The sequence below is a fragment of the uncultured Shewanella sp. genome, assembly GCF_947491715.1.
In the GTDB taxonomy this organism is placed as follows: Bacteria; Pseudomonadota; Gammaproteobacteria; order Enterobacterales; family Shewanellaceae; genus Shewanella.
The window spans coordinates 57,672-115,342 of record NZ_CANLKR010000002.1 but is presented as its reverse complement, the minus strand read 5'-3'; the positions used below and the strand labels follow the sequence as shown (position 1 = coordinate 115,342).

Genomic DNA, 57,671 nt, shown 5'->3' with positions numbered 1-57,671 from the left:
GTCAATAATGATAACGGCGTGCTGAAACATCGAAGCTGTAATCATTATGCACTACAGCTCAGTGATGACAAAATAACCACCTTTTTAAATGGTCATCAACAAGACACTTTAATGGATACATCACAGCTGCAAGCCCTAACAGGAAAACTCACCGTAGGCCCTTATGCTGGTAAAGTATGGGACTTGAGAATATTTAATAACAGCTTAAGCCCAGATCAAATTCAAGCACTTGGTGAAGAATGCAGTGACACAACAGTGATGACCCCTCCCGATCCTGAATACCCAATGTATATGTGTAATGTGTATTATTGTATCTTCTGGCCAGAAGGTATCACTGATACGACTCAAGAAAGTTTTGAATATCAACTCAGTGGCCATGATATGACCTGGGAACATAATGTGATGACAACAGGTATGTATAAACACGAAGCCTTTTGTGAGGAATTTGCCAAACCCAGACAGCTGCTTCTCACTGAAGGTTACCGAAAGGCTTGGGTCAGCAAGTTTAACTTCGATAATCCTTGGAATCAGTATGTGTTACATGAAAACTTCCATGCTTATCAATCAAGAACGGGAGGCGGAACCAAATTCCTTGCGGAGTCCAGTGCTTCATGGGGAGCCTTTTCTCAAAAGCCCACAGCCAAAGATACTTTGCTTGGCTACTATACCCTTCAGCCACAACTCTCATTGTGGACAACTCAAAGCTCAGTGTATGAAGATGGCATTATCGATTACTTCAAAGGGGGTCATCAATATGGTGCCAGCGTATTTGAACATTACGTAACCCATAATATCCTCAGTGATAACTTTATTGGCTATGTCTTTAATCGTAATGTCCATAATCTCGCACCATTAAGCGGTAAACCTACAGAAGCCATGTATACCTTACTGGAAAATGCAGGCTTTGACATGAGAGATGTTTTTTCTGATTTCAGTGCCCAGATCATGACATGGGATATGCCCTTTGGCGACACCTTCCTCGATTCTGAAATCGCCTCTTATAATCGAATGGTGAGTGTTAACAATCGTCGTGAGGTACCTTATCCAGAAGAAGAGGTCGACAATAAAGTCACGGAGTTTTATGATGTCAACGGTACAGGTGATGCATGGCATACGGTTCCAAGTCGATATAAAATAGCCTCTTGGGCTTATAATGCCTATGAAGTTGATGTCACTGAAGATACGCTATATGAAATCGGCGTTAATCCTGCAATAACTAACCCTGATTATGCAGAGTTTAGAGTGCAAGTTGTTGTCTATAACCCCGTCACAGGAGAGCGTACTTACTATAAATTACCGCACCCCAGTGCCGGTAGCGCTCAAACCATGGATGTCAACACATCCGCAGGCGACACACTCTATTTAGTCGTTGCCAGTACGCCTTCAACCCGATTCATTAATTTTGAAAGCTATAATTATGATTATTTAATCCGTCCTAAATAATTATCGTCATAGTAAGTTCAAGCAAGGTTGATGCTATTCCTCTTTTTGAGATATAGCATCAATCTCTTCCGTTCTTTACGACCTTCAAGCTCACTTTCATCACGGTATATTAAGCCAACTTAATGATAAATTGTGTCCACAATATGGCAATGGTATTTGAGGGCTGCTCATCTTGAGGATTTACTGTATAGTCATGCGCTAACTATCACTCGCCGTATATGAGTCTACAATCACAAATGAAACGTATTGCCATTGTTGAAGATGAACCCGCTATTAGAGAAAATTACACCGAAGTATTAGAACAACAAGGTTACCAAGTCCTAGCATACGCCAATCGTCTCAGTGCCATGCAAGCTTTTCAAATCAGACTCCCAGATTTAGCGATTATTGATATTGGTTTAGAAAATGAAATTGATGGTGGTTTTACATTATGTCAGTCCCTTCGAAGCCTATCCACAAGTTTACCTATCATCTTTCTCACCGCAAGAGACAGTGATTTTGATACCGTTTGTGGCTTACGTCTTGGCGCCGATGATTACTTAAGTAAAGAAGTGAGCTTTCCCCATTTATTAGCCAGGCTGGCTGCACTTTTTAGACGTTCAGCTTTACAAGATAGCCAAACGCCTCAAGAGAGTTTAATAGAGCATGGCCATTTACGTATTGATCTCAACAGAATGTTAGTCCACTGGAAAAGCCAAGCCATTGATCTTACAGTCACTGAATTTTGGATGGTGCATGCTTTAGCCAAGCGTCCGGGTCATGTGCGTCACCGCCAAGCACTCATGGCAGACGCTAAAATATTTGTCGATGACAGTACCATCACTTCACACATCAAGCGGATCCGAAAAAAATTTATAGAACAAGATCCCCACTTTCATTGTATTGATACCGTATATGGTATGGGATATCGCTGGGATCCCCAATCTTAAAATATGGTTAATTTTCCCATGGGCCTACGAACAAAAGTGGCTATTTTATCACTCTTTTTACTGTGCCTTCCTTGGCTTGGGTACCAGTATGTGTGGGAAATGGAAAAATATTTACGCCACGGCCAAGAGAAAACCTTAGAAGGCACCACCCAAGCGTTAGCAACAGCCTTACATGAGCGACCAACACTCTTTAATAATCAAGCCAGCTTTTTAACACAAGTCAAAAAAGGACGAGATTTGTACGCTTATCCGCTATCAAGGCCCATACAACTTGATGGTAAGCGAAATGATTGGCAAGCTTATTGGCATAACGCCATAGAGTATGGTGAAAATAATCTCATTTATCAACGCGATCCTAGCCAGAAATTAGGTATTCATTTTACCCATATCGTAGGCAAGTATGCGGGTTACTTGTATGCTTTTTTCGAAGTCACCGATCCCCATGTTGTTTATCGCGGTGTGAATTCATTGAGCATTGATAAAAATGATCATTTAGCCATTGCAACACTAGCACCAGATGGGCAATTTAAACGCTATATTGTTTCCACCACGCAAGATGGCTGGATCAATGCTTTTCAGCTACCAATGGACCCCAGCCAATCTAGGCCCGTCACCCCTGAAATTAAAATTCAGGGACAATGGCGTAAAACCCAACAAGGCTATAATATTGAATTGCGTATACCGCTGAATATGTTGGGCAGTAAATTAGGTTTTGCCTTGTATGACGTTAACGATAACCAGAATCGGCAACTCGATGCCATTGTAGGAACTTCTGCTATTGATGATGTGAATAAGCTGGGTACAGTCCTTGTCCCCTCTCCTGAAATAGAGCAAATCATTAAAGGTATGGGGCATAATCATTCTCGCATTTGGGTACTGGATAATCACGGCAGAGTATTGGCTCGCTCAGGGGATTTACACGACAATCAAAATAACTGGGCACAATCGTTTAACGACTCGCAACCCCAAAATGTTTGGCAAACCATCAAGCAAACTTACTTGCATCCTCTCTATGCAAAAATATTAACCACCCCTCCTAAAGACTTTATTGATACCCTTGAAGATTCAACTTTACTCGAAGGCAACTACATCAGTGCAGCGCTAAAGGGTCAACAAGGATCCGGTTGGCGTTTAACCCCAGATAAAAAAGCGGTTGTTCTCGCAGCGGCCAGTCCAATTTGGATTGATAGTAATGTCATGGGCGTCGTCGTTGCTGAAGAAACCACCCATGGGATTAGAACCCTTCGTAATAAAGCACTGGAGAAACTGTTTGATATGATCATTACCGTCATGGGCATGGGGACGTTAGCATTGTTTTTCTTCGCATCGAGTATATCAAATCGGATCCGGCGATTAAGAGATGATGCAGAGCAAGCCATTGATACACAAGGTCGTATCACTCGACCTATCGTTCCCTCAACCAATAGGGATGAAATCGGTGATTTATCCCGTAGTTTCGCCAATATCGTGACTCGACTAGGCCAATATAACCACTATCTCGAAAATATGTCTTCTCGCTTATCTCACGAACTGCGAACCCCTGTAGCGGTTGTTCGGTCATCACTTGAACATTTAAGTTTACAATCATTAGCGCCGAGTACGGATAAATATGTCATTCGCGCTCAAGAAGGCATTAATCGACTCAGCATGATTATAAACTACATGAGTGAAGCCACAAGGCTGGAGCAAAGTATCACACAAGCTGAAACAGAGGTTTTCCCACTCACCGATGTGATCAACGGTTGTATTCAAGGCTACCAACTAACCTACCCTCATCAAGTGTTTAGATTAAACCTACCCTCGCAAGCTGTTTTCATTAATGGAGTACCTGAATATATCGCTCAACTCATGGATAAGCTTATTGCGAATGCACTTGAATTTAGTGAAACAGGCAAATCCATCGATATTGCCTTAGTCAAGCTTCCAAACCGTAAATCAGAACCAACAGACAAAAACAAAACAAATAAACACCAGCAAATACAACTTACCGTCTTTAACCAAGGTCCTTTATTGCCCCATGATATGTCAGAAGCGATATTTGAATCCATGATCTCCATTCGCCCAATGGATCATTCCTCTAAAATTAAAGCTCAACAAAATGAAAAACCCCACCTTGGGCTAGGTCTCTATATTGCTAGGCTCATCACCCAATTTCATCAAGGTCATATTCTTGCTCAAAACCATATCGATGAAAAAAACCAGCAACAAGGCGTTGAGATCAGCATAACATTCCCCATAACTGAGCCTCCAACGTAAATACGACTGCATTCTATATCGGGCATTTTCCACCGAGTTGTACATTCAGCTCATTTGCCTCTTTATTTTAGCCGTATAGATGTTAAGATGGCTAAAATGACGTTATTCATCCCCGTATTTATGGAACAGCGCTATGAAAAAAGAAACGCAAATTGTGAGTTTAGGTCGACAAAAAAAGTGGACTCAAGGCGTTATCAACCCGCCTGTCGTCAGAGCGTCCACCATGACATTCGATACCATGGACGATATGGCCTTCGCCATTAAAAATAGAACCCAAGGTGAAATGTTTTACGGTCGACGTGGCGGCCCCACTCATTTTGCATTTCAATCGGCTATTGCCGAGCTTGAAGGCGGTGTGGGAACCGCATTATATCCTTCAGGTTCTGCTGCGATAACGGGTGCACTATTATCTTTTTTAAAAGCCGGCGATCATTTACTCATGGTCGATAGTGTTTATGAACCGACACGAGATCTGTGTAACAAGTTACTCGCAGGCTTTGGAATTGAAACGACGTTTTACGATCCGCTCATCGGCAAGGATATTGCCTCATTAATAAAGCCCAACACTAAGGTGGTATTTTTAGAATCACCAGGCTCTATTACCATGGAAATCCAAGACGTCCCCACCTTGAGTCAAATTGCCCATGAGCATAATCTCGTGGTCATGCTAGATAATACTTGGGCATCGCCGATTAACTCACGTCCTTTTGAACTAGGTGTTGATATTTCAATTCAAGCCGCCACAAAATACATTGTTGGGCATTCCGATGTGATGATGGGCACCGCAACGGCCAATGAACAATATTGGGATCAATTAAGAGAAAATAGCTATTTACTCGGACAATGTACCTCTCCTGATGATGTCTACTTAGCCAGCCGAGGCTTACGTACACTCGGGATCCGCATGGCGCAACATGAACAAAATGCACTCAAAGTCGCTCACTGGTTAGCGGCACGCCCAGAGGTCGATCACTTAAGGCATCCAGCTTTTGAAACCTGTCCAGGACATGCCTTCTTTAAACGCGATTTTACTGCGGCGAACGGTCTATTCTCCTTTGTCTTAAAAGAAGGCAATCGCGCCTCAATTACCGCCTTTGTTGAAAATATGCAACATTTTAAGATGGGCTTTTCATGGGGCGGTTTTGAAAGCCTGATCTTAGGTATATTTGGTATTGATAAATTACGCACTGCGACACAATGGGATAGCTCAAAACCCCTTATACGCCTGCATATTGGACTTGAGAATGTGGATGATCTTATTAAGGATCTCGATGCCGCTTTCTCACGTTATCATGAAGTGCTCAATAAAAAATAACGAATGTTATCTTTTCAAGTATATTGATTAAAAAGTAATAATAATCCTATTCAGCAAGCAGGATTATTATTACTACTATCAAGGCTCTCTCCCAAAGACAACCTCATCTAAAAGCAGTGCTAACGTATTTAGTCTACATATATTGAAACAATTTTCACACTCTCTAGCTCGCAATATTCAGATTATATTCAGTGCCATTCACACAAAATCCCTCCCTATATTAGAAACGATTTAACATTGAGGTATTGATATGTACACCACAAATTACTTATTCACTCGACCCGCCTTATATGACGATAAAAAGGGCGTCTTTTCTTATTATAATTTACCAACACAAGGCCCACACCTTAACAATATGAAGCCTATTAGCTACTGTTCATCTTTATTACTAATCTTATTTTTATTTATTTAAAATCAAACATCTCAATTTAATTTTATGATTGGGAGATAGCCTTTAGATATGTAATAAAAGTTCCATTAAGTCTGAACACCGATATTGAGACGCAATGCTATACTTAAATTGATCGTTTCTGTATATGAGTATCCAGATTTAAAGGAGTGATATTATGTTTAGCACGGCTCGATACCCTACGATTAATACCGATAATACCCGTCTTTTATTGCTGTTTAATTTATTTATATTCAAGAAAAAAACAAAATCTGTTTTATTCTTTTTAGGTGAAATGGCCTTTCTCCTCACCTTCAGTATTCTTGAAGTGTCGGCCAATGATAATGCCTCAATTAATGAAGCTTCGACTCCACCAGTAGAACTCATTCCAGATTATAAAAAAGATAGCCCAACGCCAAAAGTCAACAGTATTACCCATCAAGAAACTAATGATCCTCGCAGCCTAGAGGCTTGGCCTAATACCAGTACTCAAGACCCATTGAGTCACAAGGTACTTTATCAGGAATGGACAACCCCAGATTCAAATGAAAATGAATATATCGACGCAAAAGTAAGACAAAAAAATAATCAAGCTTTTTTAAAGTGGTTAAAGCAGCTCAATCAAGAAAAAAAGAACAATTAAATACCTTATCATTCATTCGCTTCTCCCCTTTTTAAACACCCAACGACAAGGAGTCTATTATGGCATGCCTACGCCAACACCTTATTATCATCTTAATCACATTCTTCCCCTGCCATACGCTTATTGCAGACATTTTTATTAGAGTAAAGGAGCGTAGATGATTAACACATCTCTCTCGAACATAATTTCACCACGAAAGAGCAACAGGCTCTAGTGTGCCTATAGGGTCGTGAGGTATAATGTGAGATTATCTTTATTTTAGGAGTATCCTTCTTTGCTATTTACCGATTTTCAGCTTGATAACCGTCTATTACAAAGCCTTAAGCACATGGGGATCGACACCCCTACCGACATTCAAGAGCAAGCAATCCCTGTCGCTCTTGCAGGTAAAGACTTAATGGCTTCTTCTAAGACCGGCTCAGGTAAAACACTGGCTTTTTTATTGCCCGCCATGCAAAGAATGATTTCCACTCGTGCGCTCAGTAAGCGCGATCCAAGAGTTGTGATCCTACTCCCCACTCGAGAGTTAGCGACACAAGTCTACAGCCAACTGCGTTTACTCGTCGCCAATACACAGTACAAAGCCATCAAAATCTTGGGCGGTGAAAATTTTAATGATCAGGCTAAGTCATTAGCGCGAGATCCACACTTTATTGTTGCCACACCAGGTCGTCTGGCCGATCACCTTGCTCAGCACCATCTTCATTTGAACGGATTAGAACTCCTCATCTTAGATGAAGCCGATCGCATGCTGGATTTAGGTTTTGCTCCTCAGTTACAGGCTATTCATCGAGCAGCCGATCATAAACGTAGGCAAACATTAATGTTTTCAGCTACTTTGGATCATACTGACATCAATAATATTGCAGCTGAATTATTAAATTCCCCTGAACATGTCGCCGTTGGCGCGGCTAACACTTCACACGCTGATATTACCCAGCATGTCTATTTATGTGATCATTTAGATCATAAAGAAGCCGTTCTCTCTCGCCTACTAAGCCAAGATGAACATAAGCAAATTATTATTTTTACTGCCACACGACAAGATACTGGCCGCTTAGCAGATAAATTAGCGAAGCAAGGTTTCAAAACCGCAGCGCTCAGTGGTGATTTAAATCAAGGTCAGCGCAACCAAATCATGGATCAGTTTAGCCGTGGGTTGCAAAAAATATTGATCACAACCGATGTGGCTTCGCGTGGACTGGATTTATTAAATGTCTCCTTGGTCATCAACTTTGATATGCCAAAGTTTTCTGAAGAATATGTCCATCGTATTGGTCGTACAGGGCGTGCTGGCAGCAAAGGAGATGCCGTTTCACTGGTTGGCCCCAAAGACTGGCGTAACTTTGAAAATGTGCAGCAATTCTTGCATAAAACCTTTACACTCAGCGTGTTCGATGATTTAAAGCCTAAATTTTCAGGTTTAAAAGATAAGCCTAAGCGGACTAAAAACACATCATCAACTGTGAAAAAGCATAAAAAAACAACCAATAATAAGCAAAAATCAAAAAATGCACCCGCAAAACGAGATAAACGTTTTCTGTCTGGTGTGGATGTTGGTGATGCGCCCATGCTAAGAAAACCAAAGAGTCCGCTACAAGATGAATAAACACGACCATCATAAGTCGTTTAGGAATAATAAGCAGCCATGACCCATAGCAGCTTATCCATTTGAAGTAAGTTTTAGAATGACAAACGTATCTCTAATCACAGCCCCTTTTGGCATTAGAGGTGCAACTAGCCAATACTGACAGTTTTATAGGTAATTTATGAGAGTTTGTGGAGTTGAATTAAAAGGTGGTGAAGCCATCATCAGTTTACTAAGTTATGAAGGGGACACGTATAATGTTCCTGATTGCCGTCAACAGTCTTTCGCAGTGTCACATTCTGATCAAACAGAATCCATTCGCGATTTTCATTTTGCTTTCAGTAAACTCATGCAAGACTATCATGTTGATGAAGTCATTATTATTTCCCGCGAGCAAAAAGGCAAACAGGCAGGCAGTGCTACCAGTTTTAAACTTGAAGCAGCTATTCAACTCATTGATATACCTGTTTCGTTCATCAATCCAGTCAATATCAAAGAGCAGCTAAAGCGCAACCCGCCTATGGTTGACTTTGATGGTTTAAGCATGAAACGCTTTCAAAAAAATGCGTTTGAAGCCGCTTACGCTTATCATACTCTCAATATTTACCAACAGGATTAATACTAAAGGGCGTATTTTACGCCCTCATTTTCAATGACAGCACTCAAATACCTCAGTGGCTACCCGGCTCACATTCAACAACAAGTATCGCAATTACTGGAACAAGGCAAACTTGTTCAGCATGTAACCGCGCGCTACCCACAACCTCATGACATTCGCAATGATAAAGCCTTATACCGTTATACACAGGCGATAAAAAATACTTTTTTACGGAAAACACAACCTGTCACCAAAGTCATTTACGACGATAAACTCACTCTCAGTCATCAAGCCTTGGGGCTACACTCGTATGTAGCGCGCAAACAAGGCAGTAAAATTAAAGCCAAAAATGAAATTAGGATCAGCGCTAAGTTAAAAAAGGGACCAGAAGCCTTTTTGCGTATGTTAATCGTGCATGAACTCGCACACTTAAAAGAAAAAGAACACAATAAAGCCTTCTATAAACTGTGCGTGCATATGGAGCCCAATTACCACCAGCTAGAATTTGATTTAAGACTTTACCTCACTTTAGTCGACAATAATCAAGATCCCTATCAGATAATGAATTAACTCATTGATAATGGATAGCCAGCCAGAGTGTTTCTTCATTTGGGGTTGTCCAGCTCACTCTATGCTGGCAATGGGCAGGGATCTCAATGGCCTCACCGATTTTCAAACCTATTATATTACCATCGATAAATGTTAATTCAGCCTCGCCCTTTAATACCATCACCCATTCATTTTTTGATTGATTATACCATTGCCCTTCAGGTGTTACATGGGCCTTTGAAATAATACGTTCAATGAGAATATGCTCATTTTCAACCAAAGGTTGAAAGACTTCTTTAGTGAGATCCAAGGACGATGGAAGGTCAAAGACGTTTATTTTTTTCATAAAGACTCTTTTAGATTAAGTTTAAATATTGACTGATAATGATTTTCATTTACAATGAAGTCAATCTTTTGTAATTGTCGGTATCAGTCCTTGTATGATAAAGAGTGAGTTCCTTAAAAAACAGCAAAAATATACTCAAAAATTAATGAAAGCCACCGACAAAGCGAAACAGTATGATTCACTGGTATTCGACTCGCCATTAAATGATGAATTAAAATACAAAAGACTTAGATATCATAATAAAATAGCAAAGTATCAAACAAAATTAGCAGTGCTTAAACTCAGTCTAAAACAACAAGTATTTACCGCCTCACCAGCTTATTTCGAAACAGTATTACAGGTTACTCGATACGCTTGGTCACATGAGATAACTCCATCGAACAAAAGCCATCTGTCTCCGGCAAAAAATGATAAAAAGCAAACATTAAAGATAGTGGCAACCCCAGAACAGCAATCTGCCGTCTCCTGCACCGCTCTAGAACGTTTTTCGTTCAATAAAAGTTCATCGAACGATATTGTCATCAAAAAAGTCTTTACGGTTCAACACAAAATAAGGAAAAGCCGTCGCTGTAAAAACTGTCCCGCACTGAATAATATAGGTGCTTGTCGCTGTGAAAATAAACAACGACAAGCCGGATAATCCTACTCTTTTTTAATTACCCCATCATTTTCTTACATTTATCAACAATCAAAGCAAACGCTTTCTTATCTTTAGAAGACAGTTCTTTAGACATGGGGATTTTTGCTTTCATCGCATCCACCGCACGGCCATTAATTAAAAATTCATAATGTAAATGAGGCCCTGTGATCCTTCCCGTATTTCCCGTCAGCGCAATCACTTGTCCTCGCGTCACTTTCTGCCCCTTTCGAACCAGCGCTTTTGACAAGTGTAAGAAACGAGTACGGTATTTACTGCCATAATCAATCACAATATATTTCCCCGCATAAGGGTGATTGGTCACCATAGTCACGACACCATCACCGGGTGCAATGACCTGAGTCCCTATGGGGGTAGCAAAATCTGTTCCGTTGTGAGGGGCAATTCTCCCAGTTACTGGGTGTAACCTTCTGGGATTAAATCGAGAGCTGATCCGGTAATTATGTTTGAGAGGGATCCGCTGAAAAGCCCGCTGTAAACTTCGGCCTTTATCATCATAGAAATTCCCATCACTATATCGGTAAGCATTAATATCTCGACTACCTCGATGAATATCTATCCCTAAAATATTACTGCTTCCCGTGGCTTCACCGTCCACAAACTGATCACTTATCAAAACCGAAAATTTATCCCCTGCACGTAGATCTCTGGCAAAGTTAATTTTATCTTTCAATAGCGCTTCAATACGTTGAATTTCAGAGGCTGTCAGGCCCATTTTTTTTGCCGATAAATAAAACGATCCCTGAATTGCCCCTTTAACGGTACGATTTTGCCAAATCCCATCGATATTAATCTCTTCAGCATTAAAAGATGCATCATCAAAACGGGTAAAAATCACTTGTCTTGCAGGGCTAAAATATAACTCTAATTTCTGTAGTTGCCCTTTGTCATTTAACCAAAATTGAATGGTATTGCCCGGCATCAATGTATCTAATGCTAGTACATTCAAATCTGCTTCCAATACTTGATACATGGTTTGTTGATCAATTTTTGCCTCTTCAAACAGACCACTTAAGGTATCGCCTTTTACCACTATTTTTTCAAAATCGGGAACCTCAGCTTTTAGCACCTTATCCACAGGACGAGATTCTAATTGTGAAAGCCAATTATCTTTATCTAAAGTCACAGCAATACGCCGTTCACTAGGCGAATGACTATGAGGCCACAAAAGCACTCCGCCAAACAATAACCCTAATCCTAAAATCATTGTTTTGTGCTGTAACGGCAGCTTGCCCATTCCCCATTGAGGCATTTTAAAAAATGAATTCTTGTTCGACTGCAAAACCTTGCCCCATCTCTCTTTAATGAACATAAATCATATGAATTGACGTAAAAAATGAACACAAAAAATCCAATCCATAAGAAACAACAAAATAAGCGCTAGTTTATAGCAGAAAAAGCCCATCAGGAACTATTAAACTTCATTAATCGATGCTAAACCAATCACGCTAAACCAAAGCACTAGAAATACACAAATCTCAAATAGTCAACTTCAGCAATAAAAATGCGTGAGTCTAGTGACATAACACGACAATAAGGCCGCAGCCTGTATGTAAAAAATGAGATGACGTTAAAGTAAGTGTTTCAAGCTGAACCTTTGCTGGCTCATCTATTAGAATCTTCTATTAACCACTGAATGCTCCTCATTGTGGTCAACATTTCCCAGAAAGCTCACAACCTAGAGTACACGAATAAGACTCGATTGGTTAACGAATAAAGCAAGCGGGAACAAATTGTAAAAAATGTAAATATTTAATCGAGAGAATAAAAGCGACGAAAATGTGCCAGTAATACTGATTAACCTAAGCTCGAGATCACACGTGTCAGCAAATCATAAATATAAATCGCTATATTATGTGTTTATTTTTGAATAACTTGTTCATTTGTTAAATGCCGACATTTTTGTCAATATCAAGGCGATATTTAGCGACGCTGCTTAACCCGATTGCCAAGACGCATTAAAGCGCCTCATTCAAGGCGCTCTTTTGACTGGCTGTAAAAAACAGCTTTCCCCTCTCTTTAAACTACCTTAACCAAATATGGCATATTGTGTCATCAGAATTTTAATACTCATAATCAATGACATACTTACCACTAATGGCTTAACGAGTTTCGTTCCTTGACTCAGCACTAAACTTGCCCCTAATGAAGCGCCTACAGCTTGTCCGAACAACATGATGCCACCGAGTAACCATAACACTTTACCGCCTAGTGCAAAAAAAATTAAAGACGCGATATTCGTTGCTAAATTCAATACCTTAGCGTGAGCAGTTGCTTTTGCTAAACCAAAGCCTAATAAAGAGACAAAAGCTAAAGCAAAAAAACTACCGGTACCTGGGCCGAAAAAACCATCATAAAAACCGACTCCTAGTGCAGCTGTTAATGCAAACGCGCCGACACCCAACACTTGATGTCTATCCTGATCGCTCATTTTTTTTGAAAATAGAAAATAACCACCCAGACTTAATATTAAAAACGGCAATAAGATTTCTAAAATACTGGCATCAATCAATTGAACCCCAATGGTTCCCATCGATGCTCCAATAAAAGCGCACAGAATTGCCCACTTTATCTCACTCAGTTTAATCACACCTTTGCGAATGAAATAAAAGCTCGCAAAAAAGCTGCCACCACAAGCCTGTAATTTATTGGTTGCTAATGCTGCCGTGGGTGATAGCCCCACCCACATTAATACAGGGATCGTTAGCAATCCACCACCACCAGCAATTGAATCAATAAACCCTGCAAAGATAGCCACAAAGAAAAGGATTAAAGCCAGATGTATACTCAGTTCAAATTCCATAAAAAAATGTATTCAGTTAATCGTCAAGAGGGAGCCATTAAACGCTTTTTGCAACATAAGTACAAAGGAGTTATTCTAGCCTTAGTGTGAGCTTTTCTCTTGCAAAACTCACTTACTCATCGATTCACTGACCCATTAATAGGCTCACTCATGTTTAAGGATTTACCACCACTGAATGCATTACGTGCTTTCGAATCCGCAGCCAGACACTTAAGTTTTACGCTCGCCGGTAAAGAGCTTTTTGTCACTCATGGGGCGATCAGTAAACAAATAAAACTGTTAGAAACTTATTTAGGCTTGCCTTTGTTTATTCGTTTACATCGACAATTGGTATTAACGGATGAAGGACAACGTTACCTTCCCCATGTACAAACAGCCCTTCAATCACTGAATAACGCCACATATGACTTGAAAAGCCAGCCTTTACAGACTCAAACATTATCCATTAATGTGCTCCCCAGCTTGAGTATTAGCTGGCTTATTCCCCGTATTGAAGAGTTTAAATCACAATACCCTAATCTCTTTGTTGACTTATCTATCGGTGATTTTCCTGTTGATTTTACAAAGCAGAAATACGATATTGCTATTCGCAGTACAACAACGCCCCCTAAAGCCATGAGAGTAATTGACTTAATGGATGAAGATTTATGTCTAGTGTGCTCACCCACTTTAGCTAAAAAGCTCAATAGCATTAATGATATTAATAAAATGACATTACTCAAACATACGACTCGCCCCGAACTTTGGGAACAATGGGCGAAAACAATGGGCGTCACACTCACGGCAAAGAAGAATTTTGCCGTTGAGCATTTTTATATGTTGAGTCAAGCCGCAGTAAGTGGCATTGGCATGGCTCTGATCCCCCGTTTTTTTATTGAACAAGAATTAAAAGAGGGCAGCTTAGTCCTGCCCTTTACTGAAAGATTTACCAGTCCTTACCGCTATTACATTCTGACCTCAAAGAGCAAACAACTCGCCCTTAAGACGCAAGTGTTTATTGACTGGCTTTTGGCTCTTTTTTCCGATTACCGTGAAAAGCCACAGCAATAATCAGACTCATGCTACACAGGTAAAATAGCCGCCACTAAACCAATTAAACCGCCAAACACACCGCCCCAAACCACTAGCCAGCCTAAGTGTGTTTTAATCATATCTTGGATGATTTGCTTGACCAGTTGTGGCGTCAATTCATCCAAACGTTGCTTCACGATATCTTCAATTTGCACTTGAAGCTCTTCTGACATATGACTTTTAGAAAGTTGAGCTTGCAATACTTGGTGAAAATCATCACTTTGAGCTATGTCAGCTAAGGCTGACTTCATTTTATCGATAAAAGGGGCTTTTAAAGGCAGGATCGCTTCACTTCCCCCCATCATGGCCAACATGCCACCCAATTGAGAGTTCTCAACCGTGGTGACTAATCCATCAAAAGCGGGACTTAAATCCACTTGCTCAATAACAGGTGCAAGATTCAAGGGGGCAGTATGCTCACTTTGCCCAGAAATAAAACGTTCAATATTCTCACTGGTAAAGAATTGCTTCATCATTAAATGCGATATACCCGCCTTAAATTCTTCAAAACGAGAAGGAACAACCCCCGAACCATAGAGACCAGGGATCTTTTCAAACAACATATGAATAGCTAACCAATTTGTCACCGCACCTGATAGGGCAAACAATCCAATAGATAAAATAATAGGTTGAGGTAATAAATAACCCACAATGACTAAGACGGCCGCGATCAGGTTAGTCGTTAAACTTTTATTCAAGCTTTCTCTCCATAAAATAACATCAGCACTTAATTAACGGCATATATTACCAATGGTGCGGTAAAATGAGCAATCATTTACTCCTACATAAGCGTATTGAGTGATCCACTTCTATAATAAAGAATTAAAAATAAGTTCAAATCGATGTTAAATAACCTCAGAGGAAAAAATGCCAGCGAGAACACCGACTCACAAAAATAGACTTCAACGTCTTTTAACAAAAAGGCCCTTTTATTCTCTCATTTTGATTGTCAGCTTACTGTATTTATTCCTATCTATTTCAATAGGTTTTATCCTTCCCCACCTGATAAAACAATATGCCCCAAAGCATATTGAAACTTGGTTAAATCGGCCGATAACGCTCTCTGACATTAACATCAACCCCATTCATTGGCATGTGACAATCTCAGGGTTTGCATTACAAGAGAAGAATGGTGATAACTTCATTACATTCAAACAATTAGATTTCACCTTTCAATTTTGGCAATCCCTTTTCAACCAAGCAATAACCTGCTCTAATGTACGCTTAACCAAACCTGTTATCCACATTACTCGTTTACCCGATTCTCCCGACATCACTTTTAATTTCTCAGATATCCTTCAACGCCTTGCAGCCAAAGATCCAATAGTAAAGGGGGCGCCAAACACTCAAAATGAACAGCAAAATTCTTTGCCTGGGTTTATCGCCAATCGTATTCAGATTAACAATGCTCAAATGTATTTCATTAATACCATCAACAATCGCCAACTTCAGTATCGTGATATTAACCTTTCCCTGAATACCCTCAACACAAAAGTCAAAATAAAAGACGGAAACCTTGAAAGGTATAACACCTATGAGGTGAGCCTTGTGGGGGAAGAAGGGGGAGAAATTTCAACCCAAGGACAATTACAAGTCTTGCCATTTGACCTAAAAGGGCAAATAACACTGAACAAGCTTTCCCTTCCCGTTCTCTGGGAAATAGCAGCCGATGAGTTTCCTGCACAATTACAACAAGGACACCTCAATGCTGTTGCTGACTACCACTTTATGACATCTCATCACCAACAAGATAATACGCTATCCCCTTTTATTAATATATTGGTCAATGATGCAAAAGTGAGTATCAATAACCTCAGCTTATCTCATCAAGATGCACGTTTTTTGTCATTGCCTTTAATGAAAGTTGAAGGCATTGACTTCAATCTCGGCAGTCGAAAGGTCAATATTAAAAATATCTCAACTCAAGGACTGAATATAGACGCTAATGTTGACAAGCAAGGCATAGATATCATCACATTTATCACTCCCTCTAGAAGCATAACGCCACCTGAGGATCACGAGCCCCCATATTCAACCGCCCCTTGGTTATTCACAGTCAATAAAACACAAATAGAGCAAGCAAAAATCAACCTGACTGAATCTGTCTTATCAACTCCTCAGTTATGGCAATTTTCCAATCTCAATGTTATAACGGGTCAAATAGACTCTAATTTCAATCAGCCTATGGATTACTCCACTCGCTTTTCAATAAATCAGCAAGGGGAGTTTAACGCTAAAGGCACCATTGACTTACAACATTTATCGAGTATCTCAGATATCAAGCTCTCTCAATTACAACTCGCCCAATTCAAACCTTATGTCGATCCATACCTCAATGTTATGACAATAACAGGAACAATGAACTCAGAAGGAAAGCTCACCGTCGATAAGACACAACAAGCGCAATTTAATGGCAAAGTCACCATTGAAGGCTTCACTCTGAATCATTCTGAAGAAGCTCCCTTGATTTCTTGGCAAAGTATTTCAGCCCTCGGTGTCGAGATGATGCAAAAAAATAATAATGTCTCTGTTGACTCTATTGACATTCAACAAGCAAAAATTAACCTCATCAAAAGGAACAATGGACAATTCAATGTTGGATCTGTGGTGAAAGCCCCATCACCAAATACCCAAACAGCTTCAGTTTCTGCAATAAAAAAGACCTTACAGAACAAACATACTGAATCAACGATAGCCGCCTCAGATCAACAAACAAAGCCACTTAACCTCAAGATTAATCAAATTAGCATCCATGAGAGCACACATGACTTTGAGGATAGAAGCATATCCCCTACTTTTAACAGCAGTCTTACCAACATCAATGGCACCCTAAAGAACATCAATTTGGTTCAAAAAACCATGGTTCCTTTTGATTTTTCAGCTAATATTGGTCCTCATACTCCCATGACAATAAAAGGAAAAATGGCCCCTTTCTCAACCCAACCTAATACTGAGTTTGAGCTAAATATTCAGCAATTTCACTTGCCCCCACTCTCCCCCTATTCGAGTCATTTTACGGGTTATGATATGGATCAAGGCTTAATGTCCGTTCAATCAAAGTACTATATTCAAAATCAACAATTACTGGGGGAAAACCGTATTTTGATTGAACAAGTGAGCTTACATGATAACACCAGTGTTGAACCACAGACTTCATTACCTCTTCCACTAGCCATTGCTTTGCTGGAAGATAATCAAGGCATTATTACATTAGACTTACCTGTGGCTGGAAATTTAAACGCCCCTGAATTTAATATTGGCACAATACTCAGTACCGCTTTTATTCAATTAATAACAAAGGCAATTAGCTCGCCTTTTACCTTACTTTCCTCGCTTCTCGCCACTGATGACGTGCTTAATACTCTGCACTTCGATGCAGCCAGTCACCAACTCACAACAGAGCAAACACAAACACTATCCCAGTTAGCGAAAGGACTAAGGCAGCGCCCAAAACTCACTGTCACCATAGCCCATACCGATACCCAATTGGATGATAAAAAGGCGATTGCTACCCAACAACTTCATGAAAAAATAGCAAAACAAGTCAATATTGACCTACAAGGTGTTAATCTTAGATTGATTGATCCCTATGTGAGTCAACCAGAACTGGCTAATGCTCTCGTTCAACTCTTTGAGAAAGAAACCAATCAAAAAGCAATAATACTGTCACCCAATGCTCAAGAGCGAAATGAGACGATTCAGCAATCCAAACAACAATGGTATCAAAGCCTTTATGATCACCTTCTTGAAATCCAGCCAGTTTCATTAGCCTCACTCACATCATTGACAGAGTTTAGACTACAAAACATTAAGAATTACTTAGTCAATCAAGGACAAATCAAAGCCAATAGGATCCACCTTTCAAATGAGCCCAAGGAGGCTTACACAACCCCCATCACAGTGAACGTTTTAGTCAAATAGCATTTAAAAAAAATAAACTCAACACTCAAAACAATAGCAAGACTTTTATCCTGCCTAGGCTTAGGTTAAACTCTCGTCGATTTTTATTTTACTTAAGGACCATCATGTTCATTATTCGTTGGCTGTTAGGCCGTATTATCTTGCTGTTGAACTTTATTTTTACGCCTAAAAAACGTCAACGCTCAGCAGAAGAACAGCAAAAAGTGGATGCTATTACACAAAACTTTACCTTATTTGAATATAAAGCTTGTCCATTTTGTGTCAAGGTAAGACGCGCTGCTCGCAGACAAGGGCTGAATATTAACACCCTTGATGCTAAGCAGCCTGAGCACAAGCAAACACTGCTTAATGAAGGTGGAAAAGTACAAGTCCCCTGTTTAAGAATTGAAGAAGAAAACGATGTTCGCTGGATGTATGAATCATCAGCCATTATTGAATACTTAAATATTCGTTGTAAATAACCTTCAGTTACAACTTACTTGTCATGCACACCCATGATTGATGGATCAGACATATGACTTATACCCGTGATACTTGAAGATGCCTGTTTTCAGAGCCTGTAAAAGTGCCTAATTCAAGGCGTATTATTGCAGGAATGCTTATTGCCTTTTAAGGTGATACAACGCAGAAGTAGGTGATTTTACAGACTCCCAAGGGGCTGGTTTAAAAGCCTTTTATACTGCGTTATTGAACATCAGCTTAGAATGACTAAGCACGCTGTTCAAAGCCTTGCCTAAAAGGCTTTTAATTCCAGCTGAATCCTGCATCTTCAAGTATCACGGGTATAACACTTGTCTGATCCTATTAACCCTCACTTCACTGACACCGCTGAGCAATCACCTTTGCAGCCTTCCAACGCTGCTCATTGTCCAAGCTTAGCATCATCTGTTGCTTTTTAGCGCGTAAGCTACTGGCATTATGAGCCTGATTTGACTCTAAAATAGGCCATTCGAAGTGAGTGATAATATCAGCAACCCCCTGAGGATCATTACAAACTAATATCATATTACACCCAGCATCCAATGCCGCTTTTGCCCGTTGACAATAATCCCCCGCAACGGTTGCCCCTTTCATGCCTAAATCATCAGAAAATATCACACCATCAAACCCTAATTTTTTTCGTAATATCGTTTTAAGCCAATAAGATGAAAAACCAGCGGGCTTGGCAGACACTTTTGGATAAATAACATGGGCAGGCATGATCCCTTGTAAGCACTTCTGGCGAATAAGGGCTTTAAAAGGCACCATATCCCATTCTTCTATGCTTGCTTCTTCCCGCTCATCCACTGGTTTCGCTATATGAGAATCCGCAGCAACGCTACCATGGCCTGGAAAATGTTTTCCAACGGCCGCCATCCCCGCTTGCGCCATCCCCAAGACAAACTGCTCAGCCAGAACAGCCACCTCTTGAGGGTTTTCACTAAAACTCCTCAGTCCAATCACTTCGCTCACGCCATTGACATCCAACACGGGAGCAAAACTTAAATCTATGTCACAAGCTAATAATTCTATCGCCATCAAAAAACCCAGCTCTAAGGCCCAGTTTTTTGCCAATGTCATATTCCCCTCAGCCGCCAATAAGATATTCCCCATTGCCGGAATGTGAGTGAATCCCTCACGAAAACGCTGAACTCTCCCACCTTCATGATCAACCGCGATTAATAAGTCCGGTCGACACTGTCTGAGTGATTGGACCAATTCTATCAATTGGCTTCGATTGACAAAATTCCGACTAAATAAAATCACACCTCCCACTTTTGGGCTCATCACTTGCTCAGACTCGATAGCAGACAACTGAGTCGACAATAAATCTAACATTAAATAACTCACAGAGACTCCAAATGATTTACATTAATTGGATCATACCGCCTATCAAACACTCTATATGTTAAGGCTTTTTGACAGTTTATTAATAACATATTCTTATGCTGAGGTTAACTCTATTCATCATCAACCTCGATCATCACCCCTTTCTCATTACTTTTGCTAATATCAAAAAAATGGCAATAGAAAATATAATGATTAGCTTAAGTATAAAATGTGGGATACTTTTTCCACTGGTATAAGAGATAGTACAATAAATAGTACAAAAATAAGGTATGTTAAGATGATCAGTGTATTTGATATGTTCAAAATTGGTATTGGGCCATCAAGCTCCCATACTGTCGGCCCGATGAAAGCGGGTAATATTTTTATTGATACACTCATCAACTGTGATCTTATTGAAAAAACAGATGAATTAAGAGCTGAGTTATTTGGTTCATTATCACAAACAGGTAAAGGACACGGTACCGATAAAGCCGTTGTTTTAGGCCTAATGAGTGAAGCGCCTGACACCGTTGATACTGATAGCGTCCCAGCTATTTTACAAACAGTAACAGAGACAGAGTCTCTGCTACTTACCACAGGAAAAAAAGTCTCATTTACCCGTGAAAATGGCATTACTTTCCATCGCACGAAAACCTTAGAGGCTCATGCCAATGCCATGACTTTACATGCCTATAGTCAAGGGGCATGCCTTTATTCACGTACTTACTACTCGGTCGGTGGTGGCTTCATTCTTGATGAAGAAGAAATAAAAGCCCAAGATGCCTCCCCCGCGACTCCCATAAAATCGGCGCCTTTTGATTTTGATTCTGCCGCTCAATTACTCAATTTATGTACTGAACATGGCTTTAGTATTTCGTCGCTTATGATGCAAAATGAGCTCAGCATACGCAATGAAACAGACATTCAAAATCAGCTATGGCATATTTGGCAAACCATGAAAAGCTGTGTTGAACGGGGCTATCAAAAAGAAGGTATCTTACCTGGCGGTTTAAAACTCAGAAGACGAGCTCCTTCAATGTATCGCCGTTTAAAAGCCGAAGGCAAGCATACTACAGATCCTTTAACAGCCCTTGATTGGGTCGACCTCTTTGCTTTGTCTGTCAATGAGCAAAATGCGGCTGGCGATCGGGTTGTCACCGCCCCAACTAATGGCGCAGCGGGGATCATTCCCGCCGTGTTGTGTTACTACGATACTTTTGTTGAATCGGTGGACTTAGACATTTGCTGTCGATATTTACTCACCGCTGCGGCCATCGGTATTTTATATAAAAAGAATGCGTCCATTTCAGGTGCTGAGGTTGGCTGTCAAGGCGAAGTGGGTGTCGCTTGCTCTATGGCCGCAGCCGCCTTAACCGAGATCATGGGCGGAACGGTGGAGCATGTAGAAAATGCAGCTGAAATCGGTATGGAACATAACCTTGGACTCACATGCGATCCTGTTGGCGGTCTCGTGCAAGTTCCTTGTATTGAACGCAATGCTATGGGCGCAGTTAAAGCCATTAACGCCTCAAGAATGGCACTGAGGGGCGATGGTAATCACAAGGTCACATTAGATAAAGTCATTAAAACCATGATGGACACAGGCCGAGATATGCGCAGTAAATATAAAGAAACAGCAAAAGGCGGCTTAGCCGTAAATATTGTGGAATGTTAATTATCTTAGAGACTGCATTCACATAACAAAAAACACCAACAATCCGTTGGTGTTTTTTATTGAATAATGTTCAATGAACATTGTCTTATCTAACGGGTAACTCCATATTGGCGAACATGGCCTCAATTTGCTGAGGATCTCTTAATGCAACCGCTTTTTCAATCATATCCCTGGTCAAATGAGGGGCAAAATGTTCAATAAATTCATACATATAGGTTCTTAAAAAGTTACCTTTTCTAAACCCTATCTTAGTCGTACTATGAGCAAATAAATGGCTTGCATCAATCGCCACTAAATCTTGATCCATGTCCTCATCAATTGCCATAGACGCTATCACGCCTACGCCCAAGCCTAATCGAACATAGGTTTTTAACACATCAGCACTGGTTGCACTGAACACGACTCTTGGCTCTAAGCCTGCACGATTAAATGACTTTTCTATTTCAGATGCTCTGTCAAAGCCAAAAACATAGGTCACAAGAGGAAACTTACCTAAATCTTCGATGGTAATTTGACTGCGAGCCGCTAAAGGATGATCTCGCGTCACGACAATTGAGCGATTCCAGTGATAACAAGGCAACATGATCAAGTCAGAATATAAATGCATGGCTTCTGTCGCAATGGCAAAATCAGCATCTCCTCGCGCGGCGAGTTCACTGATCTGCGATGGCGTGCCTTGATGCATATGTAAATTCACTTTCGGATAGCGCTTAATAAACCCTCTAATAATATGCGGCAGCGCGTATCTGGCTTGCGTATCTGTTGTGGCAATATTTAATTCACCTTGATCCGGCTTAGTATACTCTTCAGCGACCTTTTTAATGCTCTCAACTTTACCCAAAATATCATTCGCTATCGCGATCACTTGAGAGCCCGCTGGAGTGACATGGGTTAAATGCTTACCGCTTCGCCCAAAAATTTGAATGCCCAACTCATCTTCCAGCATACGAACCTGCTTACTTATACCAGGCTGTGACGTATACAAATTCTCTGCGGTAGCAGAAACATTCAGGTTATGATTTACAACTTCTGCAATATATCTAAGTTGCTGCAGTTTCATCTTTTTTCCTTCAATTCGCTCGTCATACACAGCCAGAACTGCTGGCTCAATTGGCATTTAATTATATTAATTGGTTATAGTCTACCGTGATAATTAAATCAAATAGGAATATATCACAGAGAGGAATAATTACACCTAAGATAAGCACAATATCCTAATTCGATTGCTACCCTAGCGTATTGATATGTAGTAACATTGATATAATTGTTACTTAACGGGTTATTTTATGATATTTACTTTAGTGTTGCTTCTCATTGGAGCACTGCTTCTACTGGTGATCGGCATCAATGTCATACAACAACATAAAGCAAAGATTGATGCTGAAAAACGCAGTGAGCTGGCTCGCCAGCGAGCTATCATAGATGAAACCGATGAGGTGTTATCCAATATAGGATTAATACCAGTCTCCTCTCATATGTTACTTATCTTATATTATCGCATTCAAAAAGCACTTGAAACGGCAACACAGTTAACCCCTAAATCCCATACAGAATATGAACGACGTTCATTGGATTTGAATCAACACATTCAAACCTTAAAAAGTGCACCGCAACCTTTTCCACCTATTGAAGAATTTCAATTACCCGAGCAAGATAAACAGGTATTAGTACTAGTACAAATGCTTAAAAAAATGAAAGCGATACTGAAATCTGAACACCATAAAGGAAAAGTGGATCCACAGCTTTTTACACTCGAAGAAAATCACATTGACAACTTACAATTGAGGATCAATGTCGACGCCATGTTATCAAGAGCGAAAGCGGCCTATTACATCAAACAATTTGGCTCAGCTAAACAAATGATCACCAAAGCCTTATCCACCTTACACACTATTAAAGCACAAACACCCAATGATCCTTTTATCATTCAAAAAGTCGATGAGGCCAAAGCCATGTTAAAAGACATTATGGGTGAACAAACAAGCCAAACAAAAACCACTCAAGAAGAAGCCGATATCGACGTGTTATTCCAACCCAAAAAGAAATGGTAAAATGGTCAAAAGCAGTCATTCTGCAAGCTAATCTTAAACGCTCACACAATCTTAAACGGCTTAGAAAGTGAGCGTTCCACTATTTTATCGGTTAATTAAAGAAATCCTCATTCAGTCGAATATCAAAGCAACAAAAAAAGCCCCTATTAGTCCTACATCAACACACTATCAATACAATATCATGTGTTCTATCTCCCTCTTAGGGACTAACTTAAAGTGATACTTATCTTCATCACTAGGTATGCTCTTAACAAGAAAAACACCGAACATTGACATGTTCGGTGTTTTTCATTGCGTTATTTCATTCAGCCATAAATGACGGAGCATGAAATATCAGTTAGAAAACAACGGTGCCACCTAAGTAAATATAACGACCAAGGACATCATAAGTACCACTCCAAGTATTACCATTACTCACACCAGAAGGCCCATCAGTCATTACCTGTGGTGTTTTATCAAATACATTATTAACACCTAATTGTACATTCAGATATTCTGTCGCCTGCCAGCTACCGGATAAATCAATATAATTCACCGCATCAAAGGTCATGGGATCATTATCTGGATTATCGCGCTCATCAGCTTCACCAATATAACGCCAGCGGCCCGTCAAATTCACATCCCAAGGGGTTGCCCAAGTGGTGGTCATAACATGACGCCATTTTGGCATCGGCGCTTCACAAGTTGTACGGTCCCAATAACCTGCACACTCAATCACTTCGCCACCATTCAAGTTTTGAACGGAAAACTCATCTAAATAAGTCCCCACTAGATTAAAGCGCAAGTCACCCATATCGGTTTCAAGCAAGTAATTAATATCGGTATCAACACCTTTGGTACTGAGATTACCTGTATTGATATCCAATGACTCCACATAACCACTGGTTGATGTACTACCAACCCATAAGTCGCCGGTTGTCGCATTACGATTAATGTACGAACACATCTCAGAATTATTATCAATAGCACAAAAATCAACAATATCGGCAGGGGCAATATCATCGATAGCATCATCAATACTGATATCAAAATAATCAAACGCGATTGAGAAGTTATCTAAAAATTCAGGGGTTAATACTAACCCAATAGACAAAGTGTCTGAGCTCTCAGGTTTAAGTTCCGGATTACCACCTGCATATTGATTGTACTGACCCGCAGGACTTTCAGGAACACTGCCGTATTGAGCAGAAGTGACCCCCGTTCTAGCACACTGGATTTCTGAATAGGCTGGACTTGAAGTTGAACATGGATCTTGGGTCCAGTTAAACAACTGTAACCCTTGCGCAGCATATAACTCATCTAAGTTTGGCGAGCGAGCAGCATGTTGCAAACTGGTACGAATACGAACTGAATCATTCAGTTTCCAGTTCGCTCCTAATTTATAAGTATTGGTTTCATTACCCGTTGAATAATCAGAGAAGCGATACGCGCCCTCAAAGACTAACTCTTCGGCTAAAAACTTATCTTCTAAAATAGGCAAATTAACCTCAAAATAATAATCTTTTACATAATAACTACCAGACAGTGCTGTTTGAGGTCCACCCTGTCCTGCCCCATCCCCACTTTGATAATTTGCATCAGGTGAATAATCCGTGCTTTCGCTGCGATATTCAATACCTGCAACCAACGCAAGACCAGTCGTTGCTGTCGGCAATGTCCAACCAGCATCGGTCATATCACCATAAACATAACCACTGAGTTGAACGGTTTCATTATCCCCACGAGAATAGAGCGGTAAAACCAAGTAATCGATCGCAGCCTGCGTGACCCCTCCTGTTGAAAAAATATCCCAAGGGACACAATCTGTATCATACCCTTCAGAATATGAACGACAAACATTAGTACCTGGATTAGCAGGATCATCTATAACATCTAGCGCTCGAGCAATACGCGTATTGGACATATCGTTATAATAAGTCTCAACGTAACTAACAGTGCCATAATTAGCAAACGCATCATAGGACCATTCATCATTAATATTACCACGAACCCCTAATACGCCACGATAAGTGGTATGCCTGATATCATCTTGTCTCGGCCCGCCTTCCACATTTCGACGGGCAATGGACATATCAGCAGTTCCTGAAGTCGCGCCGTTACAGAAAATAGATAATTGAGTTGGCGACATCATTGAATTATCACAATTAATGGTGTCTGTAGCGAAGAAGTTACCCGATGGCGCAATTTGCGCAACGGTTCGATCATCCATCATGCTCACTTCGGCATACACTTCAGCGTGCTCATTAATTTCATAAAAACCCGTCGCACCCAATAGTTTATTCTCATCGGGTCGTTGATAATAATTCAACGGCCCATAATTATATAAACTAAGACCTGGTGTAAACTCAGAATTTTCTACAGTATAAAAGGTCTCAAAATCAGCTGTAAAGGTTCCTGTTGCACTCGTTGCTGAGCCTGCACAAGACTTATTACTTGCCGTTCCTCCTAATGCACAACCACTGTAATCACGACTACCATTCATGGCTTTATCGACTTTACGATAAACCGCATACATGGTCACATTGCCATTACCATCAGCACTATTTGCCCCTAAACGCATGGAGAAATTATCAGTATCACCATCGGTGACATTACCAGACTCCACATCATAACCAGAACTTGTCACCAAGTTTTGCATGTACGTGTCATCGTTATCATGCTGATAAAAACTGTATTGATAATCGAATTCAAAGCCTTCGAAATCTTTCTTTAAAATAAAGTTAACCACGCCTGCCACCGCATCGGCGCCATAGGTTGCTGATGAGCCACCGGTTAAAATTTCCACTCGCTCAATCATATTTGTCGGAATATTATTTAAATCTGCAGCAGAATTACCTCGAACAGAACCTGCGGGTAATCGTCGACCATTAACTAAAACAAGTGTTCGATAGTCACCTAAACCCCGTAAATCTACTGTTGCTGTTCCATCGGATCCATTTGACACAGTTGAGTTCATTGATGCGACAACTTGTGGCATCTCATTTAAATAATCTTCAATGCGCGTAATACCCGTGGCTTTTATTTCTGCCGCACTGATGGCTAAAATAGGACTCGTTGTAACATTATTCGCTCGCATAATACGCGTACCCGTTACCGAAATACGCTCGACCGGATCAACGTCATGCTCTTCTTCTGTTACTGCGGATGCTAAAGGCAAAGCCAATGCACTGGCAGTCGCTCCCCCAATTAAAGCAAGCTTAATAGATTGCGTTATTATTTTTTTATAAAACATCATCAATCTCCATGATTTTATGTATTATTTCCATAATTACCTACAACAATTACTCTCAAGCTATTTATTCAAAATAATTAAAAGAGTAATTAGATAACAAATAGACTTTGTATCTTTTTGCTAACTCTCCTTTACTCAACGTAAAAGTGGGTTGGAGCTAAAGAAGCAAACATATAATTAACATTTGGGAAATATATTTGTCAATTTTTAAAATTAAAAACACTGATATTAAAAACAAAAAAAGACGTTATAAAAATAAAAGCAATGAATAAAAAACGAATAAATAACCAATATGAGATTTAAAGCTTACAGTATTCGTTCTATGAATATTACGGCAAACAAACCTCAGCAGTCACAATAAAGTATTAATACCAAATAATGACACCAAATAGTATTTTTCATTTTAATTTTTATATAAAAAACCAGACCTCTCTAAAACAAATAAGCTTAACACACATAATATTCAGTTATTATTCCTGTGAATAATTTATACCGCCCCATGAATGACACCTGTCAATACTGTACGGGTAGGCTTGATTTCCCGCTTTAATAACATTGAATATAAAAATAAAATAAAACTAAAATATAATTTTAGCGTAACAATAAAATCGATACATGAATACTTTATTATAATCTCAATGACTCTAAAAAATATTGATATGACCGTTTTAAAAAGTACCACCTTAGCACTAATGCTTTTGGGTATTTTAATAGCCCTAATCAACATCGTTATTTAAATCATCCTCTGGATTCACAATGAATATAAACTCAATAAACATATATTACTCACATTGGCATCACACTTTATCTAGCCAAAAGTAGGGCGCGAGTACATAAACAGTCAGATACCTCAGATAAAGTAACATCAATTTAACTGCGCTTATTTTCACCATACATAGTCATGACTATGTGAATATAAGCCTAAATATCCACGTCAACATCAAACGATAAAGCAGGCAAAGTTGATGTACTTTCGCCACTTTCATTATCAAAGCTTCTCCCACTTGCCTTTTAAAAACGATGAAGGAATGAAAGTAAGGAATGAAAATTGAGAAAAAAGATACAAGTAAAATGCATAATATTAAGGCATAAAAAAACGCCGCACTAGGCGACGTTTTGAATATCTAACAAGATAACGGCAAGATTAGAATCTTACAGTCCCTCTTAGGTAGTAATAACGGCCCAGTACATCATAAATTGCAGGTGCTGTATTAGCCGAATTATAACCTGTGTAATACTCAGGCTCTTGGTCAAATAAGTTATTTACACCGGCACCGAATGAAACGGTTTCGTTAAGAATGTAAGTCCCTGACAGGTTATGATAGAAAACCGCATCCGTTTCAGGACCATAACATCCTGAATCACAAGCAGCTGACATTGACTCCATACCGTCAATGTAACGAATTTGATACGTTGCACTCCAATCATCACCCGCCGCTCTCAAATCTAAATTAGATTTGTATTTCGCATAGCCACCAATATCACTTGAGCTGGTAATTTTACCGGCATAATCCGTCACAGTACCATTTTGATCAGTTGTTTCAAATTTAGTGATAATAGTAGTATCTGAATTTATTCTCCAATCAAGCCCTAAGCCTTCAAAGGTATAAGCCATGTTGATATCAAAACCAGTTGTGCTTTCGCCGCCCACATTTCGTTGACCATTATTGAAAATAATGCGTGTATCTGGAGCAACGTAAACACTGGCATCTTGACAAACAGCATTACCACCATTTTGCAATTGACCAGTGTCACTCACGCATAAATTAGCAATATAATCAGCATCGAGTTCAGTAATGGCATTAGTGATATCAATATCAAAATAATCCACTGTCGCCGAGAAGTTCTCTAAGAAGCTAGGCTGTAGCACGACACCTAATGTGGTAATGTTGGCTTCTTCTGGCTTAAGGTTCTCATTGCCACCCACTGTTACTTTTGCTTGATCAAATGCTGAAGCAGCATGAGAGATAAAGCTGTAAGAATTAACAGCTCCGCCATATAATTCATCCACGGAAGGCGCTCTGAAAGCTGTCGAGCGAACACCACGTAACATGATGCTGTCATTCACTTGCCAGGTTAAACCTAACTTCCAGGTATTATCATCGCCGAAAGTATTGTAATCAAAGTAGCGAATAGCGGCACTTAAATCCACTTGTTGTGCCAATGGCAGCTCACTCAATAACGGCACAGCCAATTCAAGATATGCCGCTTTTACGGTATAAGAACCCGATGTTGCTTCTTCACGATCATCACTGCCTAACCCTTGTGCTGTAATTGGGTCTGGTGTTTTACCTGCCGACTCTTTACGATGGCTCACACCTGTGGCAAAACCAAGCTCACCAGCAGGCAACTCCATGATATCACCCGACAAGTTGGCTGAGTATATATCCATCTCAGTGTAACTTTTTTCTATCGAAGTATAATTATATTGCGCTAAGTTGGCTCCTGACCATGATGCTTGCAATACAGGATCAAACGTTCCCGCAGTAATATCATCTGTAATGGCACTCATATTATGCAAGTTTTCAGTGGTTGACGTTGCATCATTACGGCCTTTATTTAAAGCAACATCCCATGTCCAACCATTATCGAATTCACCTTCAAGACCAGCTACGATGCGAATAGTATCCACGGACTGAGCAAAATTTCGCGTACCGGACTCTAATAAGCGGCGGCCATAACTTACATTCTCACCCGTTTGAACAGAGCCAACAAGCGCATCACTCATCCAACCCGCTTGAGAATAAGAAACCGTATCATTGATAGGAATGCTTATACCATTCCCACTCAGAGGATTATAGGCAAATTCAACACCTACTGGCTCTGGTGCCATTTGTTGGTTAGTCCAGCGCTTACTGTACATGCCCTCAGCGAAGAAAGTGATTGAATCAAATAACTCATAAGTGCCCGATGTGGTTAAGTTAATACGCTCAAGTGGCGTATATAAATAACTGTATTCATTATAGTTAAACTTATCGTTATTATCACCTTCATAAATGTAATCATGATAAGTTCCACCACGACCACTTAAATCCGCTTTCTTGTTATTCTCATCGAAGTATTTAAATGTTGGATTGCCTGCACCATCATCGACATACTCACCATAAAAGCCAGCATCACCTATAGCGTAAACCGGATTACCAAATTTATCGGTACCTGATTTAGTGATTTCAAAGTTATTATCCCCTGTAACATGTCCGCCCAGTGATGTCGAGCTACCACCACAATAGAGGCTAGTACCACCACTTTCAGCTAAAGGACAAGAAGAATAACCACGATCGGCTTGGCCGGTTTCACCTCGTTTAGTGTATTGAATGTTCATCACAAGGTTACCCTTGTCAAAACTGTTACCCATGGTGACATCGATGATAGTTTCATCACCGTCACCATGCTCACTCATGCCAGTTTGCGCATTGAGCTCAAACCCTTCAAAATCACGCTTTAAAATAACGTTAACCACACCGGCAATGGCATCTGAGCCGTAGGTTGCTGAGGCGCCATCTTTTAATACTTCAATACGCTCAACCATCGACACGGGAATCGTATTTAAATCAACGGTAGAGGAGGCACCTGTTCCTGATGGGATCATACGGCGACCATTCACTAATACTAATGTACGCTCTTCACCTAACCCACGTAAGTTAACCGTTGCATTACCACGGCCACCATTATTGGTCGTTGCACTTGTCATGCCACCGCCAGATGCCGTTAACTGCTGTAATACGCCATCAATAGAGGCACTACCCAGTGCTTGGATGGCCGATGCATCAATCACAGTCACTGGACTTGCCGTTTCCATGTCAGAGCGTTTAATACGTGAACCCGTTACCGAAATGCGCTCCACTTTAGCCGCTTTTTCTTCTGCTTCTGCAGCAAAAACTGATGGGACAGTGATAGCACTTGCTGTCACTGCACTCATTAATGCAAACCGAACCGAATTGGCTAGATAATTATTCTTATACATATAGTCAATCTCCCTAGACTTTTTTTATTTTTTTAACGACTCAGATTTTTAAAAGTAACTTCTGGGGCCACATTTGATACATCTGATACATCGGGTACAGATAAAAACACAAAAAAAACATTTAATCAACAAAAAAACCTTTACAAACACAATCATTACTGACAATTGAGACTTGTGTGAATAAAAGCCAAAGAGGAAAGAGGAATATAAAATCACGAATTAGTTACAGTAAATATCACCAAACAAGTGAGAATAATATTAGGAATAACTGGCTAACCCACCAAACAATAATATTAGTAATATATTGATATAGAACAAAAATAACTCATTAGCATTGTCCTAACCTTCTCTGCGGACGATTAGATATACAAGCGATGCCACTTATCATGCCAAATCACTAGCCCAAAAGGTTATCAATAAGCGTTATTCGTAGAGAACAAGACGTAGAAAAAGAGGAAGATAGAGATAAAGGTGGAGATAAAGGTGGAGATGGAAACGAAGAGACAAATGATGAATGTCGTATTCTTTTGCAACGACTATTCAAGCGAACACATCGAGTAGCGTGAGGCATCACTGTCTCATCCCTCTCACAGAACCGTACGTACGGATCTCGTATACGGCTCCTGCTTAATTTCATTCAGTTATTTCGTACTGAACACATATCCCGTTTTTACCTTTTCTAAGTTAAAGAGTCCCTGCTCATCAAACCATTTATTGGGCATCGCCCAACTCGCTAATGGACTTCTTGAGCCTCCGTCATCTTTAGGGATTTCTACACTCCAGTCGAAATGACCTCATTGGCTAAAGTGATTTCTGTACCTATGAAAACAAAACGCCTGTCCATGACAAACTTAAATTAAGCTTCACCCCTTCGCCTAACATTCGAGCTTTTGGCTTCAAATACTGCCAACAAACTGGGCTGTTAATCAATCCAGTTTTCTCCTCCACACCATTACAGGCTTTCGTCGGCTGGACTTTATTCACGACTACGGGATCATCTGCCACCTCGCACCCACTTTTACCTTGAGTCCTCTCTTGAATAAAAGTGTCTGAATTTCAGAGTCGATGTCAGGCTTCCTTCAGGCCCTGCCGTTAGCCAACAACGCCCTTGCCATTCGGATCATCTTCCCCTCAGTCAGGGCGATACAGGTTTCTTTCGACCTGTCGGGTCTGCCAGCTTCGCTGGGCAAACAAAAAAGCACCCTTAAAGGGTGCTCATTGATAAGCCAGTATAAAGAGGCTTATAAGTAGTAGCGTACGCCTATCGCAACAGCATCACTCTCATCATTATCCATTAACGTTTGAATAGATGAAGTACTGCTCTTTGAGTCACTTAAGTCTTTACGAGCTTCGATATAAACCACCGTTTTAGGTGTCCATACATAGTGTAATCCCACCACTAAAAACTCACGTTTGAAAGTATCGCCGCTATAATCATCACCATAACTGCTATCCGCTTTTAATACGTTATAGGCAATAAGTGGACGTAATCCATTTTCAAATTTATAGGAGAACAGAGACTCTAAACCAACGGCTTCTGGGATCAAGCGACCTGCTGGATCTGTATCGTGATATTTTTGTTGGTTAACATTCGCTGCAGCATAAAAACCTTCACCATTCCAGCTACCATAAGTGGCACCCGCACCGTATATAGAGTCGGTATAATTGTTCTTAGTCCAACCCGCAATGGTTGCTGTCGATCCAGTCCAAGCATCAAACTCACCTCGGTTGCCGCCCGCGGTTAACACAAAATCATCTGTCACTTGGTAAGTCATCGAAATACCATAAGTATTGTAATAATCCAGCTGCTGGACACTTTCAGATGTCACGAATAAATTGCTGTTTGTCCCCGTACTATCATTCCAACCTGTGGTATAAGTATCTTGTTTGAGCTGAGCTTGCAGTGCAAAACTAAAATCGCCAAAAGCATTACGGTATTGTACCGCTTTGTCAGCACGGCCAGTACCATTGACAGAGCCATCGGACTTATTATAAGTATAAGTACCTGAGGTATTACCGTCCCAACCTAACAAGTTAGTATTGTAAACCACATCATACCAAACACCCCATTGCTTACCGATTGCCACCGAACCATATGTGTCGTTACTGAGTCCCACATATCCTAAACGGTTCGATAAAAACTCACTGCGACTGGATGTCAAACCATTAGAATCATTATAAGCAACACTGGTATTACCGACCATATCCACGGCCCACTCAAGCTTTGAGAATGCTTTCCAATCATGAGTCAACTGACGAGTAAAATTAAAATTAATGCGACTAGAACCATTAGATACGTCAGTTTCACCTTGAGTCGTGATCACTTTCGCATCTATCCAACCACCAATACCAACTGCGTTTTCATTATCTTTATAAATTTCAATTGCTGATGCTGATGGAACAAAAATAACTGCTGCTAATGCCGATGCAACTAGAGTCTTTTTCATATGATCCCTAACCTTATTTGTTTTTAGTATAATTAAAATTTGTTTCTTAATATTTAACTTATTTTAATCATTCCGTTGTTTTTCCGCGTCCTTTGTTGCTTCAGATGTTAGCAACAAATAAGTATCGACTTAAAGACGAATATTACAAAAAACTGAGATTTCCGCATCACGTTAACTAAAGAAACCATGTAACACCATTCAATAAAACCAAATTAGAACACTGAAAAAGCTCTTTAGCAACATAGGAGCACCTAAATTAACATAATTTGATTTGTTGCAACTTCACTAAAGCTTTTATTTAAGATTGTCAGTACTGGTTCAGCAATCGGTGACAATTGTTTTTCGATATAATAATCAAAATCGATTCTAGAGCGCCTCAAACCCACTGGCTCGGCGCCATTGATTGTCATCACATAGTCAACTCGAGTACCTTTCTTTAAATAATTTGCATCTTCAGTCCATTGAGATAAACGTTTTGCTGCATCAAGATGCGGCGCAGACTTAATTTTGTAATCACACACATCTCTTTTTAAACGCTTAGTAAACACTAATTCACCATTAAGAGACTCATTTGTTAAATCCTGCAACGTCTTTCTCAAAAAAAAGACAACATCCTGCCCCTGAAATAACCTTAGGTAAAGTTCATATTGAACACGCTTCGCAATCGGACTCCAATCACTTCGTACTTGCTCCATGCCCTTAAACACCATATTGAGTGAACCATCATGGTGAGCTATCGCCCCAACATAACGCTTTTTTGACCCTTCCTTAGAGTCACGTAAGGTGGGCATAAAAAAATGTTGATAATGACACTCATATTCCAATTCTAAAAAACTGTCCAATTGCCACTCAGCTTTTAACTTATCAGACCATTTATCTGTGATCATCATTGCTAGTTGCTGGCCTAAATCATCGATCGATTGTTGAGAACTAGGAGGGTTTTCCCCTAGCCACACAAAAGTAGAATCCGTATCACCATAGATCACTTGATATCCATAATCTTGGATCCAAGCGCGGGTTTGCTTCATGATTTCATGCCCTCTTAAGGTGATTGAGCTCGCCAGTTGCGGATCATGAAATACACATCCGCTCGAACCTAACACGCCATAAAAAGAATTCATGATAATTTTAATCGCTTGGGATAAGGGAGCGTTATCTTCGCTTTTTGCTTTTTCTCTTTGCACAGCAAGATTGGCCACTATTTTAGGTAAAATGGCATTATTCCGTGAAAATTTTGCGCCTAAAAAACCATCGACAGTCTCTTCTTCCCTCCCTTTCATTCCTTCAATTAACCCTTTAGGATCAATTAAAAAGCTACGGATAATTGATGGATATAAACTTTTAAAGTCAAGCACCAACACGTTTTGATATAATCCAGGCCTAGAATCCATGACATAACCACCGGGACTGTCTGGACATTCACTGTCAGGCATTACTGGTGCGACATAACCTGAGCGATGTAAATGAGGCAAATAAAGAAAGTTAAATGCCGCCACTGAGCCTCCCACACGCCCCAGTTCAAGTCCTGTCAATTTTGCTCTTTCGATGGCGAAATCAAAAAGCTGAGTCTTTTCAAAAATATCCCAAACTAATCGGCTATCAGTGATATTATAATGGGCAAGGGCTATTTTATCTTGCTGAAAAAGATATACTATTTCATCGAGCCTGTTATCCACCTGATCAATCGCTTTTCCTTCTCCCAATAACGCCTGAGCCACAAAGTCCAGTCCATAACGTTCAAACTGATAAAAAGCTGCTTTTAACCAATCAATTCCCTCTAGGACAACACGACCGGGTAATAATAAGGTTTCAGGTCGATATTTATCCGCCACTTTCCACCCCATCTCGTTACCGCCACGACCAATAGTCAATGCGATACCATGGAGTTTAGCGCGTTTATAGAGCAGTGCTAAATCAAAGTTCACCACAGACCAGCCAATAATAAAATCAGGATCATAAACGTTAAACCAGCGAATCAATGCATGGATCAATGCAATTTCATTTTCAACCCACTGTATATAAAGAATTTTATTTTTATACTTTAAACTATCTCCTACCATCAACACCTTCTGATAAACACTGCCGTCCGGCCCTTTACCGTATAAAGCTGCACTGTAAAGCTCTCCTTGCGGACTGCACTCAAAATCTAGGGAAATGGCTTTAAAAACGATTTCTATATTGGCTTGTCGTGCTTTATTGGCAATAAACACATCACCTAACTCAGGGAGCTGAGTTTCACAACCGCTAAACTCGACATCTAAAGTCACAAATCGCTCCATCAAAAATCGAGTCTCCGCTTTAATATCGGCTTCATATAACGCAATACCCGCATCGGTTGCTACTCGAGTCAATTGCCGATGCAGGGAAACATTGGAAGAGTAAATAGCGGAGATATTATCATTTTGGAAGTTTTTAAGTTTTACCACCTGTACTCGAATTTTCCGGCCATGCATTAATCCCTGAATACGCTTAGCATCTTCAGTTTTACAAAAGCAGACAACCTCCTCTTTCACTAAAACTTGCCTAGCCCCCGTGAGCGTTTGTATGTAGTATTGCAAGTAGTAGTCATCATGGTAATTAACGCCCTGACGAGTCAATACCCGTCCTTTCATACCCACCTTTTTTTCTGGCATTACACTCATCTCAACTCTCACTTAAATCAACGCGTCATGACTCAACATTATCCCCATTTAAAAGGCTTCTTTCAGGGAGGTTGAAATAGAAAAGCATATAATTAACATTTAAAAGCTTCTTAGGCTATGCATTCACTGTTATTATGTACAGCATTATTTCTTTTTGTTTGTAAAATCATGTTATCGGCAGATGTTAAAACCCAAATACGCTCCATTTATAAAGGTATTGCAGACACACTTCCCCATTTTTGTCCGCGCAAAGAACAAAACTATATTGTAGCGGAAATCTCCAAAACCTTGGCGGGAGAATATGATAAGCACAGACGTATTATTGTCGTTGAAGCAGGCACAGGCATAGGTAAGTCATTAGCTTACTTGCTGGGTACCATTCCACTTGCACTGGCCAGTAAGAAGAAAATTTGTATTGCCACTGCCACTGTCGCTTTACAAGAACAACTTTTGCAAAAAGATCTGCCTTTTTTTCTTAAGCAATCGGGTTTGGACTTTCAATATGGGTTAGTCAAAGGTCGCCAGCGTTATGTTTGCTTATCTAAATTAACCATGATGGTTGAAGAAACCAACACCACTCAAATGGCATTATGGCAAACAAAGCCCGATCCTCACCAATTAAGCACTCTAAAAGCCTTACTTGATGACTACAACCAACAAAAATGGAATGGTGAAAGAGACACATTAAACCAACCTCTTGCCGATCATTTATGGCAACAGATTGCATGTGATAAACACAGCTGCCATAAACAACATGCCAGTCACCGACAGTGTCCTTTTCATAAAGCACGAGAAGATCTTGATACTTGGGATGTCCTCATTGCTAATCACAGCTTATTACTGGCAGATTTAGAATTAGGCGGGGGCGTTATTTTACCTGAGCCAGAAAGCCTTTTTTATATCATAGATGAAGCCCACCACCTCCCTAATGTCGCGCGTGACTTTAGTAGTGCGCAGGCCACATTACGCGGGGCTATTGATTGGCTCGATAAAATGAGTAAAACCTGTGCCAAGCTTCAAAACCAAATAAAAAGCAATTATATCATCGCGCCAGCACAGGCTATGGAAGATCATATTGCCGATCTCAGTGCTCAACTCACACAAATCGCATCCTATTGCGACACCCAAAACGCACGCTTTGACAATCCTGAAAGTCGATTTCGCTTTGAACATGGTGTCTTACCTGAAGGCTTACTCATTCAAGCAGAAAATGCCGCCACAACGGCTAATAATGCACTAAAACAATTTAACAAGATGTTATCCTTGCTCAATGAAGCAATTAAAGATGGCGATATTGCTAAACACCAGTCAGAAGCCTTGCTTTCCGAAACTGGATTTATGTTACAGCGCCTAGAAAATCTACAGAAATTGTGGAAAATGATGGCCAAAAAAGATAATCCGAAAGGCGCACCACAGGCAAGATGGATAGAGCAGTTAACGGGAAAGCAAAGCGATTATTTATTTAATGCCTCTCCCATTGAAGTGGGCTTCATGCTGGAGTCATTATTATGGGAAAAAGCCGCTGGCGTGGTTTTATGCAGCGCCACCCTTAGGGCATTAAATAACTTCAATCACTTTACTCATCAAGTGGGCTTATCACTCTCTGACGGTAGCCGTTATTTAGCCATGAACTCACCTTTTGATTTTGAAAATAATGCGACTCTATATTTACCAAAGATGGAGACAGAGCCGACTCATGAATCTTTCACTGAAGAGCTTGCTCAAAAAATTATAACCTTGATTGAAGATGAGCAAGCCAGCTTGGTTTTATTTGCTTCTTATTGGCAAATGGAAAAAGTAGCAGGACTTATCGAATCTAAGCTCAAACAACCTCTTCTCATTCAAGGCAGCGCATCCAGACAAGCCATTTTATCGGATCACAAAAAACGATGCGATAACCAAGAAGCCAGTGTCATTTTTGGAACGGGAAGCTTTTCTGAAGGATTAGATTTGCCTGGTGATTATTTAACAAACCTGATTATCACTAAACTGCCTTTTGCTGTTCCCACCTCTCCTGTTGAACAAGCCCATGCTGAATATATTAAAATAAAAGGGGGAAATCCTTTCTTACAACTGACTATTCCAGACGCTTCGCGTAAACTAATACAAAGTTGCGGTCGATTGTTACGTAAAGAGCAAGATTATGGCCGAATAACCATTTTAGATAGGCGGTTAGTCAGTAAACGCTATGGGAAGTCTTTACTCAATTCTCTCCCCCCATTTCGACAAGTTATTGAATAGGAAAGCTTTTGGATTTATTACTTGAGCCTAGTTCTTGGGCTATTCTTGCATTAATTGGATTTATAGCAGGATTTATTGATGCTGTTGTCGGTGGCGGTGGCCTGTTATCTATCCCTGCGCTACTCACCATGGGAGTGAATCCCCATATGGCCTTAGGCACAAATAAGCTGGCCGCTTCCTTTGGTTCTTCCATGGCGGCTTTTACCTACTATAAACAAAGGCTCTTTTCCCCAAGCTTGTGGTATCACAGTTTCATTGCTGCTTTTATCGGGGCGGTTATTGGCACCTTTTCTGTTTCCCTCATCAATAATGCCTGGTTAGAAAAAGCCTTACCATTAATCATCATCATCATTGCTCTGTATACGTTACTACAACCTAATGCTATGGGAGACAAGAACTTAATCCCCCCTAACCGCCCAGCATCTGCACTAAAACAATGGCTTCAAGCCATTCCATTAGGATTTTATGATGGATTTGCAGGCCCAGGTACAGGCGCATTTTGGACAGTATCAAGCAGCCGTCTTCATCATTTACCTTTACTCCATAGCTGTGGCCTCGCCCGTGCGATGACTTTTACCAGTAATGTAACTTCATTGATTATTTTTTTCATGTTACAAAAAGTCGATATTGCATTGGGACTTTCTATGGGCGTTTGTATGATGTTAGGCGCTTATATTGGGGCACATTCAGCCATTAAGTTTGGCTTTCCTTTCATTCGTCCTCTCTTTATCATTATTATCATTATCATTGCAGCTAAGCTCACTTGGAGTGCATGGATATGACAAAAGGTGACTTAATTAACAAACTAAAGCAACAACTTAAGCGGTTAGAACAAGATGTTCTACAACATGATAGTCAACTGCCTAAGACACAACAAAAAATGCTACTCGATATTGAGCGTTTTAATCGTTCTCTCTTTATACAGTCAGGTGCAAAATTATTTCCATGCATTGAACAAATAGCAAAAAATATCAACCAACTAGAAAAACAGCTCTCCTTTAAACTCGCGTCGCAATCCATGTTATATCATTGCCAGCGGATCCAAGATCAATTTACCGCAGTAAAACGTGCCTTACAAGCCACCTCTTTGGATATCAAAACAGCTGAACATAAAAAAACTATTAAACGAAAAATGGCTGTAAAACGCCACCAATTGGCCCACCAAGAAAGCGGATTTAACTGGATAGCCGCCAATGTGATGCAAAATAGCCATAAACTCTATGAAGAGCTTGATAAACATCTCAATTGGCAGAAAAAAATGCAATATAAGATTGACCTGTTGCAATCACAATTAGGCCATTGTCATAAAAATGACAAAATCACTCGGCAAAATGAAATCCTATTATTGCATCGACGATTAGGTAAATGTCGTCAAGCCATTACTTACATCGAAGAGCGTATTCAGCTTTATGAAAGGCCAAACAAGAATCGAAATTATTAACAAAATATGCCATGATGATTTAGCACAATGAAACGGCTCACTTTTATCAATAAAAATAATACAGAGACATTATTAGCACTTTAAGGAATGAACATGAAATCAATACGTATCTTCACCGCTTTACTCACCCTTCTCACAAGTGCCACTACCCTCGCATCCAGTTTAACCATTCCAATGTCATTTGAATATTTAGCCATCGATGGTCAAAAAATCAAAACGAACTTTTTTACCCATAAGTCGACGCTTAAATTACAGCCTGGCAGTCATAAAATTGCGATTCGATACAGCGATATGATTGAAGATGATTACAGTGATAGCGAATACCGCGTTGAGTCTTCACCTTTCATTGTGACATTAAACGTAATCGAAAATCACCAATACCAACTAGAGCCTGTTGGGGGGCTGCCAGTAAAAGATCCCAAAGCCTTTTCAAAATCACCTCAAGTCATTATTAAGCAAAGTAACAATGGCAAAGTCGACTTTCAAGTTAAGCAAACTAACTTCACTGAAGACAGTTTTGTCTCCCAATTATTCACTCGAAATAAACAAGATATCAGCCCAGAAGCCGCTGCTGCAGCGGCAACCGTTCAAGGTACTACTCAGACTGAAGTTACACCTTCAATTCAAGATCCTATCAGTCTTGCCACTGCTCCAGCTTCCAGTCAATCAGCAAAGGAAGCACAACAGATGTTAAAATATTGGTGGAAGCAAGCCGATGAACCGACAAGAAAGGCCTTTATGAGTTGGGCAATACAACAAATGTAAATTCTTCCTCACGTCATACGTTAAGCGTCCTATTTGAGGCGCTTAACATTCCCCACTGGAAATAACCTATGAACCTCCTCACTTAATAAGACATCGCCTCTAACTCTTTCCCTTTTGTTTCATAAACATATTGATAGACAAAAAGGATAGACAACAAGGCCATTCCACCATAAATCCCGTAAGCAATCATGAGACCAGATTGAGACAAAATGATAGGAAATGTCATTACAGTCAATAAATTTGCAATCCATAGAGCGACGCCTGTTACCGCTAAAGCAGAGCCTCTAATAGGGTTTGGGAACATCTCACCTAATAACACCCACATGACTGGCCCCCAAGACAAACTAAAAAAGAACACATACGCATTGGCAGCAATAAGAACCACCCAATCTAAGTCACCTAAGATTAATACACCAGACAGGGCTTTTGATGTATGATAAAAGACCCCAACCATCACAGCCAAAGAAGCTGTCATCCCAATAGAGCCCATCATCAAAAAAATCTTTCGCCCCACCTTATCTATTAATAACAAAGTAAAAATACTGGCAACTAAACAAATGCCTCCAACAATAACATTAATCAATAATGCATCAAGTTCACTAAACCCTGCGGCTTTCCAAAAAACCACGCCATAATAAAAAATCACATTGATCCCAGTTAATTGTTGAAAAAGAGCTAGCCCTAACCCGATCCAAACAACTTTGTACAATTTGCCTGTTTGCTTGTTTTTTAAATCTGAAAACCGAGGTAAGTGCGATTCAGATAACGTCAATGAAATTTCAATATACCGAGCTTCACCTATAAATTGACCATACAACCTTGTCAACACAGCCACAGCCTTTTGATGTTGGCCAGATAAAACTAAATAACGTGGCGTCTCTGGGATTAATAATAAACCCAATAAAAAAACAAATGAAGGGATCAACTCCATCCAAAACATCCAGCGCCAGGTTTCATACTCAAACCAAAAGGGATGACTCACTCCCCCCGCCACATTCACTAAAACATAGTTACTCATAAAGGCAATAAACAAGCCTAAAATCACAGCCACTTGCTGAATAGCACCTAATGAACCACGATAACGTGCAGGCGCAACCTCCGCAATATACATAGGGACGATTACTGATGCAGCACCAACCCCCATTCCACCCAATATTCGAAATGCAATAAACCAAGAAGAAGTTGTAGCAAAACCTGCACCTAAAGAGCTCACAATAAACAATATTGAAATCACAATTAATATTATTCTGCGCCCGAATAAATCAGCCAGATGCCCCGCAAAAAAAGCACCTATTGCACAGCCAATTAACATCGAAGCGACGTTAACACTCAACCCCATATAATGAGAGTCAAAAGCCGAGGCTAAACCGCCTAACGTACCATTAATAACCCCTGTATAAAATCCAAATAGAAATGAGCCGATAGCAGCAATAAAACAGATAAAGGTAATAAAAAATACTTTTTCATTACTATGGCTCATAGGAGTCTCTCCCTACTTAATCTTGTCCTGTATGAATGCTACATACTCATCTCTTCCAATTCTTTTCCTTTAGTTTCATTCAAATATCGATACACAAATACAACCGAAAGAAATGCAAAGAAACTATAAATGCTATATGCTCCCACCAATCCTATATTGCTCAGTAATAAAGGAAAACTCATTGTAATCGCAAAATTAGCAATCCAATGCACAAAGCCGGTTACCGCCAACCCTGAACCTCGAATTTGATTAGGGAACATTTCACCTAAAATAACCCACATGACAGGACCCCAGGATAAATTAAAGAAAAAGACATAAGCATTGGCTGCAATTAATGCTAAAGTGTCATAATTTCCTAAGTCCATTACACCATAAATATCTGGAACAGCTTGGAAAAATACAAAGACTAATAATAGTAAGCAAACCGTTATTCCTACTGAACCGATTAAAAGAAACGGTCTTCTCCCCCATTTATCAACAAAAAGAATGGTAAAAATACAGGCTCCGACGCTAAGACCTGCACTGATCACATTAATGAGTAACGCATTCGATTCAGAAAAGCCCGCCACTTCCCATAAAATAGCACCATAATAAAAAACAACATTAATACCAATTAACTGCTGAAAAGCGGCAATACCCATACCTATCCAAACGATTCGCCTTACTTTTCTCGAAGTGGGGTTTTTTAAATCAGATAATCTTGGTTTATGATCGCTAGAAAGAGACAATGAAATTTCCATCAATTTAGCTTCACCAAAAAATTGTCCATATAGTTTTGTTAACACTTGCAGCGCCTGTTTATTTTTCTCTCTTACCACTAAATATCGGGGACTTTCAGGCACAAAAAAAAGCATAACTAAAAAAATAAAAGCAGGTAATAGCTCCCCCCATAACATCCAACGCCAAGCCTCATAGCCAAGCCAAAAGCTATTAATAGACGTTCCAGCCCAATGAACAAGCAAATAGTTACTCATAAAAACAAAAAAGAGTCCGACATTGATAGCCACCTGCTGTAAGGCAGCATATGCCCCCCTATAGCGTGCAGGGACTACTTCAACAATATACATGGGCACTAAAATGGAAGCCGCCCCCACTGCAAGCCCTCCAATCATGCGATAAAAAATAAACACATTTGATGTATCTGCTATTCCCGATCCCCATGCACTTACAATAAAGAATATCGCCGAAATCACTAACATAAACCGTCGACCATAGATATCCGCAAGCCGACCAGAATAAAAAGCACCAATAGCACAGCCGAGTAATGTCGATGCAATATTAAAACTGGATTCAACGAGTGTTAAATTAAAAGCAAGTCTTAGTCCCCCAACGGTGCCATTAATCACCCCAGTATCAAACCCAAACAAAAAGGCCCCCATTGCTGCAACACAGCTGATGGCCATAATCAGAATAGTATTTTCATTGCTATGCTTGTTCATACCTTTACCCAATGTGAACCAGTACAATCAAACCTCTTCTAACTCTTTTTCTTTAGTCTCACTTAAATAATAAAAAACAAAAACCCCTGATATTAATGTAAAACCACCATATACACTGAAAACTCCACCCATACCAATGGATCGAAGTAATAAAGGAAACGTCATCACTACCATAAAGTTCGCAACCCAATGTAATAACCCCACGATAGCAAGGGCCGATCCCCTCAGCTGGTTAGGAAACATTTCCCCCAACATTATCCACACGACAGGTCCCCAAGACAGATTAAAAACAAATACATATAGATTTATTATCACTAAAGTCAGTATTTTATAGTGCCCTAAATTTATCACACCATAGATATCTTTTTCGACGTTCATAAAAATGAAAGCAAGCGCTAATAACGTAAAAAAGATAACAACACTGCCCATTTTTAATAATGGACGTCTTCCCCAAGCATCCACTAAAAAAATCATGATAAGACATCCAGTAGCAGCAACACATGCCACTATAATATTAATAAATAGTGCATTTAGCTCTGAAAAACCAATTAACTCCCATAACACTGAGCCATAATAAAAGATGACATTGATACCTATAAACTGCTGAAAAGTCGCTATAAATAATCCAATCCATACAACTTTATGCACTTTTCCCGTTTCTCTGCTCTTTAAATCTGATAATCTTGGACTATGATCACTAGACAGTGACATTGAAATATCCAGTAACTTCGCTTCACCTAAGAATTGTCCATAAAGTTTAACAAGCACCTTCAAAGCCAACTTGTTTTTTCCTTTAACCACTAAATAACGTGGACTTTCTGGGATCCAAAATAAAGTGATAAAAAAAATAATTGCGGGTAGTAACTCACCCCATATCATCCATCGCCATGTTTCAAATCCCAACCAAAACTCATTAATTGACGTACCTGATAATTTAACCAGCAAATAATTACTCGTATAAACAACTAAAAAACCAAGAATAATACCAAATTGCTGTAGTGTACCGTAAGCTCCCCGGTAATGAGCCGGTGCAATTTCAGCAATATACATAGGAACAAGTACTGAAACAGAGCCAACGGCCAGCCCACCAATGAATCGATACAAAATAAATTCATCTGAAGAATAAGCAATTCCTGACCCTGCCGCACTTACAATAAATAAAACAGCAGCGACCATCAGCATAGTACGCCGACCAAATCGGTCAGATAACCAACTAGAATAAAAAGCACCCATTCCACAACCGAGTAACATAGAAGCAATATTAAAACTGGATACAAATAAACTTGAATCAAATGCTAACCTTAATCCTCCAACCGTTCCATTAATGACTCCAGTATCAAAACCAAATAGAAAAGATCCCATTGCAGCAATACAACTAATGGACATGATAAGAGGAAAATTATTGCTATATTTCATTGATTATGTCTATCCCTTTATAATCACAAACAAGTGTCAATACAATGAAAAAGGAAGTAAAATCATTCGTCCTCAACCCCTCCCTAATAATAGAGTATTTATGTGTAACCCACTTGAAAGTACACTGAATTTAATCAAAAACTTTCTCGCTACCTCTAACTGGTTTCATGCTCATTACTGAACTTGATAAACCAACATGGTATTTCTAATTGTATTTCTCTATTTATGCTTAAACGTTTTTCAATAAGACATGCTTTCCAACTCTTTTCCTTTTGTTTCATAAACATAAAAAAATACAAAAGCAATGGAAATTAAAGCTGAAATAGCATACACGCTATAAGTTGCCGCTAAACCCAGTAGACTCAGTAAAAGTGGAAAACTAATCGTCACACTAAAATTTGCGCCCCATTGAACAAGCCCAGCCACTGCTAAGCCAGAACCCCTAATTTGATTTGGAAACATTTCCCCTAACATGATCCACATTATGGGTCCCCAAGATATATTGAAAAAAAACACGTAAGCATTAGCCGAAATTAACGCTAACACTCCAAAGCGCCCCAACTGCCAATCGCCACTGGGAGTCAAACTGGCGTGTGAAAAAGCATAAACCATTAACAATAAGGCCATTGACATACCGATTGAGCCCAGTAATAGGAAAGGTTTTCTACCCCAAGAGTCAATCAAAAACATCGTTATTATACATGCAGTTATACTAACTATACCTGTCAGCACGTTAATTAAGAGTGCATTATCTTCTGAAAAGCCAGCCGCTTGCCAAAGTATGCTACCATAATAAAAAATGACGTTAATCCCAATTAATTGTTGTAAAGCAGCTAACCCTATGCCCACCCAAACAACATGATGAAGTTTACCTGTTTGTGAACTTTTTAAGTCAGTAAAACTCGGAGGATGATCGGATAATAACGACCCATGAATTTCACTCAACTTAATCCTTCCTTGGTGTAATCCATACAAGCGAGTCAATACCTTACGTGCCTTAGCATTTTGATTTTCAGCCACTAAAAATCTAGGACTCTCAGGGATAAAAAAAAGTGCAAATAAAAATAATAAAGCAGGAATGATCTCAACCCAAAACATCCACCGCCATGCCTCAAAGCCTAGCCAGAAAACAGCCATGGAAGAACCCGCCATTTTAGCGAGAATATAATTGCTCAAAAATGCAGCCAACAAACCAGCTAATATGGAAACTTGTTGTAAAGTTGCCAGCGCCCCTCGATAACGAGCGGGTGCCACTTCTGCAATGTAAATAGGAGAAAGAATAGAAGCAGCCCCAACGGCAAATCCACCCAATATTCTAAAAAAAACAAACACACCTGATGTACTTGCAATACCCGAGCCCCAACCACTCACAATAAACAATACTGCCGATATGATTAATATCGATCGTCGCCCCCATTTATCGGCTAACCGTCCAGCAAAAAAAGCTCCTATTGCACATCCGAACAACATTGAGGCAACATTAAAACCAGAACCCACTGAATTTGAATGATAAGCTTGCTGTAAACCTTCAATAGTGCCATTGATCACACCACTATCAAAACCAAAAAGAAAACCACCAATCGCTGCAATACAAGTGATCAATACCACCAACAAAATATTTTCATCTTGATGACTTTTCTGCTTTAACACAAGCCCCCCCTGTTAATGTCAGCGCTAACCTAAGAGCCCGTTATTTAACCTTATTATAAATAATATGATTAACATAGTTTTCTAATGCTTCTTGTTGACCACTCTTAATGTCAGGCATTAGCTTATTTTGCTCCACATAGTCCTTTAATACTTGTAAGGTTATATCACCATTTAAAATATTTTCTCCAAATAACGTATTCCATCCCTGATATCTTTCCCTTATCACTTTTGACAAATATTCATCTAAAATCATTGTCTCTGCGTTGATCAACGCTAATGCTATTGTATCCATTGCACCAATATGCGAATGAAATAAGTCATGCTTATCAATACTCTGCCTTCTAAGTTTCGTGTCAAAATTAAAGCCTCCAGATGAGAATCCACCATGCTTTAATATCTCATAACAAATTAATGTCATCTCTTCTACGCTATTAGGGAACTGATCCGTATCCCAGCCCAATTGAGGATCACCTCTATTGGCATCTACAGAGCCAAAAATGTCTAAGGCAAACGCATTGCACACTTCGTGATGAAAAGAATGCCCAGCCAAGGTGGCATGATTAGCTTCAATATTTAGCACAAATTCTTTCTCTAATCCATATTGACACAAAAAAGCATAAACTGCAGAAGAATCATAATCATACTGATGTTTGGTGGGTTCTTTAGGTTTGGGCTCGATAAGCAATGGACCTTTAAATCCTATCTTATATTTATGCTCTACAATAAGGTGTAAAAAACGAGCCATCTGAGTCCTTTCTTGTTTTAAATCAGTATTTAATAATGTCTCATACCCCTCCCTTCCGCCCCAAATAAGGTAATTCTCGCCGCCTAATTCATACGTTGTTTTCATCGCACAACATACTTGCATCGCTGCATAAGCGAAAATATCAGGATCGGGGTTAGTCGCAGCTCCCGACATATAACGCTTATGAGAAAATAAATTTGCCGTTCCCCATAAAGGAATTAGCCCAGTTTCTTGCTGCTTTTTGGCTAATACTTCTTGCATCACATCCAAATTATAAAGATAACTTGCTACACTATCGCCTTCAGGAGAGACATCGGTATCATGAAAGGTATAAAAAGGAACGCTCAATTTCTCAAAAAACTCAAAAGCCACATCAGCTTTAAATTTCGCCATTTTAAGTAAAGAATTGCTGCCATGCCAAGGCCGATTAAAAGCAGGCTCTCCAAACATGTCTCCGCCAGCCCAACAAAAACTGTGCCAATAGCAAGCTGAAAAACGACATAACTCTTTCATTGAACGCCCTAAAACTAAACGTTCCTCATCATAAAAACGAAAAGAAAATGGTTCTGAAGCATCAGCACCTACATATTTTATGGTATTCAAACCACTAAAGTAATCAGCCATGGTCAGTTCCTTAGAAATCACATATCTCTACAGGATAAGCATTTCATTTATTAGACTTTAAAACATATCCACTAGCGCTAAATACAACTGATGAAATTTAGCGCGATTATCTAAATGTGCCTCATGTATTTGCCTATTAGGTGCATAGGTCTCAATTAATGGTGGCTTGAGAAAAATATCCTCTACTTTATTGTTAGGCATAAGTGCTGATTTTGCCAATCTTGCCGCCCCCAATGCTGGCCCAATATTTCCACCTTGGCGGTACTCCACCTCATGACCTAGCACATTGGCAAGCAATTTACGCCAATAAACACTTTTGGCTCCTCCTCCAATCAATGAAATCACCTTAGGCGCAACTTGTACTTCATGAGCAGCATCAACCCCTTCTGCCAATGCATAACTCACCCCTTCTAGCACGGCTTTTGTCATTTCAATACGTGTAGTTGAGTGAGATAATCCAAAAAAAACGCCCTTAGCATTCGGGTTATTATGAGGCGTCCGCTCACCGGACAAATAAGGTAAAAAACTGACCTTAGAGGGGGATAAGTCATCTGAAATCGTCACTTCTTCCAGCAATTGAGCAACCGATATATTACCAATCATTTGAGCGAACCAATTTAAGCAAGCGGCAGCACTTAATATAACTGACATGAGATGCCATTGATTGGGTAATGCATGACAGAAACTGTGCACGCCCGCCTCTGGATTTTGTTTTGCCCCATCGCTTACCATAAAATAAACACCTGATGTCCCTAGCGACAACATAGCTTGCCGAGGATGGTACACTCCCATTCCTAGTGCTCCAGCAGCATTATCCCCTCCACCAGCGGCAATTGGGACACAAGGCATTTTCCACCTTTTAGCCAGAGAGGCACGTAAATAGCCACTGATCTCATTCCCTTCATATACCTTAGGCATCTGCTCTAAAGCCATACCAGTAACTTGAAGTAACGGCTCACACCAACTACGCTGCTCAACATCTAACCACCCCGTACCCGATGCATCTGACAAATCTGTAGCATATTCACCACTCAACTTTAATCTTATAAAGTCTTTTGGTAGCAGCACCTTATTTACTTGATGAAAAATATCGGGTTCATGATGTTGCAGCCAGAGTAATTTAGGTGCAGTAAAGCCGGGCATCATTTGATTACTACATAGCATCCTAGCATTGGGCAATAGACGTTCAATTTCTTGGCATTGCAACAAACTCCGTCCATCATTCCATAATATTGCAGGCCTTAATACTTGCTCTTTTCCATCGAGTATTATTGCCCCATGCATTTGACCTGTTAAACCAATACTTTTGATATCCATAAAGGAATAAGTTGACGATAAACGGTCCAATAAGCTTACCAGCACCGTCCACCACTCATCAGGTGATTGTTCAGACCATAATGTATGGGGATGTGATATCGATATCGCTTGCTCTTCTATTGCAATCGTATGGTTATCTTCAGCAAGTAACATCACTTTTATCGCCGATGTACCAAGATCAATGCCTAAATACACAACCTTATCTCCGCACAATAAAACTCATTTAAGCTTAGCGAATATTTGAAAAGTGCAGGATAAATATTTGAATAGGGTTTAGATGAATACAGTGGAATGAACGTTAAATGAATATCAAATGTTGTTTTTGATGAATACCATGAATTGTGCTTGATAAAACTAGACTTTTTTTCTCTGATATTTGGAGGTTCCCCTAGAGCCACACCTCGGCACATGAGTCACTTGCTGCGGTTGCTCCCTTCCAGGCCTGGCCGAGTTCACAAGTTATCATTGCGAGGGGACCCTAAGGTCACCAGAGGTTTCGTTGAGAAAATTACTAACTTCTCAAGAACAAGTGAATTATCTACTATGCGCTTCAGGCAATCAAGTAAAAATTCACAATTCCACCTCGATTCAAAGCTAACTGACTACTTGATAAGCAATCAGAAGTTAATTCCCACAATAACGACTATTACGCATCAAAAAGCAGGAACTTACACAGGAAATTTAAAATTCAATACGATCTTTATTTTGTTCAATCACACTTTCACCAATACCACTCACTTTCTCTAATTCTGCTAGAGAGGTAAAATCGCCATGGCTTTGCTGATATTGTTTAATAGCTTGTGCCTTTACTGATCCCACACCTTTCAATTTTGCCAGCTCTGACACTGAAGCGGTATTGACATTAATTTTATCAGATTGAACTTGGGCAGTTTGAACAGATGAAGTGCCTTGCTTAACTGAACTAGCCTCTTTAGCAGGAGTGCTACCAGCATAAACGTTTCCCATGAATAGAAGGGCAAATAACAGACTACATAAGCTAAATTTCATAATTCATCTCCATATAAATTAGATGTAAGCATCAATCTATTAACCACTAACAGAACAATGCATGTCATACCAATGTAGGGTACAAGTCTCAAATTTACCAATAATCAGGCTTTTTTACTAAGAAAAAAACCTAATTATAAATGGAGTATTTGCTCATTCACTCACAATTTTATTCGGCGGCATGCTCTATTTCAGCAGTTAATTCAGTTCGATAATAATCAATACTGTTTAATGCTTGATTTAAATCTTCAATAATATCCTCAACTGACTCGAGCCCAACAGAAATACGTAACAAACTATCACTGATCCCTGCTTCAGCTCGCTCTTCTAATGAATAAGGTGAGTGAGTCATAGACGCGGGATGTTGAATGAGCGTCTCAGCATCACCTAAACTCACAGCAATCGCAATCAAAGATAACCTATCCACAAATGAAATTGACTGCTCCAAGCTTGCCTGTAACTCAAAGGCTATCACTCCCCCACCGCGTTTCATTTGAGTCCCCATTAGTGCAAAACCACTATGTGAATTAAGTCCTGGATAATACACTTTAGAAACAAGAGGGTGCGACGCTAAAAATTCAGCAACTTTTTCTGCATTATCACAGTGCCGGGTTAATCTCACATCAAGGGTTTTCAGCCCCCTTAAAATGAGCCATGCATCATGGGGCGAAAGCACGCCACCAAAATCTTTAATAATTTCATATTTGATCACTTCCATTTGAGCAGCACTCGCGCAGATCATACCGGCTATCACATCACCATGGCCATTAAGGTATTTCGTTGCACTGTGTACAACAATATCAATACCTTGACTTATCGGCCGCTGTAACAAAGGCGTCATAAAAGTATTATCCACGATGCTCACCAGACCATATCGCTTTGCTATATCAGCAATCGCGCTTAAATCAAAAACATCCAGATGCGGATTAACGGGAGTTTCGCAGAACAAGACCTTTGTCTCAGGCTTTATGGCCGCGCAAATCGCATGATGATCATTAAAATCCACTAAGGTCACTTGAATACCAAATTTTGTCAATTGCCCTGTCATTAATGAAAATGTGCAGCCATAAACCGCTTTTGATGCCACCAGGTGATCACCTTGAGTTAAATTGGCCAATAAAGCAGATGAAATAGCCGCCATACCGGATGCGACAGCCACCGCCTCTTCACTACCTTCTAACACCGCCATTTTTCGTTCTAATTCTGCGGTTGTTGGATTACCTAATCGTGTATAGATATAACCTTGCTCTTCACCTGAAAACCGTGCGCCACCTTGTCTTGCATTATCAAAAACAAAGGTTGCACTCTGGCATAGGGGGGTCACTAACGCCCCTTCACTATTTTTTTGATGACCCGCATGAATAGTTTGTGTTGCAAGCTTCCATTTATTCTGCATTTTTCTACCCCAATAGGTTCAATGATGTTCAGTCACACTGACGCACCATGAACCAAGATGAAGAAAAAGCACACTAAAAAAGCCAAATTAGTTTGATTTAAGGTGTAAAATCCTTTTTACGTTGCGAGTCTTTATTTTTCTTATTCATTGAAATTACAGAGCTTGAAAGCGTTTTAAGCGCTAAGAGAAGCTCCTTGTGAATACGAGATAATTTTGGCTTGGAATCCTGACTGAATGCGAGAGGCCGACATAAAGCCATCGCTTGATAACCCAGTCTTGCCGTTAATAATCCCCCTCCTAATCCTTGGGCTAACCTTGCAGACAATTTACCTGACATTTCAACCGATAATAGTTGCGTGCCAATATCGGTCATCACCTCTGAAGTCCCTGCATAAATAATATTCACGAGTATGCCACGAATGAGCTTGATACGACTCCAATAGCCCAGTTCTATACCGTAACATGCCGCCACTTCATTAATCATACGTTGATTTCGCCAAAGCATAAAAGCCATATCCATGAAAGCTAATGGACTGGCCGCTAATAACAACGTAGATTGTCCTGCATAGCGACTCACCAGTTTCTTTGCAACCTTATCTCTTTCTTGCAATACTGTCTGTTCAAATAAAATCAGCTTTTCTGCATCATTATGTTCATCAGAGCAGGCTCTAAAATAAGCATGAATTGCAGGTGAGTCGGGTAAACGCGTCACAATGCTTTCAACAAAAGGATCCGCTTCGCCCATTTGCATGCTGTCAGACAAACGCATACCTATTTGCTGAGTATCTTCTACACCCTTTAGCTTCAATAGTTTACGCCACTCCACGATAACCCACTTTACCGAGCCAATAGTCAATAAAAGAAGCAAACTTGTATAAAGACTAAATAACCAAGGGCTTTGCTTCCATGCGGTTTGTAATCCAAGATAAAGTTCAGAGCCTATTAATAAGACAAAAAGAACGAATATCAGTCGCATCCACCAATGGCGTTTTTTGGGCCGCTTCAATGAAGGCTCCAATCCCCCCCTATTCGCTTCATCTAAGGACTTTAACATCGCATCAGAAAAAACCTCTTCAGTATCATCATTGGTACTGCCAATATCGTCATAAGCCTCTTGGGCATTAAAATACTGGCTGGGTTTTAGCGACTCATCCGTTGGCTCCTCTGTAGAAGAAAAGACTTGTTTCGGTTTAATCTCATCGGCTTTCTCTTTGTCCATCACTCACCTCTCAACAGACTTAACATGATCATATGAGCTTATCCCCAATAAGATATTGCAATAAATGATCCATTCGAATATGTTCAAAATCAGCACCTTTTAAAGGAAGTTCCCGTTTAGGAGGCGCAAAATTAACAAACTCAAAACCTTGTTGCTGCCAAAAATGACTCTGAGGTAAGGTGTGCGGTACTTCCCCAGGAAACACGGTGATCGATTCCCGTGTCAGCAAATCTTCACCTTGTAGCACTTCGATTTGTTCTTGGGCCTGTTTAACCATTTTATGATGAGTGGCTTTGATCGCACTAATCGCCATGGTTTCAACATCACATCCTTCAAATTTAGCCCCTTGATGAGATGATTTAATCAACTCGGATAATAATGATAAAACATGGCTTTGTTGGGAGCGTGTGACATGATCAACCTTACTGGCTGCAAATAATAATTTGTCGATACGAGGCGCAAAGAGCCGCCTTAGAAAATGAGATTGTCCGAAACTAAAACTCTGCATAATGTCATCAAGAGCCTGGCGCATATCTTCAAACTGTGCTTTGCCTTTATTCAGTGGCGTCAAACAGTCAACCAATAAAACTTGCCTGTCAAAACGTGAAAAGTGATCTTGGTAAAATGGCTTAACGACTTGCTTAACATACTCTTGATAACGCGTCTTCAATACTTGATAGTTGCTGTCTGACGCACTCGATTCCAGTTGTTCAAACGTGACTCCCTCCATGTTAATTAACGGGAAAAAAGCCAATATAGGGGCGTCAACCAATTCTCCTGGCAACAGCATTCTTCCTGGCTGGGCATGATAAAAGCCTAACTGACTAACGCTATCAACCAATAGTGCCTGATAATGAACGGCTATCGCTTTAAGCTGACTTTCATCAGCCTTTCCCATTAAATTTAACTGAGAGAATGCTTGTTGAAAGGGGGTATACAAGGAAGACTGAGTGAATTGCTTTTGCCTTAGCTGTTGAGATAAACACCAAGCCTTAAAAGACAACTTTAATAAGGGGAGATCAAGCAACCATTCGCCAGGATAATCAATGATATCAAGATATAAAGTCGCAGTATCAGTTAACTTCGCCAATACTCCCTTTTCAGGTTGATAACGTATTGCCAGCCTGAGCTCACTAATATTACTCGTTGAATGTGGCCACTGAGCTTTTTCAGCAGTTAACATTGCCATGGCCTCTTGATAATTAAAGCTGGCAATCGTTAGATCTGGTTGAAGGACCCTTTTAACCCCTAATAATCGCCCTTCCCTTGCAACATGCCACAAAGGTAAATGAGTGTAATCTCCTTGATTTCCTGACTCCAGTAATTGATTCACTAATCCGGTAATAAAAGCGGTCTTTCCGGCTCCCGATAGCCCCGTTACTGCTAAACGCAAATGTTTATCAGCACTTCGATGCATCAATGATTGTGCTTTACGGTTGATGCGATTAACCGCTCTTTCAACGACATTTTCAATATTCAGCATAATCGCTCAAATCACCTCGATATCAATAAATGAACAAGCAACGCGAACTTATCGCGTTGCCAATAAGGAAGGATACGGCATGACTCATTATGGAAGGTTATAAATTATTAATTTGATTTTTTAGATCAAAATTATCGGATGTCACATGACGCTCCATACGCTGTAATCGAGACTCTAACGATTTAAATTGTAAGTTCACTTCCTTTAATACCGTTTGAGCGGGTTCACCTGGTCGCCATACTTTGTTTTTAATCTCAATATCTTGGTGTTCAAATTCTGTCTGAGCCGTCAAAGGTTTGATATCTAAAATCATCCACAGTAATGCATAAATAATGAATACAATGCCATAACCGCCTAATAAAAACATGGAAGCGGTAACCACTCTCACTAACCACACTTCAACATTAAAGTAATCAGCCACACCCGCACACACACCCGCAATTTTTCCTGATGTCGGTATGCGATACAATGTTTTTCCGTTAGTGTCCTTCATCACTTTTCCTCCATTGAGGGGCCTGTGAATCTAAAATGGTTTCTAATGTCTCAATCCTTTGTGACATTTTATCCGCCTGTAGTTTTAAATCATTAAGCAGTACAAACTCATCTTCTGTGAGCCCCTGTTCAACCTTACGTTTACTGCGGTAATGCAGCACGAGCCAAATAGGTGCAACAATCACTAAAAAAATAATAATTGGTACTATCAATATTTCCGTATCCATGTCCCCTCCGACAATTTATTGCTCTGTTTTTGTTTTTTTCTTCGCTTGCACTTTCTTTTTCAATGCTGCTAATTCTGCATTAACGGAATCTTCAGCTTCTAAAGCGGCAAATTCATCTTTCAATGATGGTTGATTCCCAAGCTCATAAGCATCCACTTGAGATTCCATACCCTCAATACGACGCTCATACTGCTCAAATTTATTCATCGCCTGATCAATCTTGCCAGAATCTAATTGACGTTTCACTTCGAGACGAGAACTGGCTGTCTGCTTACGCATTATCATGGCTTTTTGACGAACTTTAGCATCAGCGAGTTTTTCTTGTAATGTGGTGATCTCTTCTTTTAATTTTTGAATTTGCTCTTCAATGATAAGTAATTCATCTCTTAAGCGTGCACTCACATCATCGGCTTTACGTTTTTCGGCTAACGCCGCCTTCGCTAAATCCTCTCTGTCTTTCGATAACGCTAATTCGGCCTTGTCTTGCCAATCTTGCCCTTGTGCATCTGCGTGACTGGCACGACGTACAATATCTTTCTTTTCTGCAATGACTTTAGCCGATGTTGATCGCACCTCGACTAATGTATCTTCCATCTCTTGAATAATGAGACGGACCATTTTTTCAGGATCTTCTGCTTTATCCAGTAATGCACTGATGTTTGAATTCACAATATCTGCAAATCGAGAAAAAATACCCATAATGTTATCCTTTAAATTTATTTGATTTCAAAGAGACATAATCATATTTCATGCCAACTATGAATATTCTTTATATTATAGCTATTTAGATAGTATGTTAAGTTTTACTTTCTTTTACTTAGCGAGCACCTTATTATTATTTTCACTACTTATTAGCGTAAAAGACTAAAATTTACTGTGGCGAACTCATTTAAGCAAGACAACCTTATTGGCCAATCTAATGCTCTATTAGAAGTGCTTGAACATATCTCTCAAATAGCCCCCTTGTCAAAACCTGTATTGATCATTGGTGAACGAGGAACAGGAAAAGAGCTCATTGCTGAGCGTTTACATTATTTATCTAAACGCTGGGAACAAAACTTCATCAAGCTTAATTGTGGTGCATTAAGTGAGAGCTTATTAGAAAGTGAACTCTTTGGCCATGACGCTGGCGCATTTACTGGTGCCAATAAAAAACATCAAGGCCGTTTCGAACGGGCCGATAACGGCACCTTATTTTTAGATGAATTGGCTAATACTTCTGCTCTTGTGCAAGAAAAATTATTGAGAGTCATAGAATATGGCGAATTTGAACGTGTTGGTGGCAGCCAAACAATACAAGCAGATGTGAGGCTGATTTGTGCCGCCAATGAAGATTTACCGACACTTGCCGATGCGGGAGAATTTCGCGCAGATTTATTAGACAGGTTAGCTTTTGACGTGATCACTTTGCCACCATTGCGACACCGCAGTGACGACATCATTCCATTAGCGGAACACTTCGCCATTAACATGGCAAAACAACTCGAACAATCCCTTTTTACTGGTTTTGCCACTCAAGCATTACAGCAACTCATGGACTATGCTTGGCCGGGTAACATTCGTGAATTGAAAAATGTGGTTGAACGCAGCGTCTATCGTCATGGCGATTCCCCCGAAGCTATCAATGACATTGTAATCGATCCTTTTGACTCTCCTTATCGCCCTAAAAAACGTATAAAGTCAACGACACTAACTCAACAGGACCGTTCTCGATTAAGTGCGGATGCACCGCAAGAACCGATGACTTCGCCTCCCTCAATTGAAGATGCAGCCCCTAGCAATCAGTTCGTTTCCCTTACTTTTCCTGCCGATTTTAAAAAGCTCAGTGAAGATTATGAAACCCAAGTTTTACAACAAGCCCTTAAAACTGGGCAGTTTAACCAGAAAAAAACCGCAGAACTTTTGAACTTAAGTTATCATCAATTAAGAGGAATATTAAAAAAATACAACTTATTAGATAAATAATCTACGGCGAGCGCCTTCATTTCACTCGAGGATAATATTGGGGTTTTTGAACTGCACTGCTAAAATAATATTTACACTCAGGCATGCATAATGATTTCAATGACACAGCCGTTATTACGATTAGTTCATTTTATCTCCGCGCTCTTTATTCTGTTCATCGTGTCGGGATGCGAACGCTCAAATGCACCTTCAGGACTTGTCTATTGCTCTGAAGGTAACCCTGAGTCATTCAATCCACAAACAACTGCATCCAATATCACCACTGATGCCACTTTCCATCAAATTTACAATGGACTAATCAATTACAAAACAAGAGCCGGTGAACTTGAAGGATCGTTAGCCAAAAGCTGGCATATTAGTGAAGATGGACTTATATACACATTTATTTTAAAAGATAATATTCAATTTCATCATACCGATTACTTTACCCCTACT

Annotated in this window: 44 protein-coding genes and 1 other RNA gene (2 of these 45 cut by a window edge); 20 read left to right on the top strand and 25 right to left on the bottom strand. The window is 39.9% G+C overall.

The window, feature by feature from the left end:
- From Q0779_RS03185 to Q0779_RS03150, 8 genes are all read left to right on the top strand, one after another.
- Nucleotides 1-1,443, top strand: partial view of a hypothetical protein gene (locus Q0779_RS03185; protein ID WP_298769431.1) — the 3' portion only. It extends 1,260 nt beyond the left edge of the window; 1,443 of the gene's 2,703 nt are visible here — the last part of the coding sequence; its start codon lies off the left edge, out of view; it ends in the stop codon at nucleotides 1,441-1,443.
- Between the two features lie 236 nt (nucleotides 1,444-1,679).
- On the top strand, nucleotides 1,680-2,372 hold the full coding sequence (gene pdsR, locus Q0779_RS03180) for a proteobacterial dedicated sortase system response regulator (protein WP_298769831.1): 693 nt from the start codon (nucleotides 1,680-1,682) through the stop codon (nucleotides 2,370-2,372).
- 3 nt (nucleotides 2,373-2,375) lie between these two features.
- Nucleotides 2,376-4,628: a proteobacterial dedicated sortase system histidine kinase gene (gene pdsS / locus Q0779_RS03175; protein WP_298769428.1), complete on the top strand. Its 2,253-nt coding sequence runs from the start codon at nucleotides 2,376-2,378 to the stop codon at nucleotides 4,626-4,628.
- A 133-nt stretch (nucleotides 4,629-4,761) separates the two neighbouring features.
- Nucleotides 4,762-5,943, top strand: coding sequence for a cystathionine beta-lyase (locus Q0779_RS03170; protein WP_298769426.1), 1,182 nt, complete (start codon nucleotides 4,762-4,764; stop codon nucleotides 5,941-5,943).
- A 566-nt stretch (nucleotides 5,944-6,509) separates the two neighbouring features.
- Entirely contained in the window at nucleotides 6,510-6,974 is a 465-nt protein-coding gene (locus tag Q0779_RS03165; protein ID WP_298769424.1) for a hypothetical protein, read from the top strand.
- 274 nt (nucleotides 6,975-7,248) lie between these two features.
- The gene (locus Q0779_RS03160; RefSeq protein ID WP_298769422.1) at nucleotides 7,249-8,583 is read left to right on the top strand and encodes a DEAD/DEAH box helicase; all 1,335 of its coding nucleotides are present in this window, start codon (nucleotides 7,249-7,251) and stop codon (nucleotides 8,581-8,583) included.
- Nucleotides 8,584-8,743: 160 nt separating this feature from the next.
- On the top strand, nucleotides 8,744-9,181 hold the full coding sequence (locus Q0779_RS03155; protein ID WP_298769420.1) for a DUF3010 family protein: 438 nt from the start codon (nucleotides 8,744-8,746) through the stop codon (nucleotides 9,179-9,181).
- Between the two features lie 33 nt (nucleotides 9,182-9,214).
- Entirely contained in the window at nucleotides 9,215-9,730 is a 516-nt protein-coding gene (locus Q0779_RS03150; protein ID WP_298769418.1) for a M48 family metallopeptidase, read from the top strand.
- A gap of 1 nt (nucleotide 9,731) precedes the next feature.
- On the opposite strand, the gene Q0779_RS03145 is transcribed toward Q0779_RS03150, so the two are convergent.
- On the bottom strand, nucleotides 9,732-10,055 hold the full coding sequence (locus Q0779_RS03145; protein WP_298769416.1) for a cupin domain-containing protein: 324 nt from the start codon (nucleotides 10,053-10,055) through the stop codon (nucleotides 9,732-9,734).
- A 94-nt stretch (nucleotides 10,056-10,149) separates the two neighbouring features.
- On the opposite strand from Q0779_RS03145, the gene Q0779_RS03140 reads away from it, so the two are divergent.
- Complete coding sequence (locus tag Q0779_RS03140; RefSeq protein ID WP_298769414.1) at nucleotides 10,150-10,695, top strand: hypothetical protein; 546 nt, start codon at nucleotides 10,150-10,152, stop codon at nucleotides 10,693-10,695.
- 16 nt (nucleotides 10,696-10,711) lie between these two features.
- Here Q0779_RS03140 and Q0779_RS03135 read toward each other — a convergent pair whose 3' ends face one another.
- Nucleotides 10,712-11,965, bottom strand: a complete 1,254-nt coding sequence (locus Q0779_RS03135; RefSeq protein WP_298769830.1) for a peptidoglycan DD-metalloendopeptidase family protein — start codon at nucleotides 11,963-11,965, stop codon at nucleotides 10,712-10,714.
- Between the two features lie 777 nt (nucleotides 11,966-12,742).
- Nucleotides 12,743-13,516: a TSUP family transporter gene (locus Q0779_RS03130; RefSeq protein WP_298769412.1), complete on the bottom strand. Its 774-nt coding sequence runs from the start codon at nucleotides 13,514-13,516 to the stop codon at nucleotides 12,743-12,745.
- A 150-nt stretch (nucleotides 13,517-13,666) separates the two neighbouring features.
- Between Q0779_RS03130 and gcvA the strand changes: the two genes are divergently transcribed.
- Nucleotides 13,667-14,566 carry a transcriptional regulator GcvA gene (gcvA, locus tag Q0779_RS03125; protein WP_298769409.1) on the top strand — a complete coding sequence of 300 codons (900 nt, stop codon included), beginning with the start codon at nucleotides 13,667-13,669 and terminating at the stop codon, nucleotides 14,564-14,566.
- Between the two features lie 11 nt (nucleotides 14,567-14,577).
- Here the strand turns inward: gcvA and Q0779_RS03120 are convergent, their stop codons facing one another.
- On the bottom strand, nucleotides 14,578-15,285 hold the full coding sequence (locus Q0779_RS03120) for a DUF445 domain-containing protein (protein WP_298769407.1): 708 nt from the start codon (nucleotides 15,283-15,285) through the stop codon (nucleotides 14,578-14,580).
- Between the two features lie 169 nt (nucleotides 15,286-15,454).
- On the opposite strand from Q0779_RS03120, the gene Q0779_RS03115 reads away from it, so the two are divergent.
- Nucleotides 15,455-18,508 (top strand): DUF748 domain-containing protein, encoded by a 3,054-nt coding sequence (locus tag Q0779_RS03115; RefSeq protein WP_298769405.1) that lies wholly within the window; start codon nucleotides 15,455-15,457, stop codon nucleotides 18,506-18,508.
- 104 nt (nucleotides 18,509-18,612) lie between these two features.
- Nucleotides 18,613-18,969, top strand: coding sequence for a glutathione S-transferase N-terminal domain-containing protein (locus tag Q0779_RS03110; RefSeq protein ID WP_298769403.1), 357 nt, complete (start codon nucleotides 18,613-18,615; stop codon nucleotides 18,967-18,969).
- Nucleotides 18,970-19,324: 355 nt separating this feature from the next.
- On the opposite strand, the gene nagZ is transcribed toward Q0779_RS03110, so the two are convergent.
- Nucleotides 19,325-20,338 carry a beta-N-acetylhexosaminidase gene (gene nagZ, locus Q0779_RS03105; RefSeq protein WP_298769401.1) on the bottom strand — a complete coding sequence of 338 codons (1,014 nt, stop codon included), beginning with the start codon at nucleotides 20,336-20,338 and terminating at the stop codon, nucleotides 19,325-19,327.
- Between the two features lie 277 nt (nucleotides 20,339-20,615).
- Here nagZ and Q0779_RS03100 point away from each other — a divergent pair, with 277 nt between their 5' ends.
- The gene (locus Q0779_RS03100) at nucleotides 20,616-21,992 is read left to right on the top strand and encodes an L-serine ammonia-lyase (RefSeq protein ID WP_298769399.1); all 1,377 of its coding nucleotides are present in this window, start codon (nucleotides 20,616-20,618) and stop codon (nucleotides 21,990-21,992) included.
- Nucleotides 21,993-22,077: 85 nt separating this feature from the next.
- On the opposite strand, the gene cysB is transcribed toward Q0779_RS03100, so the two are convergent.
- Entirely contained in the window at nucleotides 22,078-23,052 is a 975-nt protein-coding gene (gene cysB, locus Q0779_RS03095; RefSeq protein WP_298769397.1) for an HTH-type transcriptional regulator CysB, read from the bottom strand.
- 226 nt (nucleotides 23,053-23,278) lie between these two features.
- Between cysB and Q0779_RS03090 the strand changes: the two genes are divergently transcribed.
- Nucleotides 23,279-24,043 (top strand): hypothetical protein, encoded by a 765-nt coding sequence (locus Q0779_RS03090; RefSeq protein ID WP_298769395.1) that lies wholly within the window; start codon nucleotides 23,279-23,281, stop codon nucleotides 24,041-24,043.
- A gap of 337 nt (nucleotides 24,044-24,380) precedes the next feature.
- Here Q0779_RS03090 and Q0779_RS03085 read toward each other — a convergent pair whose 3' ends face one another.
- From Q0779_RS03085 to Q0779_RS03065, 5 genes are all read right to left on the bottom strand, one after another.
- Complete coding sequence (locus Q0779_RS03085; protein WP_298769392.1) at nucleotides 24,381-27,278, bottom strand: TonB-dependent receptor; 2,898 nt, start codon at nucleotides 27,276-27,278, stop codon at nucleotides 24,381-24,383.
- 1,141 nt (nucleotides 27,279-28,419) lie between these two features.
- Nucleotides 28,420-31,239, bottom strand: coding sequence for a TonB-dependent receptor (locus tag Q0779_RS03080; protein WP_298769390.1), 2,820 nt, complete (start codon nucleotides 31,237-31,239; stop codon nucleotides 28,420-28,422).
- Between the two features lie 819 nt (nucleotides 31,240-32,058).
- Nucleotides 32,059-32,244: a hypothetical protein gene (locus Q0779_RS03075; RefSeq protein ID WP_298769388.1), complete on the bottom strand. Its 186-nt coding sequence runs from the start codon at nucleotides 32,242-32,244 to the stop codon at nucleotides 32,059-32,061.
- A 236-nt stretch (nucleotides 32,245-32,480) separates the two neighbouring features.
- Nucleotides 32,481-33,686 carry a porin gene (locus Q0779_RS03070; protein WP_298769386.1) on the bottom strand — a complete coding sequence of 402 codons (1,206 nt, stop codon included), beginning with the start codon at nucleotides 33,684-33,686 and terminating at the stop codon, nucleotides 32,481-32,483.
- A 251-nt stretch (nucleotides 33,687-33,937) separates the two neighbouring features.
- On the bottom strand, nucleotides 33,938-36,328 hold the full coding sequence (locus tag Q0779_RS03065) for a DNA polymerase II (RefSeq protein ID WP_298769384.1): 2,391 nt from the start codon (nucleotides 36,326-36,328) through the stop codon (nucleotides 33,938-33,940).
- A gap of 168 nt (nucleotides 36,329-36,496) precedes the next feature.
- Here Q0779_RS03065 and dinG point away from each other — a divergent pair, with 168 nt between their 5' ends.
- The 4 genes from dinG to Q0779_RS03045 all read left to right on the top strand — a co-directional run bounded on the left by dinG (nucleotide 36,497) and on the right by Q0779_RS03045 (nucleotide 40,775).
- Nucleotides 36,497-38,569 carry an ATP-dependent DNA helicase DinG gene (dinG, locus tag Q0779_RS03060; RefSeq protein ID WP_298769829.1) on the top strand — a complete coding sequence of 691 codons (2,073 nt, stop codon included), beginning with the start codon at nucleotides 36,497-36,499 and terminating at the stop codon, nucleotides 38,567-38,569.
- Between the two features lie 8 nt (nucleotides 38,570-38,577).
- On the top strand, nucleotides 38,578-39,351 hold the full coding sequence (locus Q0779_RS03055; protein ID WP_298769382.1) for a TSUP family transporter: 774 nt from the start codon (nucleotides 38,578-38,580) through the stop codon (nucleotides 39,349-39,351).
- Nucleotides 39,348-40,010 carry a primosomal replication protein gene (locus Q0779_RS03050; protein ID WP_298769828.1) on the top strand — a complete coding sequence of 221 codons (663 nt, stop codon included), beginning with the start codon at nucleotides 39,348-39,350 and terminating at the stop codon, nucleotides 40,008-40,010. The genes Q0779_RS03055 and Q0779_RS03050 overlap by 4 nt, the downstream gene beginning before the upstream one ends.
- Nucleotides 40,011-40,103: 93 nt before the next feature.
- Nucleotides 40,104-40,775 (top strand): DUF2057 domain-containing protein, encoded by a 672-nt coding sequence (locus Q0779_RS03045; RefSeq protein ID WP_298769380.1) that lies wholly within the window; start codon nucleotides 40,104-40,106, stop codon nucleotides 40,773-40,775.
- An 82-nt stretch (nucleotides 40,776-40,857) separates the two neighbouring features.
- Here Q0779_RS03045 and Q0779_RS03040 read toward each other — a convergent pair whose 3' ends face one another.
- The 14 genes from Q0779_RS03040 to pspA all read right to left on the bottom strand — a co-directional run bounded on the left by Q0779_RS03040 (nucleotide 40,858) and on the right by pspA (nucleotide 55,970).
- Nucleotides 40,858-42,255, bottom strand: coding sequence for a sugar porter family MFS transporter (locus tag Q0779_RS03040; RefSeq protein ID WP_298769378.1), 1,398 nt, complete (start codon nucleotides 42,253-42,255; stop codon nucleotides 40,858-40,860).
- Nucleotides 42,256-42,293: 38 nt separating this feature from the next.
- A complete protein-coding gene (locus tag Q0779_RS03035; RefSeq protein ID WP_298769377.1) occupies nucleotides 42,294-43,694 on the bottom strand; it encodes a sugar porter family MFS transporter in 1,401 nt (466 codons plus the stop codon).
- 27 nt (nucleotides 43,695-43,721) lie between these two features.
- On the bottom strand, nucleotides 43,722-45,110 hold the full coding sequence (locus tag Q0779_RS03030; protein WP_298769376.1) for a sugar porter family MFS transporter: 1,389 nt from the start codon (nucleotides 45,108-45,110) through the stop codon (nucleotides 43,722-43,724).
- Between the two features lie 240 nt (nucleotides 45,111-45,350).
- Nucleotides 45,351-46,760, bottom strand: coding sequence for a sugar porter family MFS transporter (locus tag Q0779_RS03025; RefSeq protein WP_298769375.1), 1,410 nt, complete (start codon nucleotides 46,758-46,760; stop codon nucleotides 45,351-45,353).
- A 40-nt stretch (nucleotides 46,761-46,800) separates the two neighbouring features.
- Entirely contained in the window at nucleotides 46,801-48,129 is a 1,329-nt protein-coding gene (xylA, locus tag Q0779_RS03020; RefSeq protein WP_298769374.1) for a xylose isomerase, read from the bottom strand.
- 57 nt (nucleotides 48,130-48,186) lie between these two features.
- Entirely contained in the window at nucleotides 48,187-49,641 is a 1,455-nt protein-coding gene (gene xylB / locus Q0779_RS03015; protein ID WP_298769373.1) for a xylulokinase, read from the bottom strand.
- Nucleotides 49,642-49,831: 190 nt separating this feature from the next.
- Nucleotides 49,832-49,928, bottom strand: an RNA gene (gene ffs / locus Q0779_RS03010) — signal recognition particle sRNA small type.
- A 199-nt stretch (nucleotides 49,929-50,127) separates the two neighbouring features.
- Nucleotides 50,128-50,454, bottom strand: a complete 327-nt coding sequence (locus Q0779_RS03005; RefSeq protein ID WP_298769372.1) for a ComEA family DNA-binding protein — start codon at nucleotides 50,452-50,454, stop codon at nucleotides 50,128-50,130.
- Nucleotides 50,455-50,623: 169 nt separating this feature from the next.
- Nucleotides 50,624-51,850, bottom strand: coding sequence for a PLP-dependent aspartate aminotransferase family protein (locus Q0779_RS03000; RefSeq protein WP_298769371.1), 1,227 nt, complete (start codon nucleotides 51,848-51,850; stop codon nucleotides 50,624-50,626).
- A 97-nt stretch (nucleotides 51,851-51,947) separates the two neighbouring features.
- Complete coding sequence (locus Q0779_RS02995) at nucleotides 51,948-53,069, bottom strand: TIGR01620 family protein (RefSeq protein WP_298769370.1); 1,122 nt, start codon at nucleotides 53,067-53,069, stop codon at nucleotides 51,948-51,950.
- 28 nt (nucleotides 53,070-53,097) lie between these two features.
- The gene (locus tag Q0779_RS02990; RefSeq protein ID WP_298769369.1) at nucleotides 53,098-54,552 is read right to left on the bottom strand and encodes a YcjX family protein; all 1,455 of its coding nucleotides are present in this window, start codon (nucleotides 54,550-54,552) and stop codon (nucleotides 53,098-53,100) included.
- A 97-nt stretch (nucleotides 54,553-54,649) separates the two neighbouring features.
- Nucleotides 54,650-55,045, bottom strand: a complete 396-nt coding sequence (gene pspC / locus Q0779_RS02985) for an envelope stress response membrane protein PspC (protein WP_298769368.1) — start codon at nucleotides 55,043-55,045, stop codon at nucleotides 54,650-54,652.
- Nucleotides 55,032-55,271, bottom strand: a complete 240-nt coding sequence (gene pspB, locus Q0779_RS02980; protein ID WP_298769367.1) for an envelope stress response membrane protein PspB — start codon at nucleotides 55,269-55,271, stop codon at nucleotides 55,032-55,034. The genes pspC and pspB overlap by 14 nt, the downstream gene beginning before the upstream one ends.
- A 15-nt stretch (nucleotides 55,272-55,286) precedes the next feature.
- The gene (pspA, locus tag Q0779_RS02975) at nucleotides 55,287-55,970 is read right to left on the bottom strand and encodes a phage shock protein PspA (RefSeq protein ID WP_298769366.1); all 684 of its coding nucleotides are present in this window, start codon (nucleotides 55,968-55,970) and stop codon (nucleotides 55,287-55,289) included.
- A 177-nt stretch (nucleotides 55,971-56,147) separates the two neighbouring features.
- Between pspA and pspF the strand changes: the two genes are divergently transcribed.
- Entirely contained in the window at nucleotides 56,148-57,236 is a 1,089-nt protein-coding gene (pspF, locus tag Q0779_RS02970; RefSeq protein WP_298769365.1) for a phage shock protein operon transcriptional activator, read from the top strand.
- Between the two features lie 90 nt (nucleotides 57,237-57,326).
- Nucleotides 57,327-57,671, top strand: partial view of an ABC transporter substrate-binding protein gene (locus tag Q0779_RS02965; RefSeq protein WP_298769364.1) — the start only. Its footprint extends 1,293 nt past the window's final position; 345 of the gene's 1,638 nt are visible here — the first part of the coding sequence; it begins with the start codon at nucleotides 57,327-57,329; its stop codon lies beyond the right edge, outside the window.

Excerpts from the sequence above, each read along its gene's own strand:
- pdsR (WP_298769831.1), top strand. The coding sequence starts at position 1,680 with ATGAAACGTATTGCCATTGTTGAAGATGAACCCGCTATTAGAGAAAAT.
- pdsS (WP_298769428.1), top strand. The coding sequence starts at position 2,376 with ATGGTTAATTTTCCCATGGGCCTACGAACAAAAGTGGCTATTTTATCA.
- Q0779_RS03170 (WP_298769426.1), top strand. The coding sequence starts at position 4,762 with ATGAAAAAAGAAACGCAAATTGTGAGTTTAGGTCGACAAAAAAAGTGG.
- Q0779_RS03165 (WP_298769424.1), top strand. The coding sequence starts at position 6,510 with ATGTTTAGCACGGCTCGATACCCTACGATTAATACCGATAATACCCGT.
- Q0779_RS03155 (WP_298769420.1), top strand. The coding sequence starts at position 8,744 with ATGAGAGTTTGTGGAGTTGAATTAAAAGGTGGTGAAGCCATCATCAGT.
- Q0779_RS03150 (WP_298769418.1), top strand. The coding sequence starts at position 9,215 with ATGACAGCACTCAAATACCTCAGTGGCTACCCGGCTCACATTCAACAA.
- Q0779_RS03145 (WP_298769416.1), bottom strand. The coding sequence starts at position 10,055 with ATGAAAAAAATAAACGTCTTTGACCTTCCATCGTCCTTGGATCTCACT.
- Q0779_RS03140 (WP_298769414.1), top strand. The coding sequence starts at position 10,150 with ATGATAAAGAGTGAGTTCCTTAAAAAACAGCAAAAATATACTCAAAAA.
- Q0779_RS03135 (WP_298769830.1), bottom strand. The coding sequence starts at position 11,965 with ATGCCTCAATGGGGAATGGGCAAGCTGCCGTTACAGCACAAAACAATG.
- Q0779_RS03130 (WP_298769412.1), bottom strand. The coding sequence starts at position 13,516 with ATGGAATTTGAACTGAGTATACATCTGGCTTTAATCCTTTTCTTTGTG.
- gcvA (WP_298769409.1), top strand. The coding sequence starts at position 13,667 with ATGTTTAAGGATTTACCACCACTGAATGCATTACGTGCTTTCGAATCC.
- Q0779_RS03115 (WP_298769405.1), top strand. The coding sequence starts at position 15,455 with ATGCCAGCGAGAACACCGACTCACAAAAATAGACTTCAACGTCTTTTA.
- Q0779_RS03110 (WP_298769403.1), top strand. The coding sequence starts at position 18,613 with ATGTTCATTATTCGTTGGCTGTTAGGCCGTATTATCTTGCTGTTGAAC.
- Q0779_RS03100 (WP_298769399.1), top strand. The coding sequence starts at position 20,616 with ATGATCAGTGTATTTGATATGTTCAAAATTGGTATTGGGCCATCAAGC.
- cysB (WP_298769397.1), bottom strand. The coding sequence starts at position 23,052 with ATGAAACTGCAGCAACTTAGATATATTGCAGAAGTTGTAAATCATAAC.
- Q0779_RS03090 (WP_298769395.1), top strand. The coding sequence starts at position 23,279 with ATGATATTTACTTTAGTGTTGCTTCTCATTGGAGCACTGCTTCTACTG.
- Q0779_RS03085 (WP_298769392.1), bottom strand. The coding sequence starts at position 27,278 with ATGATGTTTTATAAAAAAATAATAACGCAATCTATTAAGCTTGCTTTA.
- Q0779_RS03080 (WP_298769390.1), bottom strand. The coding sequence starts at position 31,239 with ATGTATAAGAATAATTATCTAGCCAATTCGGTTCGGTTTGCATTAATG.
- Q0779_RS03070 (WP_298769386.1), bottom strand. The coding sequence starts at position 33,686 with ATGAAAAAGACTCTAGTTGCATCGGCATTAGCAGCAGTTATTTTTGTT.
- Q0779_RS03065 (WP_298769384.1), bottom strand. The coding sequence starts at position 36,328 with ATGAGTGTAATGCCAGAAAAAAAGGTGGGTATGAAAGGACGGGTATTG.
- dinG (WP_298769829.1), top strand. The coding sequence starts at position 36,497 with ATGTTATCGGCAGATGTTAAAACCCAAATACGCTCCATTTATAAAGGT.
- Q0779_RS03050 (WP_298769828.1), top strand. The coding sequence starts at position 39,348 with ATGACAAAAGGTGACTTAATTAACAAACTAAAGCAACAACTTAAGCGG.
- Q0779_RS03045 (WP_298769380.1), top strand. The coding sequence starts at position 40,104 with ATGAAATCAATACGTATCTTCACCGCTTTACTCACCCTTCTCACAAGT.
- Q0779_RS03040 (WP_298769378.1), bottom strand. The coding sequence starts at position 42,255 with ATGAGCCATAGTAATGAAAAAGTATTTTTTATTACCTTTATCTGTTTT.
- Q0779_RS03035 (WP_298769377.1), bottom strand. The coding sequence starts at position 43,694 with ATGAACAAGCATAGCAATGAAAATACTATTCTGATTATGGCCATCAGC.
- Q0779_RS03030 (WP_298769376.1), bottom strand. The coding sequence starts at position 45,110 with ATGAAATATAGCAATAATTTTCCTCTTATCATGTCCATTAGTTGTATT.
- xylA (WP_298769374.1), bottom strand. The coding sequence starts at position 48,129 with ATGGCTGATTACTTTAGTGGTTTGAATACCATAAAATATGTAGGTGCT.
- Q0779_RS03005 (WP_298769372.1), bottom strand. The coding sequence starts at position 50,454 with ATGAAATTTAGCTTATGTAGTCTGTTATTTGCCCTTCTATTCATGGGA.
- Q0779_RS03000 (WP_298769371.1), bottom strand. The coding sequence starts at position 51,850 with ATGCAGAATAAATGGAAGCTTGCAACACAAACTATTCATGCGGGTCAT.
- Q0779_RS02995 (WP_298769370.1), bottom strand. The coding sequence starts at position 53,069 with ATGGACAAAGAGAAAGCCGATGAGATTAAACCGAAACAAGTCTTTTCT.
- Q0779_RS02990 (WP_298769369.1), bottom strand. The coding sequence starts at position 54,552 with ATGCTGAATATTGAAAATGTCGTTGAAAGAGCGGTTAATCGCATCAAC.
- pspC (WP_298769368.1), bottom strand. The coding sequence starts at position 55,045 with ATGAAGGACACTAACGGAAAAACATTGTATCGCATACCGACATCAGGA.
- pspB (WP_298769367.1), bottom strand. The coding sequence starts at position 55,271 with ATGGATACGGAAATATTGATAGTACCAATTATTATTTTTTTAGTGATT.
- pspA (WP_298769366.1), bottom strand. The coding sequence starts at position 55,970 with ATGGGTATTTTTTCTCGATTTGCAGATATTGTGAATTCAAACATCAGT.